The 54,963-nt window shown below is 59.6% G+C and carries 60 protein-coding genes and 2 tRNA genes (2 of these 62 only partly in view); 37 read left to right on the forward strand and 25 right to left on the reverse strand.

All coding sequences use genetic code 11. The features are described 5' to 3' along the window. Positions 1-716, reverse strand: partial view of an agmatinase gene (gene speB / locus MWU53_RS06240; RefSeq protein ID WP_247091479.1) — the 5' portion only. Its footprint begins 256 nt before the window's first position; the window shows 716 of its 972 coding nt (coding positions 1-716); its start codon is at positions 714-716; its stop codon lies off the left edge, out of view. A gap of 204 nt (positions 717-920) precedes the next feature. On the opposite strand from speB, the gene MWU53_RS06245 reads away from it, so the two are divergent. Continuing rightward, positions 921-1,679: a hypothetical protein gene (locus MWU53_RS06245; RefSeq protein WP_247091482.1), complete on the forward strand. Its 759-nt coding sequence runs from the start codon at positions 921-923 to the stop codon at positions 1,677-1,679. 31 nt (positions 1,680-1,710) lie between these two features. On the opposite strand, the gene MWU53_RS06250 is transcribed toward MWU53_RS06245, so the two are convergent. The 5 genes from MWU53_RS06250 to MWU53_RS06270 all read right to left on the reverse strand — a co-directional run bounded on the left by MWU53_RS06250 (position 1,711) and on the right by MWU53_RS06270 (position 6,554). After that, positions 1,711-1,786, reverse strand: a tRNA-Val gene (locus MWU53_RS06250). A gap of 127 nt (positions 1,787-1,913) precedes the next feature. Beyond that, on the reverse strand, positions 1,914-4,319 hold the full coding sequence (gene lon, locus MWU53_RS06255) for an endopeptidase La (RefSeq protein ID WP_247091484.1): 2,406 nt from the start codon (positions 4,317-4,319) through the stop codon (positions 1,914-1,916). A gap of 220 nt (positions 4,320-4,539) precedes the next feature. Next, positions 4,540-5,025 (reverse strand): NAD(P)H-dependent oxidoreductase, encoded by a 486-nt coding sequence (locus MWU53_RS06260; protein WP_247091486.1) that lies wholly within the window; start codon positions 5,023-5,025, stop codon positions 4,540-4,542. Between the two features lie 80 nt (positions 5,026-5,105). Continuing rightward, entirely contained in the window at positions 5,106-6,248 is a 1,143-nt protein-coding gene (tgt, locus tag MWU53_RS06265; protein WP_247091488.1) for a tRNA guanosine(34) transglycosylase Tgt, read from the reverse strand. 54 nt (positions 6,249-6,302) lie between these two features. After that, a complete protein-coding gene (locus MWU53_RS06270; protein ID WP_247091490.1) occupies positions 6,303-6,554 on the reverse strand; it encodes a hypothetical protein in 252 nt (83 codons plus the stop codon). Between the two features lie 253 nt (positions 6,555-6,807). Between MWU53_RS06270 and MWU53_RS06275 the strand changes: the two genes are divergently transcribed. The 4 genes from MWU53_RS06275 to MWU53_RS06290 are packed head-to-tail and all read left to right on the forward strand — an operon-like array spanning position 6,808 to position 9,025. After that, the gene (locus MWU53_RS06275) at positions 6,808-7,173 is read left to right on the forward strand and encodes an SUF system Fe-S cluster assembly protein (RefSeq protein ID WP_163035471.1); all 366 of its coding nucleotides are present in this window, start codon (positions 6,808-6,810) and stop codon (positions 7,171-7,173) included. Positions 7,174-7,222: 49 nt separating this feature from the next. Then, positions 7,223-7,903 carry a SatD family protein gene (locus MWU53_RS06280; protein ID WP_247091493.1) on the forward strand — a complete coding sequence of 227 codons (681 nt, stop codon included), beginning with the start codon at positions 7,223-7,225 and terminating at the stop codon, positions 7,901-7,903. Beyond that, positions 7,896-8,603 carry a DUF3307 domain-containing protein gene (locus tag MWU53_RS06285; RefSeq protein WP_247091495.1) on the forward strand — a complete coding sequence of 236 codons (708 nt, stop codon included), beginning with the start codon at positions 7,896-7,898 and terminating at the stop codon, positions 8,601-8,603. The genes MWU53_RS06280 and MWU53_RS06285 overlap by 8 nt, the downstream gene beginning before the upstream one ends. Positions 8,604-8,632: 29 nt before the next feature. Further along, the gene (locus tag MWU53_RS06290) at positions 8,633-9,025 is read left to right on the forward strand and encodes an iron-sulfur cluster assembly accessory protein (RefSeq protein WP_247091497.1); all 393 of its coding nucleotides are present in this window, start codon (positions 8,633-8,635) and stop codon (positions 9,023-9,025) included. A gap of 94 nt (positions 9,026-9,119) precedes the next feature. Here MWU53_RS06290 and MWU53_RS06295 read toward each other — a convergent pair whose 3' ends face one another. After that, positions 9,120-10,037 carry a 2OG-Fe(II) oxygenase family protein gene (locus MWU53_RS06295; protein ID WP_247091499.1) on the reverse strand — a complete coding sequence of 306 codons (918 nt, stop codon included), beginning with the start codon at positions 10,035-10,037 and terminating at the stop codon, positions 9,120-9,122. A 131-nt stretch (positions 10,038-10,168) separates the two neighbouring features. Here MWU53_RS06295 and tpiA point away from each other — a divergent pair, with 131 nt between their 5' ends. The 4 genes from tpiA to MWU53_RS06315 all read left to right on the forward strand — a co-directional run bounded on the left by tpiA (position 10,169) and on the right by MWU53_RS06315 (position 15,087). After that, positions 10,169-10,915: a triose-phosphate isomerase gene (gene tpiA, locus MWU53_RS06300; protein WP_247091502.1), complete on the forward strand. Its 747-nt coding sequence runs from the start codon at positions 10,169-10,171 to the stop codon at positions 10,913-10,915. Between the two features lie 113 nt (positions 10,916-11,028). Then, positions 11,029-12,426, forward strand: a complete 1,398-nt coding sequence (locus tag MWU53_RS06305; RefSeq protein WP_247091503.1) for a pyridoxal-dependent decarboxylase — start codon at positions 11,029-11,031, stop codon at positions 12,424-12,426. Positions 12,427-12,572: 146 nt separating this feature from the next. Continuing rightward, a complete protein-coding gene (locus tag MWU53_RS06310) occupies positions 12,573-13,307 on the forward strand; it encodes a hemolysin III family protein (RefSeq protein ID WP_247091504.1) in 735 nt (244 codons plus the stop codon). 241 nt (positions 13,308-13,548) lie between these two features. Beyond that, positions 13,549-15,087, forward strand: coding sequence for a trimethylamine methyltransferase family protein (locus MWU53_RS06315; protein ID WP_247091506.1), 1,539 nt, complete (start codon positions 13,549-13,551; stop codon positions 15,085-15,087). A 66-nt stretch (positions 15,088-15,153) separates the two neighbouring features. On the opposite strand, the gene MWU53_RS06320 is transcribed toward MWU53_RS06315, so the two are convergent. From MWU53_RS06320 to bamE, 3 genes are all read right to left on the reverse strand, one after another. Then, positions 15,154-16,974: an ABC-F family ATP-binding cassette domain-containing protein gene (locus MWU53_RS06320; RefSeq protein ID WP_247091508.1), complete on the reverse strand. Its 1,821-nt coding sequence runs from the start codon at positions 16,972-16,974 to the stop codon at positions 15,154-15,156. Between the two features lie 31 nt (positions 16,975-17,005). Beyond that, positions 17,006-17,746: a GNAT family N-acyltransferase gene (locus tag MWU53_RS06325; protein WP_247091509.1), complete on the reverse strand. Its 741-nt coding sequence runs from the start codon at positions 17,744-17,746 to the stop codon at positions 17,006-17,008. 174 nt (positions 17,747-17,920) lie between these two features. Beyond that, positions 17,921-18,391, reverse strand: coding sequence for an outer membrane protein assembly factor BamE (gene bamE, locus MWU53_RS06330; protein ID WP_247091511.1), 471 nt, complete (start codon positions 18,389-18,391; stop codon positions 17,921-17,923). A gap of 144 nt (positions 18,392-18,535) precedes the next feature. Between bamE and MWU53_RS06335 the strand changes: the two genes are divergently transcribed. From MWU53_RS06335 to MWU53_RS06370, 8 genes are all read left to right on the forward strand, one after another. Next, positions 18,536-19,132: a DUF177 domain-containing protein gene (locus MWU53_RS06335; protein WP_247091514.1), complete on the forward strand. Its 597-nt coding sequence runs from the start codon at positions 18,536-18,538 to the stop codon at positions 19,130-19,132. Between the two features lie 244 nt (positions 19,133-19,376). Continuing rightward, entirely contained in the window at positions 19,377-19,586 is a 210-nt protein-coding gene (rpmF, locus tag MWU53_RS06340; RefSeq protein WP_108856658.1) for a 50S ribosomal protein L32, read from the forward strand. A 62-nt stretch (positions 19,587-19,648) separates the two neighbouring features. Further along, the gene (gene plsX / locus MWU53_RS06345; RefSeq protein ID WP_247091516.1) at positions 19,649-20,731 is read left to right on the forward strand and encodes a phosphate acyltransferase PlsX; all 1,083 of its coding nucleotides are present in this window, start codon (positions 19,649-19,651) and stop codon (positions 20,729-20,731) included. Further along, complete coding sequence (locus tag MWU53_RS06350; protein ID WP_247091518.1) at positions 20,728-21,702, forward strand: beta-ketoacyl-ACP synthase III; 975 nt, start codon at positions 20,728-20,730, stop codon at positions 21,700-21,702. Before plsX ends, MWU53_RS06350 begins: the two co-directional genes overlap by 4 nt. Positions 21,703-21,876: 174 nt before the next feature. Continuing rightward, positions 21,877-22,179, forward strand: coding sequence for an integration host factor subunit alpha (gene ihfA, locus MWU53_RS06355; RefSeq protein WP_133486348.1), 303 nt, complete (start codon positions 21,877-21,879; stop codon positions 22,177-22,179). A 52-nt stretch (positions 22,180-22,231) separates the two neighbouring features. Continuing rightward, positions 22,232-23,233 carry a MerR family transcriptional regulator gene (locus MWU53_RS06360; RefSeq protein WP_247091521.1) on the forward strand — a complete coding sequence of 334 codons (1,002 nt, stop codon included), beginning with the start codon at positions 22,232-22,234 and terminating at the stop codon, positions 23,231-23,233. Between the two features lie 100 nt (positions 23,234-23,333). After that, positions 23,334-23,410, forward strand: a tRNA-Pro gene (locus tag MWU53_RS06365). A 97-nt stretch (positions 23,411-23,507) separates the two neighbouring features. After that, entirely contained in the window at positions 23,508-24,581 is a 1,074-nt protein-coding gene (locus MWU53_RS06370; protein WP_247091524.1) for a 2'-deoxycytidine 5'-triphosphate deaminase, read from the forward strand. A gap of 9 nt (positions 24,582-24,590) precedes the next feature. On the opposite strand, the gene MWU53_RS06375 is transcribed toward MWU53_RS06370, so the two are convergent. From MWU53_RS06375 to MWU53_RS06410, 8 genes are all read right to left on the reverse strand, one after another. Further along, complete coding sequence (locus MWU53_RS06375; protein ID WP_247091526.1) at positions 24,591-25,235, reverse strand: sulfotransferase family 2 domain-containing protein; 645 nt, start codon at positions 25,233-25,235, stop codon at positions 24,591-24,593. A 170-nt stretch (positions 25,236-25,405) separates the two neighbouring features. Next, positions 25,406-25,618: a hypothetical protein gene (locus tag MWU53_RS06380; protein WP_247091529.1), complete on the reverse strand. Its 213-nt coding sequence runs from the start codon at positions 25,616-25,618 to the stop codon at positions 25,406-25,408. A 4-nt stretch (positions 25,619-25,622) separates the two neighbouring features. Beyond that, entirely contained in the window at positions 25,623-26,303 is a 681-nt protein-coding gene (gene scpB / locus MWU53_RS06385; protein WP_247091531.1) for an SMC-Scp complex subunit ScpB, read from the reverse strand. After that, entirely contained in the window at positions 26,293-27,087 is a 795-nt protein-coding gene (locus MWU53_RS06390; protein WP_247091533.1) for a ScpA family protein, read from the reverse strand. Before MWU53_RS06390 ends, scpB begins: the two co-directional genes overlap by 11 nt. Continuing rightward, positions 27,074-28,105, reverse strand: a complete 1,032-nt coding sequence (locus tag MWU53_RS06395) for a glycoside hydrolase family 3 N-terminal domain-containing protein (RefSeq protein ID WP_247091535.1) — start codon at positions 28,103-28,105, stop codon at positions 27,074-27,076. The genes MWU53_RS06390 and MWU53_RS06395 overlap by 14 nt, the downstream gene beginning before the upstream one ends. A 3-nt stretch (positions 28,106-28,108) precedes the next feature. Next, positions 28,109-29,212, reverse strand: a complete 1,104-nt coding sequence (locus MWU53_RS06400; protein WP_247091538.1) for an SPOR domain-containing protein — start codon at positions 29,210-29,212, stop codon at positions 28,109-28,111. A gap of 187 nt (positions 29,213-29,399) precedes the next feature. Further along, positions 29,400-31,121, reverse strand: a complete 1,722-nt coding sequence (gene argS / locus MWU53_RS06405; RefSeq protein WP_247091540.1) for an arginine--tRNA ligase — start codon at positions 31,119-31,121, stop codon at positions 29,400-29,402. Positions 31,122-31,266: 145 nt separating this feature from the next. After that, entirely contained in the window at positions 31,267-32,409 is a 1,143-nt protein-coding gene (locus MWU53_RS06410) for a deoxyguanosinetriphosphate triphosphohydrolase (RefSeq protein WP_247091543.1), read from the reverse strand. Positions 32,410-32,542: 133 nt separating this feature from the next. On the opposite strand from MWU53_RS06410, the gene MWU53_RS06415 reads away from it, so the two are divergent. Next, positions 32,543-32,872 (forward strand): iron-sulfur cluster assembly accessory protein, encoded by a 330-nt coding sequence (locus MWU53_RS06415; protein WP_247091787.1) that lies wholly within the window; start codon positions 32,543-32,545, stop codon positions 32,870-32,872. Between the two features lie 3 nt (positions 32,873-32,875). Here MWU53_RS06415 and MWU53_RS06420 read toward each other — a convergent pair whose 3' ends face one another. Continuing rightward, positions 32,876-33,292, reverse strand: a complete 417-nt coding sequence (locus MWU53_RS06420; RefSeq protein ID WP_247091545.1) for a hypothetical protein — start codon at positions 33,290-33,292, stop codon at positions 32,876-32,878. Positions 33,293-33,433: 141 nt separating this feature from the next. Between MWU53_RS06420 and MWU53_RS06425 the strand changes: the two genes are divergently transcribed. The 7 genes from MWU53_RS06425 to MWU53_RS06455 all read left to right on the forward strand — a co-directional run bounded on the left by MWU53_RS06425 (position 33,434) and on the right by MWU53_RS06455 (position 39,116). Next, positions 33,434-34,624, forward strand: coding sequence for an NAD(P)/FAD-dependent oxidoreductase (locus MWU53_RS06425; RefSeq protein WP_247091546.1), 1,191 nt, complete (start codon positions 33,434-33,436; stop codon positions 34,622-34,624). Positions 34,625-34,686: 62 nt separating this feature from the next. Continuing rightward, positions 34,687-35,466, forward strand: coding sequence for an exodeoxyribonuclease III (gene xth / locus MWU53_RS06430; RefSeq protein WP_247091548.1), 780 nt, complete (start codon positions 34,687-34,689; stop codon positions 35,464-35,466). A gap of 9 nt (positions 35,467-35,475) precedes the next feature. Continuing rightward, positions 35,476-36,414 carry a nucleoside hydrolase gene (locus tag MWU53_RS06435; RefSeq protein WP_247091551.1) on the forward strand — a complete coding sequence of 313 codons (939 nt, stop codon included), beginning with the start codon at positions 35,476-35,478 and terminating at the stop codon, positions 36,412-36,414. Continuing rightward, positions 36,411-36,857, forward strand: coding sequence for a GNAT family N-acetyltransferase (locus tag MWU53_RS06440; RefSeq protein ID WP_247091553.1), 447 nt, complete (start codon positions 36,411-36,413; stop codon positions 36,855-36,857). The genes MWU53_RS06435 and MWU53_RS06440 overlap by 4 nt, the downstream gene beginning before the upstream one ends. A gap of 24 nt (positions 36,858-36,881) precedes the next feature. Further along, positions 36,882-37,565: an endonuclease/exonuclease/phosphatase family protein gene (locus MWU53_RS06445; protein WP_247091555.1), complete on the forward strand. Its 684-nt coding sequence runs from the start codon at positions 36,882-36,884 to the stop codon at positions 37,563-37,565. A 91-nt stretch (positions 37,566-37,656) separates the two neighbouring features. After that, positions 37,657-38,919 carry a sodium:proton antiporter gene (locus MWU53_RS06450; RefSeq protein WP_247091558.1) on the forward strand — a complete coding sequence of 421 codons (1,263 nt, stop codon included), beginning with the start codon at positions 37,657-37,659 and terminating at the stop codon, positions 38,917-38,919. Further along, positions 38,919-39,116: a PhzF family phenazine biosynthesis protein gene (locus MWU53_RS06455; RefSeq protein WP_247091561.1), complete on the forward strand. Its 198-nt coding sequence runs from the start codon at positions 38,919-38,921 to the stop codon at positions 39,114-39,116. Before MWU53_RS06450 ends, MWU53_RS06455 begins: the two co-directional genes overlap by 1 nt. A gap of 98 nt (positions 39,117-39,214) precedes the next feature. Here the strand turns inward: MWU53_RS06455 and MWU53_RS06460 are convergent, their stop codons facing one another. Continuing rightward, positions 39,215-39,886, reverse strand: coding sequence for a TetR/AcrR family transcriptional regulator (locus MWU53_RS06460; protein WP_247091564.1), 672 nt, complete (start codon positions 39,884-39,886; stop codon positions 39,215-39,217). 166 nt (positions 39,887-40,052) lie between these two features. On the opposite strand from MWU53_RS06460, the gene MWU53_RS06465 reads away from it, so the two are divergent. The 4 genes from MWU53_RS06465 to MWU53_RS06480 all read left to right on the forward strand — a co-directional run bounded on the left by MWU53_RS06465 (position 40,053) and on the right by MWU53_RS06480 (position 43,133). After that, positions 40,053-40,469 (forward strand): Fur family transcriptional regulator, encoded by a 417-nt coding sequence (locus MWU53_RS06465; protein WP_247091566.1) that lies wholly within the window; start codon positions 40,053-40,055, stop codon positions 40,467-40,469. Between the two features lie 109 nt (positions 40,470-40,578). Next, complete coding sequence (locus tag MWU53_RS06470) at positions 40,579-41,451, forward strand: DMT family transporter (RefSeq protein ID WP_247091569.1); 873 nt, start codon at positions 40,579-40,581, stop codon at positions 41,449-41,451. Between the two features lie 84 nt (positions 41,452-41,535). Next, on the forward strand, positions 41,536-42,810 hold the full coding sequence (eno, locus tag MWU53_RS06475) for a phosphopyruvate hydratase (protein ID WP_247091571.1): 1,275 nt from the start codon (positions 41,536-41,538) through the stop codon (positions 42,808-42,810). Between the two features lie 170 nt (positions 42,811-42,980). Beyond that, a complete protein-coding gene (locus MWU53_RS06480) occupies positions 42,981-43,133 on the forward strand; it encodes a hypothetical protein (protein ID WP_166636203.1) in 153 nt (50 codons plus the stop codon). Between the two features lie 82 nt (positions 43,134-43,215). Here the strand turns inward: MWU53_RS06480 and MWU53_RS06485 are convergent, their stop codons facing one another. Beyond that, entirely contained in the window at positions 43,216-43,542 is a 327-nt protein-coding gene (locus MWU53_RS06485) for a GYD domain-containing protein (protein WP_247091575.1), read from the reverse strand. A gap of 123 nt (positions 43,543-43,665) precedes the next feature. Between MWU53_RS06485 and MWU53_RS06490 the strand changes: the two genes are divergently transcribed. Further along, positions 43,666-44,091 carry a cupin domain-containing protein gene (locus MWU53_RS06490; protein ID WP_247091577.1) on the forward strand — a complete coding sequence of 142 codons (426 nt, stop codon included), beginning with the start codon at positions 43,666-43,668 and terminating at the stop codon, positions 44,089-44,091. Here MWU53_RS06490 and MWU53_RS06495 read toward each other — a convergent pair whose 3' ends face one another. Next, positions 44,092-45,438, reverse strand: coding sequence for a divergent polysaccharide deacetylase family protein (locus tag MWU53_RS06495; protein ID WP_247091580.1), 1,347 nt, complete (start codon positions 45,436-45,438; stop codon positions 44,092-44,094). 130 nt (positions 45,439-45,568) lie between these two features. On the opposite strand from MWU53_RS06495, the gene MWU53_RS06500 reads away from it, so the two are divergent. The 6 genes from MWU53_RS06500 (at position 45,569) to lexA (ending at position 50,606) form a co-directional block, all read left to right on the forward strand. Next, entirely contained in the window at positions 45,569-46,150 is a 582-nt protein-coding gene (locus MWU53_RS06500) for an aminodeoxychorismate/anthranilate synthase component II (protein ID WP_247091582.1), read from the forward strand. Continuing rightward, positions 46,147-47,163 (forward strand): anthranilate phosphoribosyltransferase, encoded by a 1,017-nt coding sequence (gene trpD, locus MWU53_RS06505; RefSeq protein ID WP_247091583.1) that lies wholly within the window; start codon positions 46,147-46,149, stop codon positions 47,161-47,163. The genes MWU53_RS06500 and trpD overlap by 4 nt, the downstream gene beginning before the upstream one ends. 150 nt (positions 47,164-47,313) lie before the next feature. Beyond that, on the forward strand, positions 47,314-48,114 hold the full coding sequence (trpC, locus tag MWU53_RS06510; protein ID WP_247091585.1) for an indole-3-glycerol phosphate synthase TrpC: 801 nt from the start codon (positions 47,314-47,316) through the stop codon (positions 48,112-48,114). Further along, a complete protein-coding gene (gene moaC, locus MWU53_RS06515) occupies positions 48,111-48,593 on the forward strand; it encodes a cyclic pyranopterin monophosphate synthase MoaC (protein ID WP_247091589.1) in 483 nt (160 codons plus the stop codon). Before trpC ends, moaC begins: the two co-directional genes overlap by 4 nt. Next, positions 48,593-49,765: a gephyrin-like molybdotransferase Glp gene (gene glp, locus MWU53_RS06520; protein WP_247091591.1), complete on the forward strand. Its 1,173-nt coding sequence runs from the start codon at positions 48,593-48,595 to the stop codon at positions 49,763-49,765. The genes moaC and glp overlap by 1 nt, the downstream gene beginning before the upstream one ends. A gap of 142 nt (positions 49,766-49,907) precedes the next feature. After that, entirely contained in the window at positions 49,908-50,606 is a 699-nt protein-coding gene (lexA, locus tag MWU53_RS06525; protein WP_247091593.1) for a transcriptional repressor LexA, read from the forward strand. A 187-nt stretch (positions 50,607-50,793) separates the two neighbouring features. Here lexA and phaR read toward each other — a convergent pair whose 3' ends face one another. The 3 genes from phaR to phaC form a co-directional block, all read right to left on the reverse strand. Then, positions 50,794-51,354, reverse strand: a complete 561-nt coding sequence (phaR, locus tag MWU53_RS06530; RefSeq protein WP_247091595.1) for a polyhydroxyalkanoate synthesis repressor PhaR — start codon at positions 51,352-51,354, stop codon at positions 50,794-50,796. Between the two features lie 173 nt (positions 51,355-51,527). Then, positions 51,528-51,971 carry a Phasin gene (locus tag MWU53_RS06535; protein ID WP_247091596.1) on the reverse strand — a complete coding sequence of 148 codons (444 nt, stop codon included), beginning with the start codon at positions 51,969-51,971 and terminating at the stop codon, positions 51,528-51,530. 151 nt (positions 51,972-52,122) lie between these two features. Further along, a complete protein-coding gene (gene phaC / locus MWU53_RS06540; protein ID WP_247091597.1) occupies positions 52,123-53,928 on the reverse strand; it encodes a class I poly(R)-hydroxyalkanoic acid synthase in 1,806 nt (601 codons plus the stop codon). Positions 53,929-54,039: 111 nt separating this feature from the next. On the opposite strand from phaC, the gene phaZ reads away from it, so the two are divergent. Beyond that, positions 54,040-54,963 carry the 5' portion of a polyhydroxyalkanoate depolymerase gene (phaZ, locus tag MWU53_RS06545; protein ID WP_247091598.1) on the forward strand. Its footprint extends 393 nt past the window's final position, so the window shows 924 of its 1,317 coding nt (coding positions 1-924); the start codon lies at positions 54,040-54,042; its stop codon lies off the right edge, out of view.

The raw sequence follows: 54,963 nt of genomic DNA on the forward strand, positions 1-54,963 counted from the left end.
CGCGCCCCTTCAGGGATGCGCTCCAACACACCGTCCGTCCCCAGCTTGCGCACCTGACGCACCGACAGAATGTCCGAGCCCCGCGCCCGCGCATCGTCATAGCCTTCCTTTGCCGTGGACGAGACGTTGCGAATCCCCAGCTGCGTCATGCCCGAGACATAATCCTTCTCGATCGCGCGGCGCATCGGGTTGCCGTGACCTTCGGTCACGCCGTGGCGCTCGTCCACAAAATCCAGATGGGCGTCGATTTGGACCACATGGATGGGGCCATTTTCGGCACAGTCTTCTTCAAAAGCGCGAATGCATGGGATGTTGATCGAGTGATCGCCTCCGATGGTCACGGGCAGCGCCCCTGCATCCAGAATTTTCTTCACGCCATATTCGATATTGGCGTGGCTCTTGTCGGTCATGGTGTGAACGATATCAGCGTCCCCCAGATCCACGATCCGCACGTCGCCACCCAAATAGGTCGCGTCATCTTCGTGATCATAGGCCCCCGCATGACCGAAGCTGAACAGGGTCGAGGCTTCGCGCACTGCGCGCGGGCCGAACCGTGCACCGGACCGGTACTGACAGCCGAAATCAAACGGGGCGCCCAAGACGGCCACATCGGCGTCAATCTGATCCCAGTTTTCGACATAGGGCTTCTTGCCAAAGGTTGCGATTCCAACAAATGGCAGGTTCAACCGACCGCCTGCATAGCCGTGATCTGACATGCGTCCCTCCTATTGCGTGACTGAGGAAGTGAAACGGAAAACCTGCGCAGGGGAAAGCAGAATTCGCCGAACCGCTGAATACAATTGCCCTATGTTTCCCACGCGCTTGGACTTGAACCGGGGACCCGCTGCGCCCTAGATTGTCCCAAATGACGCGATGCGCGTTTTAAAGACCTATAGCGACTGAGTATAATGGGGCCCGATTTGAGCGAACTACTTTTTGACGGTGCATCGCTTCGGGTCATCGGAAGCTCGGTCGAGCGGCCCAAACTGTTCGTCTCGTTTGACCATTGGCGGCGCGAAAGGAACTCGTTCCCCGACTACACTCCGTCAAAGACCGCCCTGAACCACGGCTATGGGCATATCTACATTCAGACGGCCCAAAATGACTGGTTTCTGAATCAAGATACCGACCGGTTGCGCGGTTTTCTGACAGAACTGTGTCAGGGCAAGGAAAGCTGCTCGGTCGGGTTCTCGATGGGGGGATACGGGGCGTTGCTGTTTGCCAATGCCCTTCGCCTTCGCCGGGTTCTGCTGCTGTCCCCGCAATATTCAATCATGCCTGCGAAAGCGCCATATGAAATGGCCTATCGGCACGAAGCGGCCAGTCTGGATCCCGCCTTGGATCAGCTTGAGCCCTTAAACGACGGGCACCGGCTTCAGGGCATCATTGCCTATGACCCACGACAAGCGCCACAAGATCGCCTGCACGCAGACCATATCCGCGCCCTGCATCCTGACCTTCAGCCCGTCGCCCTTCCCTTCGGCGGACACACGGCGCTAAAGCATATGGAAGGCACTGGCGTCATCCACGATATTGTCCAGACCTTTATCGAAGATGATCTCTCGGCAGGTGCGATCCGGGGTGTGCACGGATTGATCGGACGAAATTCGACGCGATACAAGCAGCGCCTGAAAGCCTATCTCAAGCAACGGAGCATGCGTACGGGGAACACTCCCTAAAGAGGGCCAATGCTTTGTAATCAAAGGAGATTGGTGGGTGATGAGAGACTCGAACTCCCGACATCTTCGGTGTAAACGAAGCGCTCTACCAACTGAGCTAATCACCCGACTGGACGCTATTTAGCGCCGCCGTGCGGAGGGTGCAAGAGGCAGAATGAAGCCAATTAACCGCTGACAGAAAAAGGGCGCGACAGATGACTGCCGCGCCCCATGATTTTGCCGATCCGATCTGGATCAGTGTGCCACGGCACCCGATCCGCCCGCGTCCTTGGCCAGTGCCTTGGCGGCGGCCTCTTCCGCGGCTTCGTCCCATTCGACGGCTTCAGGTTTGCGCACCAAAGCGTGTTTCAGAACCTCGGACACATGGCTGACGGGGATGATGGTCAGCCCCTCTTTCACGTTGTCCGGGATCTCGCGCAGATCCTTTTCGCTCTCTGCCGGGATCAGCACGGTCTTGATGCCCCCGCGCAGCGCGGCCAGCAGCTTTTCTTTCAAGCCGCCGATGGCCAGCGCATTGCCGCGCAGTGTGACCTCACCTGTCATGGCGATGTCTTTCTTCACCGGAATGCCCGTCAGGACAGACACGATGGACGTGACCATGGCCAGACCGGCCGACGGACCATCCTTGGGCGTCGCACCTTCCGGCACGTGCACGTGGATGTCCCATTTTTCGAACTGGGGCGGTTTTACTCCGATCTCCGGCGCAATCGAGCGGACATAGGAGCTGGCCGCATCAATCGATTCCTTCATCACGTCGCCCAGTTTCCCGGTGGTCTTCATCCGACCTTTACCGGGCAGGCGCAGCGCCTCGATCGACAGCAGATCGCCGCCAACGCTGGTCCAGGCCAGCCCCGTGACAACGCCGACCTGATCAGCCTCTTCAGCCAGACCAAAGCGGTGCTTGCGCACGCCCAGATAGTCGTCCAGCAACTCGGGCGTGACCTCGACGGTCTCGACCTCTTTCTTCACCAGCTTGGTCACGGCTTTCCGCGCAAGCTTTGCCAGTTCACGCTTCAGGTTCCGCACGCCTGCTTCACGGGTGTAGTAGCGGATGATGTCGGTCAAAGTGCTTTCCGGCACCGCAAACTCACCCTTCTTCAGCCCGTGATCCTTGATGGTCTGGGGCAGCAGGTGACGCGAGGCGATCTCGCGCTTTTCGTCTTCGGTGTAACCAGCCAGCGAAATGATCTCCATCCGGTCCAGAAGCGGGCCCGGCATGTTGTAGGAGTTCGCAGTGGTCAGGAACATCACGTCCGACAGGTCGTATTCCACTTCAAGATAGTGGTCGACGAAAGTCGAGTTCTGTTCCGGGTCCAGAACTTCCAGCATTGCAGATGCCGGATCGCCACGGAAATCCTGCCCCATCTTGTCGATTTCATCGAGCAAGATCAGCGGGTTCGTGGTTTTTGCCTTCTTCAGCGCCTGGATGATCTTACCGGGCATCGAGCCAATGTAAGTCCGGCGGTGACCACGAATTTCGCTTTCGTCACGCACGCCACCCAGCGAGATGCGAATGAACTCGCGCCCCGTGGCCTTGGCGACCGACTTGCCCAAGCTGGTTTTACCCACGCCCGGAGGGCCAACAAGGCACATGATCGGGCCTTTCAGCTTCTTCGAGCGCTGCTGAACAGCAAGATATTCAACGATACGTTCCTTGACCTTCTCAAGCCCATAGTGATCAGCGTCGAGCACTTTCTGGGCATTGTTCAGGTCTTTTTTCACGCGGCTTTTCTTGCCCCAAGGCAGACCCAGCATCCAGTCCAGATAGTTGCGCACAACGGTGGCTTCGGCGGACATGGGCGACATGTTGCGCAGCTTTTTCAGCTCGGCATCCGCCTTTTCGCGGGCTTCCTTGGAAAGCTTTGTTTCCTCGATCTTTTCTTCCAGCTCGGCCAGTTCGTTCTGGCCTTCCTCGCCGTCGCCGAGTTCCTTCTGAATGGCCTTCATCTGCTCATTCAGATAATACTCGCGCTGGGTGCGCTCCATCTGCGATTTCACGCGGGTTTTGATCTTTTTCTCGACCCGCAGCACGGACATTTCGCCCTGCATCAGGCCAAAGACCTTCTCCAGCCGCTCGGACACGGTGAAGGTTTCCAGAAGCTCTTGTTTCTGTTCAACCTCGACACCCAGATGACCGGCGACAAGGTCTGCCAGCTTGTCGGGCGCGCGCGTCTCGGACACGGCGGCAAGCGCTTCTTCAGGAATGTTTTTCTTGATCTTGGCGTAACGCTCGAACTCTTCCCCGACCGAGCGCAGCAGCGCTTCGATCTCGTTCGGGTCGCCCGGACGTTCGTCGATCACTTCGGCAAACGCCTCGAAGTAATCGGCATTATCGACATAGTCGGTGATGCGCACACGCGACTGCCCTTCGACCAGCACCTTCACGGTGCCATCGGGCAGTTTCAAGAGCTGCAGCACATTGGCCAGCACACCGACCTGATAGATGCCGTCCACGTCCGGTTCGTCCACGGAAGGGTCGATCTGGCTGGACAGCAGGATCTGCTTATCATCCGCCATGACCTCTTCCAGCGCACGTACGCTTTTCTCGCGTCCTACGAACAGCGGCACGATCATATGCGGGAACACCACAATGTCGCGCAGCGGCAGGACCGGGAAGGATTGGCTCAGTTGCTCACTCATGGATCTTCCTTATGGTTGGGCAGTCAGCGTGTCCCCGATATTCGGCAGATCACACGTCCTCCTGGAATTCAGCCTTGGTTAATAGGCCTGTCACGCCGAAATGGGGATGCGGTTTGGGGTTTTCAACCGCGCTCGGCGAGCGTTTGACACCATTGTGACCAGCAATTTCGCGATCCACAAGGCAGGTGCCCGAATTATCCACAGGAATTTCAGGCCTGATTTAAAAGACGCCCAGCGCAAGACCTGCGGACAGCGCCGCCCCAAGCTCGCGACAGGGCGCCAAAGCCTCCGCATCCAGCTGTTTCGGGGCCAGAATGGCTTCGGGCGTTTGAGCATGGGTGCAAATGATCAAGGGCGGCTGAACCTCGCGCAGACGCCAGCCGGTGGCAATCCGGGCCAATTGACGTGCAGCCCCTTCCCCGTCCGATCCCGCACAGATCATCTGGGCATAGGGGCGTCCCGCGATCTGCCCCAAAACAGGGTAATAGCAGCGATCAAAGAACTCTTTCATTTGACCAGACAGGCTGGCGAGGTTTTCCGGCGCGCAGAACAGATACCCCGCCGCACCCAGCAGGTCATCGGGTCCGGCCTCCTCCGCCGTCAGAATACGTGCCGCCCCCTCGTCACGGGCTGCATCAAACGCCGCCTCGGCCATCTGCCGCGACCCGCCGGTGCGCGAGTGCCATATGATCAGAAGCTCTGCCATACCCCTCAATACCAACCCACGCTTTTTCTTGTCAAAAATATCCCAGGGTGAATGCGCGCAGCGCAGAGGGGCAGCGCCCCTTAAAGCGGATCGATATCCCCCTGCGCACGATTTGCGTGGAAATCGGCCTCCCACGCGTCAAAGCGCCCTTCGGAAATCGCATCGCGCATGCCCTGCATGATCTCTTGGAAGTAATGCAGGTTATGCCACGTCAGCAGCATACCCGAAATCATCTCGTTCGAACGGAACACATGATGCAGATACGCACGCGAGTACTTCGCGCAGGCCGGGCAGGTGCAGTTTTCATCAATCGGGCGCGGATCATCCTGATGGCGCGCGTTCTTGATGTTCAAGACGCCCATGCGCGTCCAGACCTGACCGGTGCGGCCCGAGCGGGACGGCAGCACGCAATCCATCATGTCCACACCGCGCTTCACGGCCCCCACGATGTCATCGGGCTTGCCCACGCCCATCAGGTAACGCGGCTTGTCTTCGGGAAGGTATCCGGGCGCATAGTCGAGACAGTCAAACATCGCCTCCTGCCCCTCGCCCACGGCCAGACCACCAATGGCGTAGCCGTCGAACTCGATGTCCCGCAGCGCCTTAGCTGATTCCTCGCGCAGATCGGCCTCGAGCCCGCCCTGCATGATGCCAAACAGCGCATACCCCGGGCGATCCCCAAACGCATCGCGCGAGCGTTGCGCCCAGCGCATCGACAGCCGCATACTTTCAGCAATCCGCTTGCGGTCGGCAGGCAGCGCGGGGCATTCGTCAAAGCACATCACGATGTCCGAGCCCAGAAGCTTCTGGATCTCCATCGAGCGCTCCGGCGTCAGTTCGTGCTTCGACCCGTCGATGTGGGATTTGAAGGTCACGCCCTTTTCGGTCAGTTTTCGCAGGCTCGCCAGTGACATAACCTGAAACCCGCCACTATCGGTCAGGATCGGCTTGTCCCAATTCATGAACTTGTGCAGCCCCCCCAACCGGTCGATCCGTTCCGCAGTCGGGCGCAGCATCAGGTGATAGGTATTGCCCAGCAGAATATCCGCGCCGGTCGCGGCAACGCTTTCGGGCATCATCGCCTTTACAGTGGCCGCGGTCCCCACGGGCATGAAGGCGGGCGTACGAATGTCACCACGCGGTGTGTGGATGACACCTGTACGCGCGCGCCCATCGGTCGCGTTCAGTGTGTACGAGAACTTTGTCGTGCTTTGATCAGTCATGGCCGAGATGTGGCCCAACACGGCCCGAAAGCCAAGGGCTATTGTCAGATTGGCTCACCCCTTAGGTGGCGTTTTCTCGGCAGTCTCAGTTGCAAGGGCAGCCACAATCGCAGGATCCTCAGCCAAGCGCTGCGCCAGCCTCTCTAACCGACGGCTGGTCACCATCAGTTCTGTCATGGTGATCGGATCCAGATGCGTGGCAAAGTCATAGGTGAAATCCTGAACCATTTGCGCTGCATCGGACAGCTGAGCAATCCTGTCTTTAGTGCCCCCCCGCTCCGGGAAGCCTTCCATCTCCGTGGTCATAGCGCCACGCACCCCTTATCGATCCCCTCACCCAAAATGGGCATGCCCCCATCGGAGCCCTCCACGCGAAGGTGACCTGCAACTATGGCGAAATTTGGCCCCCACTTCGTCAATATAAAGCTGTAATTGTGGTGCGGTATTTCCGGGGCTAGACCACAGTTTTCGTCTTCATTTCTCCCTGTCCGTCATTGCCCCTCTGGACCTCGCGACACGAGAACCCTATATGTTCGCTCAGGATTAGAGCGAGACCAGCATGACCGATACAGCCGACACCCGGATCGAAGGGGAACCCCTGATCAAACCGTCCAGCGTAGAGCACCCGCTTTATGACGCGGTGGTCGAAGCCTGCCGTACGGTCTATGACCCGGAAATCCCTGTGAACATCTTCGATCTTGGCCTTGTCTACACGATCGAGATCAACGACCAGAACGAAGTCGACCTGATCATGACCCTGACCGCCCCCGGCTGCCCCGTTGCAGGTGACATGCCCGGCTGGTTGGTCGAAGCGATCGAGCCAGTCGCGGGCGTAAAGCAGGTGAATGTCGAACTGACATGGGAGCCGCCCTGGGGCATGGAAATGATGTCCGACGAGGCGCGACTGGAACTGGGCTTCATGTAAGCCCTCATCCGCATCCTATTTCGGGTGCATATCCACAAAGCAACCAAAAATGATTGCTAAAATGGTTTGCAGGCGATATAGCTTGCATATGCCAGAGATAGCCGTCCTTACCGGAGACATCATTGGATCCACCAGCCTCTCAAAAGAAGCTTTGGATCAAATAGTTGCGCGCCTAAAGGCCGCAACAATTGAGATGTCCGACTGGAAAACTGAAAACAACGCAATCAAAACGGCATTTGCCCGCCGCGGAGGCGATGGCTGGCAGGCTATCCTGACGGCTCCTGAACTCGCACTACGTGCGGCCCTATTTCTGCGCGCTTCACTTATGGCAATGGGGCCATACCAGACCCGCATAGCGATCGGCACAGGCTCAGGTGACGTATCGCACCAGACGATGGCCGACCCCAATCACGGGTATGGTCACGCCTTCTTCTCATCAGGGCGGCTTCTTGAGAACCTTCCGAGAAACGCAACGCTTCAGCATGCAACAGCCGGAGGAACTGCTGCGGCATCCTCACTTGCTGATCACATCTCATCAACTTGGACCGAAGCACAAGCACATGCGATGGCACTCGCAATTGCGCCTGAAAATCACACACAGCAAGTCATTGCCGACCAACTGGGCATATCAAGACAGGCCGTTGCAAAATCTCTGAAATCAGCAGGGTATCCAGCTATAAAGCTAGCATTACACCAAATTGAATCCGGCGAGGCCGCCCAAGATGATTGAAACCTTCGCAGCCCTCCTCTTCGCCCACGTACTGGCTGATTTTGTCTTTCAAACCAATTGGATCACCGACAACAAGCGGCGTCCGCAAGTCCTGCTTCTGCACGCGCTGATCGTTCTGTTTACCGCACAAGCTGCACTGGGTATTTATGACGCGCCTGAGTTGCTTGTCCTCGCCTTCGCGCATCTGGTCATCGATGCGGTGAAGTCGCTGGGTGGATTTCAGAGACTCTCGGGCTTTCTGTGGGACCAAGTGGCACATCTGACAACCATCGCAGTCGTTGCGTTCTATGCCCCAACGCTTTGGGGCACATGGCCGGACGCCACCCTGCCCCTTATGGCACTGGCGACCGGCGCCATCATTGCCACCCGCGCGGGCGGGTTTGCCGTGGGGTTGCTCATGCAGCCCCACGCCATGCGCATCCGCAACAATGGGCTGAAAGGTGGCGGCTGGACCATCGGCATTCTGGAACGTGGCTTGGTCTTTGTTCTACTCTTGGCCGACCTGCCCCTCGGCGTGGGCTTTCTGGTCGCCGCGAAATCCATCCTACGTTTCGGCACAGCCAGCCGCGACCAGCGCACTGCCGAATATGTGATCATCGGCACGCTCGCCAGTTTCGGCTGGGCCATCCTTGCAGGTTTTGCCACCCAAGCCCTGCTTTCCCTTCTGCCCCCGCTTGAGATTGCCGCCTGGCTCCCCTAAATTAGGGGTAAGCGACAAGGATCACACATATGTTCGGTATTCCCGGCAAATCACCCATCACCATGACCCCAGCGGCCGAGGCTCAAATTGCCCGGCTGATGGAGAAGGACGGCCATAAGGGCCTGCGCATTGGCGTCAAGAAAGGCGGCTGTGCGGGGATGGAGTACACCATGGACTATGTCGACGAGGTCGAGCCCCATGACGAGGTGGTCGAACAGGGCGATGCCCGCGTGATGATCGCCCCGATGGCGCAGATGTTCCTGTTCGGGACCGAGATTGACTATGAAATCTCGCTTCTGGAAAGCGGCTTCAAATTCAACAACCCGAACGTGACCGAGGCCTGCGGCTGTGGCGAGTCGATCAAATTCGACGACACACTGTCCGCCGCCCCTGCGGATCTGAACGCTCCGCCGAAATTCTAAGCACGCCAAAGCACCCGCATTTTCTTGCCAAAAATATCCTGGGGGAATCCGGGTGACCGCCGGGCACACGGATGGGGGCAACGCCCCCGAAGGCTCAGCTTCCAGTCTGCGCCATCAGGTGCAGATACGTCTCGTCAAACCGCTTCTTCATATGATCGCCTGCCATGATCACCTGACCCGATGCTTTCGGGGCCACATTGGTGTCATGGTTGGGATTGAAGAACATCGGGACCGAAATACGCTCATCCCCAGACCCAACCACGCGGTGCAAGGTGGCCTTCACACGGCCCTCTGTCCACATCTCCAACATCTCACCGAAATTGATCACGAAGTCCCCAAGCGGAGCGTTCACGGACAGCCAGATTTCGTCCGCGCCCAGCACCTCAAGCCCCGCAACCCCGTCCGAGGCCAAAAGCGTCACGCAGCCGTAATCCGTATGCGCGGCGATGCCGAAATCCCTGTCGCCAGCCCAATCCGGCCGCGGCGGATAGTAATTCCCGCGCAAAAGCGCCATCGGACGGGTGAAGGCCGCGTCGAAATAGGTCTCATCCTCGCCAATCGCGGCGGCGATCCCGCGCAGCACCCCCATCGCAACGCCCAGCGCCTTGGCATAGTAGGCCTGAATGGCTTCACGAAAGCCCTCAAGCTCGGGCCATTGATTGTCGCCGTAGACCGACAGGTTCAAGGCGCGCAGCGGGTCATTTGCGGCCAGTTCAAACCCACAATCAAAGACCTCTTTGAAATCCGGGTTGGCGTCGGGATCCACCTGTTCGCTGCCCGCAGCGCCCCAACCGCGATTGGCACCCGTCCGCGCCATGTTCACCGCGTCCTTCACGTCCTTGGGCTGGTGAAAGAATGCGCGATACATCGCAATCGTCTCGGCCAGCTCATCTGTGCTGATCGCCGTGTTGTGCACGGTCAGAAAGCCCACCTCCTGCACCCCACGCAACAGCTCGGCCATCGTGGCAGGATCACGGGCATCAATCAGGGCAGCATCCAGTCTGGGGATCATCGGGGACCTCGCAAGTAAACTTGTCCGCTTCTACAGGACGCATTCCACGGATCAACGGCAAAATGGCAGCAGGGCTTGACGCCCCGCACGCCGCAATGGAAAACGGACCGAACATGACAAGGGAGATCGACATGCGGCGCAAACTGGCAGCAGGCAATTGGAAAATGAATGGCCTGCAGGGCAACCTGACCGAGCTGGACGCGCTGGCGCAGGGATTCGGTGACGCTGACTGCGATATTCTGATCTGCCCCCCGGCCACGTTGATCCACCGCGCGGCCCTAGCCAGCGGCGACACCATCGCCATCGGCGGGCAGGATTGCCATGCTGCAGAAACTGGCGCGCATACGGGCGACATCTCGGCCCAGATGCTGAAAGACGCGGGCGCAAGCTATGTGATCCTTGGTCACTCGGAGCGTCGTGAAGATCACAATGAAAGCGACACAGATGTGCGCCAGAAAGCCCGCGCTGCGATCGACGCGGGCTTGAAAGCTGTGATCTGCTGCGGTGAAAGCCTGGAAGAGCGCGAGGCCAACAACACGCTGGACATTATCGGCGGGCAACTGGCGGGCTCGATCCCTGATCAGGTCACGGCTGAAAACCTGATTGTTGCCTATGAACCCATCTGGGCGATTGGCACCGGGAAAGTGCCCACGTTGGATCAGATTGGCGAGGTACATGATTTCATCCGCGACCGTCTGGTGCGCCGCTTTGGCGATGGTGTCGGCCTGTCGACCCGTATTCTCTATGGCGGTTCGGTCAAGCCCAGCAACGCGGCCGAGATCTTTGGTGTGTCCAACGTGGACGGCGCGCTTGTGGGTGGGGCCAGCCTGAAGGCCGAAGACTTTGGCCAGATCATCACGGCGCTGGCGTCGGCCTGACCAGCGTCACACATCAGATTTCCAAAACCCCGGCCCTTGCGTCGGGGTTTTTCGCATCTTGACAGACCAGACCATATATTTAACATCGCAATTAAATATTGCAGGAGCCCCCGATGGACTACGACGATCTGGCCGACTGGCAAAAACGTGCCGCCGATTGGGCGCGCGATTATCACGCGGGTTTGCGTGACCGTCCAGTGCGCCCGGACATCGCGCCGGGGGAGTTTCTGGCCAAGATCGAAGCCCCGGTTCCCGAAGCCCCGGAAGCGATTGAAACTATTTTCGACGACTTCACCCGGCTTGTGCCCGATGCAATGACCCATTGGCAGCACCCCCGTTTCTTTGCCTATTTCCCGGCCAACGCAGCACCCGCGTCAATGTTGGCCGAGCAACTGGCCAACGCCATGTCCGCCCAAGCGATGCTGTGGCAAACCGCGCCCGCGGCCAATGAAATGGAGGATCTGGTGATCCGCTGGCTGCGCGACGGGATGGGCCTGCCTGACAGCTTCACTGGAACCATCCATGACAGCGCGACAACCGCGACCTTTTCCGCCGTGACCACCATGCGCGAGCTGGCGCTGGACCATACAGGTATCACCAAGGGCTTGTCCGGCGCACCGCAGCTGCGCATCTATGCCAGCGCGCAGACCCACTCCAGCGTCGACAAAGCCGTGCGTCTGTCGGGGATCGGGCAGGATAATCTGGTGAAAGTGCCGACTATCCCGGGGCATCCCACGTGGTCGATGGACCCTGACGCACTGGATCGCCTGATCCGCGAAGACATTGCCGCAGGGTGCAAACCCGCGGGCGTTGTGCTTTGCGTGGGTGGCACCTCGATCGGCGCCTGCGATGACATCGCCGCCTGCATCAAGGTCGCCCACGGCCATGGGCTGACCGTTCATGTGGATGCGGCCTGGGCAGGGTCTGCGATGATCTGCGCGGAATTCCGGCATCTTTGGGCCGGGATCGAGGACGCCGACAGCATCATCTTCAATCCGCATAAATGGCTGGGCGCGCAGTTTGACTGCGCCGTGCAGTTTCTGCGCGACCCTGCCCCCCAGATCGGGGCGATGGGCCTGCGCCCAGAATACCTGAAGACGCAAGGCGCCGACGAGATCGTGAACTACAACGAATGGACCCTGCCCCTTGGCCGCCGCTTCCGCGCGCTGAAAATCTGGTTCCTGCTGCGTGCCGAAGGTCTGTCCGGCCTGCGCGCCCGCATCCGCAATCACGTCGCGTGGGCGAACGAGGCAAGCGACGCCATCGCCGCCCTGCCCGGCTTTGACATCACGACGCTTCCGATCCTGTCGCTGTTCAGCTTCCGATACCAGAATGACGCCAAAACCGCCGAGCTTTTGGAGCGTGTGAACCGCGACGGGCGCATCTATCTGACCCAGACACACCACGACGGACAATTCGTCATTCGCGTGTCTGTAGGACAGTTCACCTGCACGCGAGAGGACGTGATGGCGATCCCACAAGTTCTGGCCGAACTTATTAAAGAACTGTAACGTCAGGAAATCTTTACATTTTCGAGATTATGCTCTATCCTATAGGGGCTGGTGTCACGGGCATCTGACATTTTATTGACCAAAGCCCGGCACACCCAAGCCTGTATCGCCCCTTATATTAGAGGCAAGCGAGAGAGGGTATTCACATGGATCGTTTCCGTGAACATTTTCTGGGCCGCTACACTGAAAACCTGTCGGACAGCTGTACCGCCCATCACACTGACACTCTGCCCGACCGGCACCATTTCGGGCAGCATTTCACCTTTCGCGAATATGTGGCGGATGGAGTTGTGCATGGGCTGGGCGTGATCGCTGCGCTGATTGGGTCGATCACCTTGATCCTTTGGGCAACCGGCGACGCGCCAATGGGACATCTGCCACCGCTACTGGTCTATGGCATCGGGATGGTCGCCAGCTTTGGCCTTTCCGCTGCCTATAACATGACCCTGCACTCATCCGCCCGTTCCGTTCTTCGTCGCTTTGATCATGCGGCGATTTTTCTTTTCATCGCCGCCACCTACACGCCCATCGCGCTGATCGGGATCGGGGGGACCACCGGCGTGGCCTGGGCCGCCCTGATCTGGAGTGTCGCGCTGTTTGGCATGACGCTGAAGCTTTTCTTCCTGTGTCGGTTCGAGCGGACAGGCTTCATGCTAACCCTGATGCTGGGCTGGATGGGTGTTCTGATGATCGGGCCTTTGCTGGCCAGCGTCAGCCTTGGGGTGCTGATCCTTTTGGTGGGCGGGGGGTTCCTGTTCACCATCGGCACGCTGTTTCACCTGCGCGAGCATTGGCCGTTCAACCGGGCGATCTGGCATGTGCATGTGCTTTTGGGTGCCGCCGCCCACTATGCTGCCGTTGTGATGGTCGCGTGGTCCTGATCGCCCGTTGGCCCGACTAATTGGACACAGAAAGCGTCATAGAGAATGACGCAAACGGAACAGAATCCTTCGGCCACGTCTCCAATAGTTGACCATACGGAGGACCCGATGGACCGACTTGACTGGATCATCTCGATTGTTGTGCGCACCATTGGCGCAGAACGTGGTCGCGCAGCGCGTGGCCGCCCTTGCTGATGTCATTTCCCAGAAATTGACAGAACAGCAGCAAGGACATCCCCATATGACAACAAGAACTTCGCGCCGCGCAGGTGGCCGTCAGGCCCGCCAAGCCCTTCGCGCAGCCCCTTTGGCCAAAGATTCGCGCCCCGTACGCGCAGGACTTGAAGGCGGCGCATACAAGCCCCTTACCCCGGAAGGCATGGAGCGCATTCACCAAGCAGCCCTTGACGCATTGGAGCAGATCGGTCTGGCCGACGCCCCTCCGTCTGGCGTCGAGATCATGACAAAAGCCGGCGCCATTCTGGGCGATGACGGACGTCTACGCTTCCCCCGCGCCTTGGTCGAGGACATGCTGGCGAAGGCCGCCAAGGACCTCACCCTGTGCGCACGCGATCCGCAGCACGATCTGAACCTTGCAGGCACGCGCGTCCATTATGGTACCGCTGGCGCAGCCGTGCATATGGTCGACGTGGACGGGCGCGAATACCGCGACAGCACCGTGCAAGACCTGCATGACGCCGCGCGGATCGTGGACCAACTGGACAACATCCACTTTCTGCAGCGCCCTATGGTGTGCCGCGACATCCCCGACAACCGCGAGATGGACCTGAACTCGATCTATGCCAGTGTGACAGGGACCAAGAAACACATCGGTGTGTCTTTCACCGAGCCGGATTTCGTCGATGACGGGATCGAGCTTCTGCACATGATGGCGGGGGGCGAAGACAAGTGGCGCGCACGTCCTTTCGTGTCGAACTCGAACTGTTTTGTCGTGCCGCCGATGAAGTTCGCCACCGAAAGCTGCCAGGTGATGGAGAAGGTCATTGCCGCGGGCATGCCAGTTCTGCTGTTGTCGGCGGGCATGGCCACCGCCACCGCCCCGCCCACGTTGGCAGGCACGATCGTTCAAGCCGTGGCAGAGTGTCTGGCGGGCGTGGTCTATGTGAACGCGATCAAACCGGGCCATCCGGCGATCTTCGGCACTTGGCCTTTCGTGGTCGATCTGCGGTCTGGCGCTATGTCGGGCGGATCGGGCGAGCAGGCTTTGCTTACCGCAGGCTGCTCGCAGATGCACCAGTTCTATGGGCTTCCAGGCGGCGCTGCGGCGGGGTTCTCGGATTCGAAACTGCCCGATATGCAAGCCGGGTGGGAGCAGATGTGCTCGAACGTGATGGCGGGCCTGTCTGGTTTGAACATGGTGTACGAGGCTGCAGGCATGCATGCGTCCCTTCTGGGCTTCTGCCATGAAAGCCTGATCCTTGGGAACGATATTATCGGACAAGCCTTGCGCTGTGTGCGCGGGATCGAGGTGACCGAGGATGCAGTCAGTCTGGACATGATGCGGTCGGTCTGTCTGGGCGGTCCGGGGCATTATCTGGGCGAGGATCAGACGCTGAACCTGATGCAGACGGAATATGCCTATCCAACCCTAGGCGACCGCACGTCGCCCAAGGAATGGGCCGAGGTTGGAAAGCCTGATCTGGTGCAGGCGGCCAAGGCGCGGAAAGAGGCCATTCTGGCCGAACGCTCGCGCGCGCATCTGGATCCGGTTGTGGATGCGGCGATCCGCGCGCGGTTCAACATCCACCTGCACAAGTAAGAAAGATCAGGACCGGGGGTTTTGCACCCCCGGACCCCCGCAGGATATTTCTGGCAAGAAAATGCGTTAGCTGGCGGCTTCGGCTTTTTCCTCGAGCTCGAGCCATTCTTCCTCGGCGGCGGCAAGTTTCAGTTGCCGCTCGGCCAACCCTTCCGAGGCCTTCTTGAACTTCACTGGTTCTTTCGAAAACAGGTCCGGGTCCATCAGGAACTCTTCCAGTTTAGCGATCTCGGCCATCAAGCGGTCGATTTCGCCGGGAAGCGAATCCAGCCGGTGTTTTTCGGTGAAGCTGAGCCCCCCGGCGGCGGTCTTTTCCTTGGGCTTGTCTTTCGGGACGGTCTTGGGTTTTTCGGACTTCTTGGCTGCTGGGACGTCATCTTCCTGACGTTGCGCCCGGTAGTCTGACCAACCGCCAGCATAGGCGGTGGCAATTCCATTGCCTTCCATGGCAATCGTGCGCTCGGCCACGCGGTCCAGAAAATCACGGTCGTGGCTAACGACCAGAACGGTGCCGTCAAAGCCCGAGATCAGCTCTTGCAGCAGGTCCAGTGTTTCCACATCCAGATCGTTGGTCGGTTCGTCCAGCACCAGAAGGTTGGATTGCCGCGCCATGATGCGGGCAAGGATCAGGCGGGCTTTTTCACCGCCGGATAGCGAGCGTACCGGTGCGCGGGCCTGCTCGTCTGAAAAGAGGAATTCTTTCAGATAGCCAACCACGTGCTTCGGGTTGCCACGCACCATCACCTGATCGGATTTGCCCGAGATACTCATCTCTGGGTCCGAGGTCAGGTTCTCCCACAAGCTGGCGTTTTCATCCAAGGTCGAGCGGTTCTGGTCAAAGACCGCCATCTCGAGCCCGGTGCCGTGGGTCACACTGCCCGTATCAGGGTCTTCCTGCCCGGTCAGCATTTTCAGAAGCGTGGTTTTGCCCGCGCCGTTGGGACCGACAAGGGCAATGGTCTCGCCGCGCATGACGCGTAGATCGAAAGGTTTCAGGATTACTTTGTCGCCATAGGTTTTCGAGATCCCCTTGGCTTCGATCACCTTGCGGCCAGATTTCGGCCCAGCCTCGAGCGCCATTTCGGCGGCGCCCTGCCGTTTGATCTGCGATGCACGTTCGTCTTTCAGTGCATGCAAAGCCCGCAGGCGGCCTTGGTTGCGTTTGCGCCGGGCTGAGATTCCTTCGACGGCCCAGCGGGCCTCGGATTTGATTTTTCGGTTCAGCTTGTGGCGGTTCTGGTCCTCTTCTTCCCAGACCTTGTCGCGCCACGCTTCAAAGTTCTCGAAGCCTTTCTCCTGACGACGCACCTGCCCCCGGTCGACCCAAAGCGTCGCGCGGGTCAGCGCGCGCAGGAAAGCGCGGTCGTGGCTGATCAGAACAAAGCCCGCGCGGGTTTGTTTCAGCTCGTTTTCAAGCCATTCGATGGCCTGAATGTCCAAGTGGTTGGTGGGTTCGTCCAAGAGCATCAGTTCGGGCGCTTCAGCCAGCAGCTTGGCAAGTGCGGCGCGGCGACGCTCCCCGCCCGAGGCGGTGGCGACCGGCGTATCGAGCTTCATCTTCAGCCCTTCGGCCACGCGCTCGACCAGATAGTCATGTCCCGGCTCAAGGCCCGAGGCGGCGAATTCACCCAGTGTCTCAAAGGCGGACAGGTCCGGGTGCTGGTCCATATAGCCCACGGTGACGCCCGGCGACAGAACGCGGGTACCAGTGTCGGGCTCGACCATGCCGGCCATCATCTTCATTAGGGTCGATTTGCCCGACCCGTTGCGCCCGACCAGCGCCACGCGATCGCCGGGCTGCACCACCAGGTCCAGACCATCAAAGATAGGGTCGCCGCCGAATGTCAGGGCGATATCGTTCATTTGCAAAAGGGGTATACGTGCCATAGGGCCGGGTTACGGTCTTGGGCGTGCCGGGTCAAGCGGGCGCAGCCACCGCGCGCAAAAGACGTGCTCGGGCGGGCGGGACCGAGGCGATCTCGACCCCAGTAAAGACGTGCAGCGTGTTCAGGTCGTGATCGACCACCGCATGGTCAGACACCCAGCCGCCCATCATAAGATAGGTGCGCAGAAGCGGCGGCAGGCCCAGCATGGCACGTTTGGCGTCAGGGGCGCGGCGCAACCGTTGCGCAAAACGAAACACCTTGGGCGCCTTGACGCGCGGAAGCCAACGCTTGGGGGCGATGTGGCGATCCCGAAGCAGCGCGAACGTGTCCAGATAGCGCGCCTCGTCCGTGCCGTGAAACGACGAACAGCCGAACAACAGGCCGATATTTTCCTGATCCACATAACGTGTCATCGCCCCCCAGGCGACGCGCAGGATATCTGCTCCGTCCGTGGCCTCGGGATCGATACAGAAGCGGCCCATCTCGATCATCGGGTTGGTATAGTTGCTCAGCGCTGACAGCTCGTAAAACTGCGCGGAATAGCTGTCGCCAATTGAGCTTCCGTTCTGAAAGGGCATCAAGCGAAAGCAGGCGACGAGGCTCCTGGTGGCGACTTCCTCGACCAGCATGTGATGGCAAATATCATCAAAGGGATCGGCGTCCAGCCCCTCGCCGCCGCGAAAGCACCGATGGCGCAACGCTTGGGCGGCCACAATATCAGCCTGAGTATCGCCAAACCGCGCGTGATAGCGGGGTGTCGTCCTAATCGGCATCTGGTGCCTCCGCTTGGTTCGTGCGAATGCCTTTGCATTCATATGCGCATGCGCCCTTGTTCCATCAAGTTATGACAGGCAAATGACGTCACGAAAGCGAAAGCTGCGTGCCCTGCCCTAGAAACGAAAAAGGCGCCGGAGGACCGACGCCAATTTACCAGATATCAGGCCGGGTTAGCCGCCAAACTGTTCCGCCACATTGATTCGGCCGAACGATCCAAAGAGCTGACGCAGGAAGCTAACGCCTTTGATGTTGCTTGCGGTCACGCGGCGCTCAAGCACGACGACGCGTCCGTCTTCCAAGCCGAACCGCTCGATATTCTCGACGCGTCCTTTGCCGTCGAAGCTGATCGCCAGAACTTCGCGGTCGATCTCTTTCGGAGCGTTATAAAGATAGTGCTCAAACCGCGAGCGCACAAAGTAATAGCCGCTATCGGACAAAAGGCCCTGCGTTCCTGGCTTACCAATCGCCTCGGTCACAGTTTCACGGGTATCTTTGCCAACCACCAAAAGATCCACATCTTCTTTCACCGGCATATAGCCGTGATTGCGATAAGTCGCAGAACAGGCCGTCAAGGCGATGGCAAGCGTGATTGCGGCGACAGCTTGGCCCACGCGTTTCACCCTATCGGAAAGATAAGACATATGCTCCCCTTGCGTTCTTCCCATGCTTCTGGGTATCGGCTTATCTCAGGAACGGCTTTGGTTCAAGAAACGAAACCGATCTTGTATCCCGGTGGTGGGGAATCCCACCATATGCCGATCGCACCAACGTTAGGAGACATCGCCATGAGCACCGATATGCCCAAGACTGGCCAAGACGCGCCCGTGTATCAGCACGTCCTGCGCGTGGCTGATCTGTCGACCAGCGCCGAGACCTCGTTCGAGCTGATACCGACGGCGGCAGAGTGCAAAGCCATCGCTGCGGATCTGGGGCTGCCAGCCCTGCGAAAGGTACGGTTCAAGGGCACACTAATTGCGCGCGGCAAGAGAGACTGGCAGCTGAAGGCCCAACTGGGTGCAACCGTGGTGCAGGACTGTGTTGTGACGCTGAATCCCGTCACTACGCGGATTGAAGAACCCGTCAGCCGCCGTTGGGTGCGCGATCTGCCCGAGCTTGAGGCCGGGGACGAGGTCGAAATGCCGGATGATGAAACGCTAGAGCAACTCGGGTCCGAGATTGATCTGGGCGAAGTGATGACCGAATCCCTCGCGCTGGCATTGCCGCTGTTTCCGCGTGCCGACGGGGCCGAACTGGATCAAACCAACTTTGCCGCCCCCGGTGTTGCCCCGATGCGCGACGAAGATGCGCGGCCTTTTGCGGGCCTGTCTGCCCTGCGCGACCAACTGGCGGGGAAAACCGAGTCAGAAGACGACGCCGAATAAGCCATTTGGGGCCGATCACACTGAAACGCGCCTGAAAAACTGAATAATTCGGCGAAATCAACCCAATCGGCACTTGCATGAAAGAAGAATCCCAGTATTTTCCCGGCTTCTTCCACAAGATGGGTTGGACAGCGCCCCGCAAACAGCGTATGAGGCGCCAGACTCAGACACGAGGATAAGCAGGCTTCCCTGAAGCCTAATGAATTCAACGGGCCATGTGCCCCCAAAATCGAAGGTTGAGACCATGGCCGTCCAACAGAACAAAGTATCCAAGTCGCGCCGCAACAACCGCCGCGCACATGACGCTCTGGTTGCTGCGAACCCGAACGAATGTTCGAACTGCGGCGAGCTGAAGCGCCCTCACCACGTATGCCCGTCCTGCGGTCACTATGACGATCGCGAAGTTGTTGCCATGGCCGACGAAATCGACCTGGACGACGAGGACGCAGCGTAAGGCACTTGCCCCGCGCGGGTGGGCATGTCAGAAAATCCCCGAGCATGGGATAAAGAATGACAATGAACACCCCCAAACGCACAATCGTATCGGTCGACGCCATGGGCGGAGATCTTGGACCGGCAGCCGTTGTTGCCGGTCTTGCGCTGTCTGCAGACAAGAACCCGAATATCGGGTTCATTCTGCATGGCAACAAACCCGAACTGGAAAAACTGGTCGCGCGGACCAAAGGTCTGGCCGAGGTCTGTGACATTCGTCACGCTGACGAGGTCGTGACGATGGATGCCAAGCCCAGCTTTGTCATGCGCAACGGCCAGAACACCTCGATGTGGTCGACCATTGACGCGGTGCGCAACGGCGAGGCCGATGTGGCCGTCAGCTGTGGCAACACCGGCGCCCTGATGCTTCTGTCGATGGTGCGCCTACGCAAACTGCCTGGCGTGAACCGTCCGGCCATTGCCTGCCTCTGGCCCTCGCGCAACCCTGAAGGCTTCAACGTGATGCTGGATGTGGGCGCGGACATTCGCGCCGATGACACCGACCTTCTGCAATACGCAATGATGGGCGCATCCTACGCCCGTAACGGATTGGGATTGGAACGCCCCCGGGTCGGCCTTCTGAATGTCGGCACCGAGGAACACAAAGGCCGCCCCGAGCTTAAAAGCGCCAATGAACTGATCGCAGAGGCCGCAGAACGCGCCAATATCGACTATGTCGGTTTCATAGAAGGCGGCGATATCCCTTCGGACCGCGTGGACGTGATTGTCACTGACGGCTTCACCGGCAACGTCGCCCTGAAAACCGCCGAGGGCACGGCCAGCCTTGTATCCGGCCTGTTGCGCGATGCGTTCAATGCGACCTTGCTGTCCAAGCTGTCGGCGCTTTTGTCGCTGACCGCTCTGCGGCGTCTCAGCAAACGTGTGGATCCGCGTCGCAATAATGGCGGCGTGTTCCTTGGCCTGAACGGCACTGTGGTAAAAAGCCATGGATCGGCAGATGCGACAGGCATGTCGGCCGCCATCAAACTGGCCTTCCGCCTGGCGGAAAGCGGCTTCAATCAGAAGCTTGCTGCGCGGGTTGCATCCGCCGGCACGCCAAGCCAAGATCAAAAAAATCAAAAAACGGAAGGTGAGCAGCCAGAATGACACTTCGCGCCGTGGTCAAGGGCGTCGGGCACTATCTGCCCGAACGCGTGGTTCCGAACTCGTATTTCGAAGACATTGTAGACACATCGGACGAATGGATTCGCACCCGGTCAGGGATCGAGCGCCGTCATTTCGCTGCAGAAGACGAAACCACCTCGAAAATGGGGGCAAACGCGGCGCGTGCAGCCCTTGCTGATGCGGGACTGGAGCCTGATGACATCGACGCCATCGTTCTGGCCACCTCGACCCCGGACCTGACATTCCCATCTGTCGCGACGATGGTGCAGAACGAATTGGGCATGACGCGCGGCTTTGGCTTTGACGTTCAGGCTGTCTGCGCGGGCTTTGTTTTCGCCCTGACCAACGCAAACGCACTGATCTTATCGGGTCAGGCCAAACGCGTGTTGGTTATCGGGGCCGAGACGTTCTCGCGCATTCTGGACATGAAAGACCGCGCCACCTGCGTGCTGTTCGGCGACGGCGCCGGTGCGCTGGTGCTGGAAGCCGAAGAAGGTGCCGGAGAAAACACCGATCGCGGCATTCTGTCAGCGGACCTGAACTCGGACGGACGCCTGCGCGAGATGCTGTATGTGGATGGCGGTGTGTCGACCACGCAGACCTCTGGCCACCTGCGCATGCAGGGCAACCCGCTGTTTCGTCAGGCGGTCGGCAAACTGGCGCAAACCGCCGAAACCGCCCTGTCCAAAGTGGGCCTGACCGACGATGACGTGAACTGGATTGTGCCCCATCAGGCCAACATCCGCATCATTCAGGGCACCGCCAAGAAGCTAGGCGTCTCGATGGATCGCGTTGTGGTTACCGTTCAAGATCATGGCAACACATCGGCCGCGTCGATCCCGCTGGCCATGTCTGTGGCGCGTAGCGAGGGCAAAATCAAAGACGGAGATCTTCTGGTTGCAGAAGCCATCGGAGGCGGACTTGCCTGGGGTGCTGTGGTTCTGCGCTGGTAAAAACGCGCCCCAGTATGTCATTTTTCCCTAAATTGCGCAGGCAAGCTTCTGCTTTCGCAAGCCATTGATATTGACTCGGAATTTCAAAAATTCCATGCTCCACTTCAATAACTGATCATGCCCGGTGCCCATGCACCCATAAAAAGGGCAGAAAAAGCCATTCAGGGGGACAATATGAGTGAAAAGACTTTGACCCGCATGGACTTAAGCGAGTCCGTGTTTCGTGAGGTCGGCCTGTCGCGCAACGAAAGCGCGCAACTGGTCGAAAACGTCTTGAACCACATCTCAGACGCGCTGGTGTCTGGTCAAAGCGTCAAAATCTCGTCATTCGGCACGTTTTCCGTCCGCGATAAAGCGGCGCGCGTTGGCCGTAATCCCAAGACCGGGGAAGAAGTGCCGATCCTGCCGCGGCGCGTCTTGACCTTCCGCCCCTCGCATCTGATGAAAGATCGCGTTGCGGATGGCAACAAGCGCTGATCGGGGCCTCTGACGGCACCCAAGCGGCACAGAGTAGAAGGCAGGCACACCCATGGACAAGAAGTCTCCGGACGCGTTTCGCACAATCAGCGAAGTGGCCGATTGGTTGGGTGTGCCCACGCATGTTCTGCGCTTCTGGGAAAGCCGTTTTACCCATGTGAAGCCCGTCAAACGCGCCGGAGGGCGGCGGTACTATCGCCCTGCGGATATGGAGCTTCTGGGGGGCATTCGGAAGTTGCTGCACGAAGACGGCATGACCATTCGCGGCGTCCAGAAACTTCTGCGCGAAAAAGGTGTGAAGCACGTGGCGGCCATGTCGCCACCGTTGGACAGCAACGAGATGCGGGCCACGGACGGATCGAATGTCGTTCCGCTGACGCCGCCGTCCAAGGGCGCAGAGGACACCGCTCAGGTCGAACCACAGATCGATCATCAGGAGCCCGCCGACGACGCCCCGATGGCTGCGTCGGATGACGCAGCACCAGTTGACGAAACGCCGCCGACTTTGACCGACGCTTCGGATGACGCGCCTGAGATCGAAGCAGTGCCTGAAGAAACAGCCGAAGACGGCCCATCGGAACCGGATCTGTTCGCCGCCGAATTCCTGCAGGTCGCTGAAAAGATTGAAGAAACGTCACCCGATCCGGAACCTTCTGCGCCCGAACACCATGTCGAGCCGACCGAGCTGGACGCCGACATTGCCGCGTCGCATCCTGACGAGGACACCCTGACCTCTGTCGAGGACGAGGTGACGTTCACTGACGACGACACGGCCGTGGCAGAGGTCGCACAACCTGTAGAACAAGACCCGGTGGCAGAACCTGATCCCGCCCCCGAAGCCCCTGCCCCCATCGACATCTCGCATGTTGCAGCAGACGTTTCGGATGAGGCCTTCACCACCGCGCCAGACGCTCTGACCAGCGCACGCCTTCGTGCACTACGCGCCGCAGGCACGTCGTTGCCGGAAGACACCCTGCGAAGCCTGACCGCGCGCCTGTCCGATCTGGCAGCCCGTATGGCCCCTGCCCCGTCTGACAATGGGCGGGCAGAATGACCCCGCAAAAGGCTTGGGCAACTTCATTGGAAAGAATGCGCATTTTCCGCGCTTTTCCCGCTTGCCCTGCCCGTGAAAATCACTATGTAAGGGCCTCAGTCGGGCTATGGCGCAGCCTGGTAGCGCGTCCGTCTGGGGGACGGAAGGTCGCAGGTTCGAGTCCTGCTAGCCCGACCAATTCAAAAAACGCCCGCCCGGGTTTCGGGCGGGTGTTTTTGTATCTAACAGGCGACACGGGTGGCATCCCGACGGCCTGCGACGAAGGAGGAACGCCATGAAATCCGGTGTGCTGGCCGATCATCAGATCCGGCAGATGATCACGGAAGGCGGTATTTCCGCGTCCTCGCCCATTCTGAACGAACAGATCCAACCGGCCTCGCTAGATTTGCGTCTGGGCGAAAAAGCCTATCGCGTGCGTGCGTCCTTCCTGCCCGGCAAAGACGCCACCGTGGCCGACCGCCTGTCCGAACTGACCATGCACGAACTGTCTCTGACCGGCGGCGCAGTGCTGGAAAAGGGCTGCGTCTATGTGATTCCCCTGATGGAGCAGTTAAACCTGCCTGAAGGCATGACCGCCGCCGCCAGCGCCAAAAGCTCGATTGGCCGGGTTGACCTGATGACCCGCGTGATCACCGATCAAGGGATCGAGTTTGATCGCGTGCCTGAAGGATACAACGGCCCGCTTTATGCCGAGCTCTGCCCGCAAAGCTTTTCTGTCGTCGTCCAGCCCGGTCAACTTCTGAACCAGATCATCTTCCGCCAGGGAAAAACGATTCTGTCTGACGACGAACTGCGCGAAGTACATACCCGCAGTCCGATCGTATCAGGAGATCCTGTCATCTCGGAGGGGTTGGGCTTCTCGGTCGATCTGAAGCCTGCTGACGGCGATCTGGTCGGCTATCGCGCCAAGCGCCACACTGGCGTCGTGGACCTGTCGAAACTGGCCCATTACGACCCGGCCGAGTACTGGGAAGAGGTCCGCACCACCGAAGGCCGCATCATCCTGGACCCCGGCGCGTTTTATATCCTCGTCAGCCGCGAGGCGATCGCCATCCCACCCGATTGCGCCGCCGAAATGGCCCCCTATCTGGCGATGGTCGGCGAGTTCCGGGTGCATTACGCAGGCTTCTTCGACCCCGGCTTCGGCTATGATGCCGCAGGCGGATCAGGCTCGCGCGGGGTGTTGGAAGTGCGCTGCCACGAAGCCCCGTTCGTGCTGGAACACGGGCAGGTCGTGGGCCGCTTGGTCTATGAAAAGATGAGCGAAATCCCCGAGGCCCTCTATGGCGTCGACATCAAGTCGAACTATCAGGGCCAAGGGTTGAAGCTGTCCAAACACTTCCGGTGAGCCTGCCCATCAAGGCATTGGGTATCCAAGAAGATCGAAATCCTGTTGATAGAGATTGCAGATCGTCTGCAATTCGCCCTTTGACAGTTCCGAGCGCCGGATTGTGGTCCAATCATCCGGCACAACTCCCTCGATGGACTTGTTAGAATGCGGCAAGGTAATCGGCTCGATCCGTAGCGCAGCCGCAACCTGCTGGATATCCTGATTAATCGCTTCAAGGCGTATCATGTTGACCAGCAACGCACCTCTATCATCAACGAGAAAATCACGCTGAGGCATCCACTGGACATGCTGAACCTGTCGCGTGGCATCGAGATAGCGCTGAAAATCTCGATCTTGCCCAAGTTCAAGAAGTTCAAGCAAATCAGGTCGTCGGTTCAAATAGTTAAATTGCGAGATCATGCGATCCACCGGATCTCGCACAATCGCGAACCGATAGCAGCGACGGAAAGTCCAGCGCCCAACTTCTTTCCGCACCAATTGGGCCGTCAAATGCTGTAGCCCCCCGGTCTGGTGCTTGTTGACACCAGGTTGAACATATCCAGCCCAAAGGTCGCTTTCGGATCGGGGTTTGGGCCAGAAATAATCCTCGACCGAGGTCCCCCCCGCCTTGGGAATGTGAATAAAGATTAATTTCCGTTTGCGGCAAATCAATTTACTGCCCTCGTGTCTTCAAGGCGGCAAGCATTGGATGATTACCGGCCTGCAAAGTTGTCTGAGATCCATACGAAAATCGCAATCCGTAGATCATCAGACGACGCTACTTCAATTTGCGAAATGCTCGGAAAAGAATTCAGCAAAGCCGGTCAACGCACCCAACGGATCTATCGGAAAAGTCGGCGCGTGATACGTCCTGCTTGTCGGGCGCGATTGGTCACGTCCTTGGCCCGTTTAGCCTGATCGCGCTCCTCGGTGGTCATCTCGGCGTTTGGTTTTCCACGGCGTGCAGCCATATCGATCCCGGTATTCACCCCTTTGTTGATCAGGCGACGCGTTACCCTGCGGATGACCATATTAATCAGCTGATTGGCATTCATAGCGTTAATCCTCGAATAGTTCGGACTGGCCTTCGGGGCTTTCGTCCTCATCATCGCTGTTGGGGCCGGGCATCGCGCCGGGGGGTGGACGGCTTTCCAGAAGGCCGGCCGAGCGCAGTTCCTTCAGACCCGGTAGGTCGCGTGCGCTTTCCAGACCGAAGTGATCCAGGAAGCCCGGCGTGACCACGAAGGTGACCGGACGGCCGGGCGTCATGCGGCGGCGACCGAAGCGGATCCACTCCATCTCGATCAGTTGGTCGATGGTGCCGCGACTGACGGACACTCCGCGGATTTCTTCGATCTCGGCACGCGTAACCGGTTGATGGTAGGCGATAATTGCCAAGGTTTCGATCGCGGCGCGGGAAAGCTTGCGCTGCTCGACCGTTTCCTTCTGCATCAGATAGCCAAGGTCGGGTGCGGTGCGGATCGCCCAGGCATCCCCCACTTTCACGACAGTCACGCCACGGCCTTCATAGCGTTTGCGCAGATGCACCAATGCCTCGGCCGCGTCACAGCCATGGGGCATTCTGTCTTCCAGTTCTTTCACACTGACAGCTTCGGTGGACGCAAAGAGGATGGCCTCGACCATACGTTCCTGTTCACCCATCGGTGGGGCCTCGAACAGGCTTTCCTCGCGCGCGTTCAGCCCCTCACTGGGCGTGTCCCTGATCACATCATCCGTCATTCGATTTCCTGCGGATTTGAATGGGCGAGAACGTGTCGCCCTGTCTAAGTTCAAGCTCGCCGCGTTTCGCCATTTCCAACGTGGCAGCGAAGTTTGCGGCCATGGCCGAGCGGCGCTTGGCGGGGTCGACCTCCCACCCTTCGGGTAGGTACGAGGTCAGCTCGGTCCAGTCGCCCGCATAGTTGATCAACCCGCGCATCCGGTCCAGTGCCTGCTCCATTGTCATCACCGCGTCGCGGTCCATGACGAAGGGGCGGAACTCATCCTTGGTGCGGATACGGGCATAGCCTTGCATCAGGTCCAAAAGCGTCGCGGTATAGGTTACGCGGCGCACGCGGGTCACGTCTTCGGGAACGCCACGCGCAAAGAAATCACGCCCCAATTGGTCTCGCGCCATTAGCTTGGCGGCAGCGTCACGCATCCCTTGAAGGCGTTCCAGCTGGAAGGCAAGGTGGGCGGCGAGTTCTTCGCCGGACGGGCCTTCTTCGGTGGGATCAGGCGGTAGCAACAGGCGCGATTTCAGGAAGGCCAGCCACGCCGCCATCACCAGATAATCGGCGGCCAATTCGATCCGCAAATGCCGCGCGCGTTCTACGAAGGCCAGATATTGCACGGACAATTCCAGAACCGAGATCTTACGCAGATCCACCTTTTGCGTGCGCGACAGCGTCAGAAGCAGGTCGAGCGGGCCCTCAAACCCCTCAACGTCAACAATCAGCGCCTCGGCGGCCAACCGCTCGGACACTGACATTGCATCTTCTTGAAACTCTTCAGTCTCGCTCATTACCTGCCTGTGGTGCTGTTTCACCAGTCATCAGGCTTTGAAATTCAGCGTCCAAGGCTTCAATGTCAATGGGAACGGGCGGTTTACGCCATGAAAGCGCGGTCTGGGCACGTGAAAGCGCCTCTCCGGCCAGATCTCCGCATGCGTCGGCCACCTCTTCCATCTGCTCAAGCACGCCGTTGCAGTGCAAGACGATGTCACAGCCCGCTCGCAACGCGGCGCGGGATCGCACCGACAGAGCGCCTGACAATGCCTTCATCGAGATGTCGTCGGTCATCAGAAGCCCGCCAAACCCGATTTTGTTGCGGATCAGCGCAATCATATCCGGGCTTTGGGTGGCGGGGTGGTCAGGGTCGATATCTTCAAAGATGATATGGGCGGACATGCCCAAGGGCAGCCCGGCCAGCGGCTCGAACGCCATGAAATCGGTCCAGCCAAGCTCTTTCGCCTTGGTTTTGACCCGTGGCAGCTCCAAATGGGTGTCGAGCGTGGATCGCCCGTGGCCCGGGATGTGCTTGACCACCGGCAACACGCCGCCATCCAACAAGGCCTGCGCCACGCTGGCGGCACGTTCTGCCACTTTGACCACATCCTCGCCGTAGCAGCGGTTGTGCAGGATCGGGTGGGTCTCGGCCGAGGCGATGTCGGCCAGAGGTGCACAATTGCCGTCAATGCCCACCGACAGCAGCTCATCCGCGATCAAACGATAGCGGATATAGAGGCTGCGGACCGAGGCTTTTGGATTCAGCTTGACCTGATCCAAGGCGGGTAGCCATTCACGCCAGTAAGGCGCGCCCATGCGGGCAACGCGGCCGCCTTCCTGATCGATGAAAATGGGCGCGTCCCGCCCAACAGCGCCGCGCAACTCGCTGGTCAGCGCGCGCAGTTGCGCGGGCGTATCCACGTTGCGCGCAAACAGGATAAAGCCCCACGGCTGTGCCCGTTCAAAGAAATCCCGTTCGGCCTGCGACAGCGTGGTGCCTTCGCAGCCCAGGATATATGCACCAACGCGGGACATGGTTTACCGGGTCACAACCGGGATGCAGGCGGCTTTGTCAGCCATCAGCACCGAGCAGAACCGACGCGAGTCCGCCAGATCCGCAAAGCCCATCGCACGCAGGCGATAGAAGGTCTTGCCGCCGGTCTGGGCTTTCTCGATCACGCGGGTTTTGTCGCCCATATAGTCCTCGAACCGGGCCGACAGAACATCCCACTGTTCACGGGCTACCTCGGCACTATCAAAGGCACCCAACTGTACCAGACGCGTTCCGGGGGCAAGGGTCGTGGGCTCGACCTCTTTCACAGCTGCAGGGGCCGACGGCGTTGGGGCCGAAACCTTGGTGTTCAGATCGGCAGGCCGCACGACGGGGCGCAAGGATTTGCTGACACCGGGGACAGAGGCCGGGATGATCTTGACGCTTGGGGTCGCCAGTTCTTCCACCGCAGCCACCAAGGGCATCGGAACTGCCGTCGGAGCAAGCGAGGCAATGACCTCGGTCGGTTCGATGTCTGGCTCAACGCCCAGCAAGGGGCTGTCGGCAGCAATCTGTTCGGCGATGGCCAGTGCGGCGGCGACCGGATCGACGTTCGCAGCAGTATCCGTCACGTAGGCCTGAATGGCGGCGGCGGGAAGTGTCAGGTCCGTGTCAGCGCGGGCAACCTCGGCCACAGATGCGTCTTCATCGGTCAGCGACGCGGGCTGGGGGGCCAGAACAAGACGATCGGCCGGGGCCGAAGCCTCGCCTTCCGCCTGTACCGCGTTTACGGCCAGACCCTGATGGTCAGCCGATTGGCCGCCGGGGTTTTCAGGTTGCACCCGCATCGGACCTTCAAGCGCACGCACGACCGGAATACCCGTCACATCGCGCACGGCCAGTTTATAGCCCCACACGCCAAGACCGACGATCAGCGCCAGCGAGACGGCGGCACCCGCATAGTTCAGAAGCCCGCCAGCCCCGCCACCACGTGGTGCGGTCGGCTCGGCAGGTTGGGCATAGTATCCCTGATCCGCATAAGGCGCGTCTTGATAGCCAGCATAATCAGCCTGCATCGGTGCCGGCTGCATCTCTGGGCCTCCATGTGCCGGATGCACATAGGCCGACCCGGCTGCCGATGCAGATCGCATCACAGGTTCAGGACGATACCCATAGTCGGGATGATTTTGATACGCCGGATTCGGGGCGCTATGCCCCCAATTTGCTTCTGCCATCTTGCCTCACACCCGGTATCACCAGGGGCTTGGCCTTTATGGCTCTTTCCACACCCTGCACCGGTCAAACTGCTCTACTCGCACTCGACCGGGGCGCATTTTGTCAGCGCATTTCCTCGGCCGGAGTTACGCCCAAAATACCCAATCCCGAAGAAATGACAACGGCGACTGCACGCGGTAGGGCAATTTTTGCCGCCGATGAGTCATTATTACCATCTTGCAGGAAGCGCAGTTCCGGCTTGTCATTGCCACGGTTCCACAGCGCGTGGAATTCCGAGGCCAATTCATACAGATAGAACGCGATCCGGTGCGGCTCATGGGTGCGAGCGGCGATCTCGACCAGACGCGGCCATTCGGCCAGTTTCTTGGCCACGGCCAGCTCGGCCTCGTCCTCAAGGTTTGGCGTATCAGACAGGGTCACGCCCTGCTCTTCCGCCTTACGCAGAACCGAACGCACACGCGCATGGGCGTATTGCACATAGAAGACCGGGTTGTCCTTGGACTGCTCCAGAACCTTGTCGAAATCGAAGTCCAGCGGCGCGTCGTTCTTGCGCGTCAGCATCACGAAACGGGTCACATCCGAGCCCACCTGCTCGACCACGTCACGCAGGGTGACAAAATTGCCCGCGCGTTTCGACATCTTGAAGGGCTCGCCGTTTTTCCACAGCTTCACCAGCTGGGTCAGCTTGATGTCCAGCGGCACCTTGCCGTCAGACAGCGCCGAGACCGCCGCTTTCATCCGCTTCACATAGCCACCATGGTCGGCGCCGAAGACGTCGATCAGCGCGTCATAGCCACGTTCAACCTTGTCGAAATGATAGGCGATGTCCGGCGCGAAATAGGTCCAGCTGCCATCCGATTTCTTCACCGGGCGGTCGACATCGTCGCCATGCTCGGTCGACTTGAACAGGGTCTGCTCGCGCGGCTCCCAATCCTCGGGCTTCTTGCCCTTGGGCGGCTCCAGCACGCCTTCATAGATCAGGCCCTTATTCTGCAGCGTCTCCAGCGCGCCTTCGATCCGGCCTGTGCCGTACAAAGATTTCTCCGAGAAGAAGACGTCCATCTTCACGCCCAGCTGCGCCAGATCTTCGCGGATCAGGTCCAGCATGGCTTCAGTGGCAAATTCCCGGATTTCAACCAGCCAGTCAGCTTCGGGCTTGCCCACATAGGCATCGCCCACCTTGGCCTTCAGGGCCTCGCCCACCGGCACCAGATAGTCGCCGGGATATGTGCCATCCTCGAACGCAACCTCTTGGCCATGCGCTTCCAGATACCGCAGGTACACAGAACGGGCCAGCACATCGACCTGCGCGCCACCATCGTTGATGTAGTATTCGCGCGTCACGTCGTAGCCGGCGAAGTCCAACAGGCTTGCCAGCGCGTCGCCAAACACCGCACCGCGTGTGTGACCCACATGAAGCGGCCCCGTCGGGTTGGCCGAGACATACTCCACGTTCACCTTCTGCTCAGCACCCATGGCCGAGCGGCCGTAATTCGCATCTGCCAAAACGCCTGTGACCAGACCGGCCCAGACCGAGGTCGGCAGACGCAGGTTCAAGAACCCCGGACCAGCCACTTCGGCCACGTCGATGCGTGCATCTTCGGCCAGCTTGGCAGCCAGTACATCTGCGATGTCACGCGGCTTCATCTTGGCGGGCTTTGCCAGAACCATCGCCGCATTGGTCGCCATATCCCCATGCGCCGCATCGCGCGGGGGTTCGACCGCCACATTGTCAAAGCTCAGCCCCTCGGGCAAAGCGCCTTCGCTGACCATCTGGGTCAGGGCATCAATCACAAGCGCGCGAATATCGGCAAACAGGTTCATCGGTTTGGTCCTTTTCTCTCAGCCGCACTCCTATCAGCCCCGCCCCAAAGGTCAAGCGAAGCAGAACCAGAACCCGGCTCCTGCGCATTTTCTTGTCGTAAATATCCTGGGGTGAATTGGCCAACGGCCAAGAGGGGCAAAGCCCTTACCCGCCCAGCCCCAAACGCGCATGTTCCTGCAACGCGAAGCGATCGGTCATCCCGGCGATGTAATCCGACACCAACCGCGCCAATGCGGTCTCGCCTTCGGCTGCCTCAATCTCGCGGCACCATTCCTCAGGTAACTCCATCGGATGCGCCATGAAATGCCCGAACAGGTCCCCCACCACGACGGTGACGCGGGTGCGCATCTCGACAACGGACGGCGCGCGGTACATGCGGGTGAACAAAAACTTGCGGATCACTTTCAGGTCGCTCCACAACGCGGACGAAAAGCGAATGACCGCGTGATCCAGCGCGCGAATGTCCTCGACCGATTGCGGCTCGGCCGCTTGCAACAACGCCTGCGAGGTGTCCAACACATCCTCGACCATCACACCAAACACGCGGCGCAGCGCCTCGTGCCGGCGACGGCCCGCCTCCAATCCGGGATAGAGACCATCCACCTCGGCAATCGCGGCGCCCACAATGGGCAGCTCTGCGATCTCTTCCATCGTGAAGAGCCCCGCGCGCAACCCGTCATGCAGGTCGTGATTGTTATAGGCGATGTCATCAGCCAACGCGGCCACCTGTGCTTCTGCCCCCGCATGGGTGGACAGTTCCAAATCATGGATCGCGTTATACTCGGCCAGCGCATAGGGCAGTTCCCCTGTCACCGGGCCGTTATGCTTTGCAATCCCCTCGAGCGTTTCCCATGTCAGGTTCAGCCCGTCCCACTTGGCATAGTGCCGCTCAAGCGAGGTCACGATTTTCAGCGCCTGCGCGTTGTGGTCGAACCCGCCAAAGGGGGTCATCAACTCGTCCAACTTGTCCTCGCCCGTGTGGCCAAAGGGCGTGTGGCCAAGGTCATGGGCAAGCGCAACGGCCTCGGTCAGATGGCTATTCAGCCCCAGCGCCCCCGCGATGGTCCGCGCCACCTGCGCGACTTCGATGGAATGGGTCAGGCGGGTGCGGAAATAGTCGCCTTCGTGCTCCACAAACACCTGCGTCTTGTGTTTCAGCCTGCGAAAGCCCGAGGAATGGATAATCCGGTCGCGATCCCGTTGATAGGGCTCGCGAAATTCGCTTTCCCCTTCCGCGTGAAGTCGCCCCCGGCTGGCGCCGGGATGGGTTGCAAAGCTGGCAAGCATGGCTGCCCCTTTCCGCCTGTCATTTCCGGCCCCTCGCGGATGTCCCGTCCACGTGCGCCTGTCCGGGGCGTCTTGTCGCGCCCGTCAGGCCAACCTATATTGCGTTTTGCGTGAACATGAAACGGATTTCCCGATGGACCTGACCCTGCCCCCCAAAGTCACTGACCGAGCTTTCGCCCGCCTGTCCGAGATCGGCGCAAGCGCGCAGGGCAAAGCGTTGCGCGTCGCTGTCGAAGGCGGCGGCTGTTCGGGGTTTCAATACGAGATCTCGCTGGATGACCCGGCCGAGGGCGATCTGGTCCTGTCGGGTGGCGGCGAACAGGTGGTGGTGGACGAAGTGTCACTGCCGTTTCTTGCAGATGCTGTCATCGATTTCACCGAAGAACTGATCGGCGCGCGCTTCGTGATCGACAACCCGAACGCCACGGCCTCTTGCGGCTGCGGCACCTCGTTCTCGATCTAAGCGTCACGCGGCCATCAACTCTGCGCCAAGCGCCATCGCGTCCAGCGCCTCTTCCTTGGCAATCCGCCAAGCATAGGCGAAATCCGCCTGCCACGAGTTGCCCAACTGGCGTTTCAGCGTCCCGATCAGCGTATTGGCCAGCAACTCGGCATGGTCCGCGCCCATGCCCCGCATCGCCATACGAAATCCGATCAGACGCAGCCCGGCGGTCAGCGTCACTTCATTCCCGGCAAAACACATCATCAGACGATAGAGCACCCGCACCTGTTCGGCGTGGTCGTCGATACCCGCTGGGAACAGCACTCTCAGTTCGGGCGCACGCTGAAACAGCAGCGGGAAAAACGCGCGGGAAAAACCCTCTTCCTGCCCAACCAGAAGGTCCAGACTGTGCAGGCATTGGGCGCGGGTCAGATGGTCCATGACAGTGATCCTTCCAGTGAAACGTCAGATTTGCCTCAAACTTGACGGGTCTCGGTTAACAATTCCTGAGCGCACCCGCAGAAAATCACCTCCTCGCGCATTTTTCTTCCCCCCATCCCGCGAACAGGTTACGACGCGCGCATGAAAACGGAATGGCATACGATCATCATTGGTGCAGGCGCGGCGGGGTTGTTTGCCGCCCCCTTTGCGGCCAAGGCGGGGCCCACGCTGGTCATCGACCACGCCAAGAAACCCGGCGAGAAGATCCGGATTTCCGGCGGCGGGCGCTGCAATTTCACCAACATGTATGCCGAGCCGAAGAATTTCGTGGGGCAAAACCCGCATTTCCACAAATCCGCCCTTGCCCGTTTCAGTCAATGGGACTTTGTCGAGCTGGTCGATCAAGCAGGCATCGCGTGGCACGAGAAAACGTTGGGCCAGCTCTTTTGCGACGGGAAGTCCACGCAGATTGTTCAGATGCTGACGGACCGCTTGGCCAAGGCCGGGGCGGAGCTGGCCCTGAACACCTCGGTCAGTGCAGTCGCGAAGGCCGAAGGCGGCTTCCAGCTTGAGACCTCGCAGGGCCAGCTCACCTGTCAAAACCTGATCATCGCAACGGGCGGCAAGTCGATCCCCAAGATGGGCGCGACGGGCTTTGCCTATGACATCGCGCGGCAATTCGGGCATCAGATCATCGACACCAGCGCCGGGCTTGTGCCCTTCACCTTCCCCGACGGGCGGTTCGCCGCGCTATCCGGCGTGTCTTTGCCCGTGCGTGTCTGGAACGACCGTGCCAGCTTTGAAGAAGCGCTTCTGTTCACCCACCGCGGCCTCTCTGGCCCGGCGATCCTGCAAATCTCTTCCTATTGGCAGCCGGGAGAGCCCGTGCATATCGACCTGACCCAAGGGCTAAACCTGCGCGAGGTGCTCCGCACGCAGCGCCAGACCGAAGGACGGCGGCAGTTGTCGACGGAACTCTCGCGCCACCTACCCGGCAAGCTGGTCGATCACCTCGCCACAGAATGGGCGGACCGTTTCGACCTGACCCAGCGGTTGGCTGATCAATCCGACACCGCGCTGGACGCGCTGCTAGGGCAGTTGTCCGATTGGCAACTTACCCCCTCGGGCACCGAGGGCTATCGCACGGCCGAAGTTACGTTGGGCGGCGTGTCCACTGATGCGCTGGACAGCAAGTCCATGATGTCGAAAACCATCCCCGGCCTCTATTTCATCGGCGAATGCGTCGACGTGACTGGCTGGCTGGGTGGCTTCAATTTCCAATGGGCCTGGGCCAGCGCCCATGCCGCCGGGCGGCATATCGCCGAAGCCTGACCCGCGCTGCTTGCGCCCACCCGCGTTTGCCCCCACAGTGACCCCAACATCAGGAGAGCCTCATGAAAATCGCCAGCTTCAATATCAATGGCATCAAGGCCCGTTTGCCCGCTTTGATGGACTGGCTGGACGAGGCGCAGCCGGATGTGGCGATCTTGCAGGAAATCAAATCAATTGACGAGAACTTCCCCCGCGAAGCTTTTGAAGACAAAGGGTATAATGTCGAAACGCACGGGCAGAAAAGCTTCAACGGCGTGGCGCTTCTGTCCAAACTTCCGCTTGAGGATGTGACGCGCGGATTGCCCGGTGACGACGAAGACGAGCAGGCTCGTTACATCGAGGCAACCGTGGTCGGCGATCACGCCGTACGGATCTGCGGGCTGTACCTGCCAAACGGCAACCCGGTGCCCGGTCCGAAATACGACTATAAGCTCGCGTGGATGGAACGTCTGCGCGCCCGTGCCGAAGCGCTGTTGGCCGAGGAAATCCCCTTCCTGATGGCGGGCGACTATAACATCATCCCGCAAGCCGAAGACGCCGCGCGCCCGCAGGATTGGGTGGAAGACGCGCTCTATCGCCCTGAAAGCCGCGAGGCATGGCGCAAAATCCTGAACCTTGGCCTGACCGAGGCCTTCCGCGCCCGCAACCAAGCCCTCGAGCAGTATTCCTTCTGGGACTTCCAGCGTGGGTCATGGCAGCGCAATGACGGCATCCGCATCGACCACTTCCTGCTATCCCCGGAATGCGCAGATCTATTGGTAGATTGCCAGATCGACAAAGAAGTGCGCGGACGCGAGAAGCCCTCGGACCACGTACCAATTTGGGTGAAGCTTGCCGCGTAAGGGTTTGGAATGAAACGTAAGATCATCATCGATACCGACCCCGGACAGGACGACGCGGTCGCCATTCTTCTGGCCTTGGCCAGCCCCGAAGATATCGAGGTTCTGGGCATCACGGCAGTCGCCGGAAACGTGCCCTTGGCCCTGACCGCCAAGAACGCTCGCATTGTCTGCGAGCTGGCCGGAAAGCCCGAGACGCGCGTGTTTGCAGGCTGCGACCGTCCGCTTCGCCGCGAACTGGTAACCGCAGAATACGTGCACGGCAAAACAGGTCTGGACGGGCCAGAGCTGCCTGATCCCACCATGCCGCTTCAGGACCAGCACGCGGTCGATTTCATTATCGAGACCCTGCGCGCGGAACCTTCGGGCACCGTCACGCTCTGCCCGCTTGGGCCGCTAACCAATATCGCGACCGCATTTGAGCGCGCACCTGACATCGTCGAACGCGTGCAGGAAATCGTTCTGATGGGCGGCGCGTATTTCGAGGTTGGGAATGTCACCCCAACCGCTGAATTCAACATCTATGTCGACCCGCAAGCTGCTGATATCGTGTTTACTTCCGGCGTTCCCCTTGCGGTCATGCCACTGGACGTTACCCACAAAGCGCTGGTCACCAAACCGCGCAATGACGCTTTTCGCGCCCTGCCCGGAGACGTCGGTCATGCGGTGGCCGAGATGACGGATTTCTTCGAACGGTTCGACATCCACAAATACGGCTCGGAAGGTGCGCCTTTGCATGATCCAACCGTCATCGCCTATCTGATCCGCCCGGAGCTATTCACAGGCCGGCACATCAATGTGCAGATCGAAACCCAGTCCGAGCTGACCATGGGCATGACCGTTGCAGACTGGTGGGGCGTGACCGATCATCCCCCCAACGCCACCTTCATCGGCGACCTTGATGCGGATGGATTTTTTGACCTTCTGACCAAAAGGATTGCCCGATTATGAGCAGCCTGCGCCTTGCCACAACGGACGACCTTGATCGACTTCTGCCCCTTGTGGCCGGGTTCCATGCCGAAGCGGGCATTGAACAGAATGACGAGACGCGGCGCGGCGCTCTGACCCCACTTTTGGAAGGCTCGCCCCATGGGGCCATCTGGATGATCGGCCCACGTGTGGCCCCGGTTGGATACATCGCCGTCAGCTTCGGTTGGTCGATTGAGTTCGGAGGCATCGACTGCTTTCTGGACGAAATCTATGTCCGCGAACGCGTGCGTGGGCGTGGTATGGGCTCGGAAGCCTTGGCCGCGTTATCCCGTGCCTTGTCCGACCAGGGCGTGAAGGCGATGAACCTCGAGGTCGATTCTGACAACGACCGGGCGCGTGCGCTTTATGAACGCATGGGCTTTCAGTCGCGTAACCGCTATTATCTGATGACACATATCTTTTGATACGCCCGCGCGGGCAGCACTGCTATGGACTTGAAAGTCGCCACATATAACATGCGCAAGGCCATTGGGCTGGACCGCAGACGTGATCCGCATCGTATTCTGCACGTGCTGAACGAGCTGAATGCGGATGTGCTGGTGCTGCAAGAGGCCGACCGCCGCCTTGGCCCCCGCCCCTCAGCCCTGCCCTTCAAATTGATCGAGGGCGAGACCGATTTCATCCCCGTCCCCTTTGCATCGAACGGCCTGTCCCTTGGCAGCCACGGAAACGCGGTTCTGGTCCGCAAAGGACTGACCTTTCACGACGCGCGCACGTTAGAGCTGCCGGGGCTGGAACCACGTGGCGCGGTGTCTGTCGGGATCGAGGGCAAGATGCAGGTGATCGGCACCCATCTGGGCCTGCTGCGCCCCTATCGGCATCAACAAATGCGCGCGCTGGCCAAGCATTTCGACCATATAGAGCTGCCTACCGTAATCCTTGGCGATTTCAACGAATGGTCCCCCCGGCGCGGGTTTGAACCGCTTGAGCAGCATTTCAACATTCACAGCCCCGGTCGGTCCTATCACGCCTCGCGTCCCGTGGCGGCGCTGGATCGGATCGCGACCTCGGACGGGGTTGAGCTTCGGGATGCTGGCGTCGACCAGTCCAAGCTTGCGCGCATCGCCTCGGATCATCTGCCGGTCTGGGCCAAGCTGCGGATCACAGACTGAGTAAATCCGTCGCAATTTCCGATATTTGTCAGCACCCGCGCACGTGCTATGAGGCACGCAAACACGACTTACGGATCATACAGGACCGACAATGACTTTTCTGCAAATTGCATCTCTTTTGATTGTTCTGGCCGGCCTTTTTGGCGCCATCAACTATCTTTTCCTAAAACTCCCTTCGGCCATCGGTATCCTTGTAGTATCGCTGGCGGCTTCTGTGGCAATCCTGCTTCTGGATCTGGTGGCGCCCGGACTGGGCGTAGCCGATCAGGTGCGCACGCAGGTCACAAGCATCGACTTCTCGGACGCGCTGCTGGAAGGCATGCTGGGGCTGCTCTTGTTTGCAGGCGCGCTGCACGTGAAAATCTCGGATCTGCGGCAGCAATGGCGGCTGGTCTTTCTGATGGCTACGATGGGCGTGGCGCTGTCGACCGCCGTGGTCGGCGTGGGCTTCAGCTGGATCACCGGCATGCCGCTGCTGATCGCGCTGGTCTTTGGGGCGCTGATCACCCCCACTGACCCTGTGGCTGTTCTGGGCGTGTTGCGCGAGGCAAACCTGCAGAAGTCTTTGGAAACAAAGATCGCGGGGGAAAGCCTGTTCAACGACGGCGTCGGCTATGTGGTCTTCCTTGTGTTGGTCGGGTTGGCTTTCCCGCATCACGGAGGCCATGGCGGTGGTCACGAAGAAAGCGCGGCGATGGGGGCTGTTATCCTGTTCCTGCAGGAAGCCGTCGGGGGCGCGGTTCTGGGCGTCGCCCTTGGCTGGCTGACCTTCCGCGTCATGCGCCTGATTGATGACTACTCGCTTGAGGTTCTGTTGACCCTTGGCCTTGCCTTCGGGGGCTATGAACTGGCGGTTGCTTTGCATTTCTCGGCACCGATCATGGCGGTCTGTGCGGGCCTTCTGATCGGTGACGTGGGCGCCAAACACGGGATGAGCGAAGAGACCCGCAACTATGTCGACGCCTTCTGGAAGCTGATCGACGAAATCCTGAATGCCGTCCTCTTCCTGATGATCGGGTTCGAGGTCTTCGCCGTCGCCTTCACCATGGACGCGGTCGTTGCGGGCACCATGGCCATCGCGCTGGCGCTGGTCGCACGTCTGACCGCCGTGGCGGTGCCTGTGCTGCTTCTGAAGCCCTTCCGCAGCTTCTCGCGCGGGGTCATTCCCATCATGACCTGGGGCGGGTTGAAAGGCGGGATTTCCGTTGCGCTGGCGCTGTCGCTGCCCGACAGCGAGTGGAAACCGCTGATCCTGACCGCGACCTATATCGTGGTGATCTTTTCGATCATCGTGCAGGGGCTGACCGTGGCACCGATGGCGAAACGGATCGGTCGCGAACCGGAGCTGATGTGATGCGCGAAGGGACCGGGTTGTTCCCCGGCAACCACGACTTCGCGGTCTATGCGTGGGTCGAAGACGCTGACGGCACGATCCACGCGCGCATGTTCGCGCACTTGGATGGCATCCCGGAAGACCCGGCCACCGGGTCGGCAGCGCCCGCCCCTTGGCTGTGCTTCTCTGCGCGGATCGCGGCGAAAACCAAAGCCTGACCATTCATCAGGGATATGACATGGGCCGTCCGTCACAGATCCACCTGAAAGCTGAACCGGGGAAGGTCACTGTCGCGGGATCGGCCGTGCCTGTGATGTCAGGAAGGCTGATCCTCTGAATTCTGGCTCATCACAGCCTCAAGGATCAACCGCGCTGCGGGCTCAAAACTGGGCACAAAAGCATAGCGCGAGAACGCCTCGCGGATATCCTCTGGCAGCCCTTTCGGATCGCGTTGCGATGACAGGTCGAATTGGGCCGCACCTTGAAGGCTCATCATAAGGGCTTTGGCCAACGGCTCGACCATATCTGGGGACGCGCGCGTCACATGGGCCAAATGCGCGGCCCATTCCGCGCTTAGCGCAAGCAACTGACGCTTGGCGGCAAAAAGTGGTTCATCTGCCACGTTCGATTCGATCACCGCCACAAGACGCGCGTACATTGGCAGGAAAAGCGGCGTGGTCTGCGCATGATCAGTCATGCAGCGTGCGATCTGGGCAGCACTATCCCCAAGCGTCACATCTTGCTTGAAACGTGCCACGACCGTGCGCATCGCCTCGAGAAACAGAAGCAGAAACAGCTCTTCTTTCGACCGCACATACAGATAGAGGGTCCCCTTCGCCAGACCAGCCCGTTTGGCCAGCGCGCTCATTGTCACGCCGTCAAAGCCCGTTTCGTCGATCATGTCACGCGCAGCGGACAGGATTACAGCCTGCCGTTCGGCCTTCTGATCCTCGGATCTTGCGCGCTTGATGTTCTGGCCAACCGTCATGGTTTGCAGCCTCTTCCCCACATTGACTGCGGATCAAATAACAGTCCTTACCATTTCTATGAAACAGAGGGCTGAAAGTCACCCCATCCACTAGATTTTGCCGCCCCCCTTTGCCTGCCCGAGTTTTCGCGGCATAAGGGGCGGGCATCAAAACATCGAGGGGCATATGTCAGGCGCATCCATTTTGAAACGTTGTGAAGAAATGGGGCTGCGCATGACCGATCAGCGCCGCGTGATTGCACGTGTGCTGGAGGATGCCCATCACGATCACCCGGATGTCGAAGGGCTGCATGCCCGTGCCGCCGCTGTGGACCATCGGATTTCGCTGGCGACGGTCTATCGCACTGTGAAGCTGTTCGAAGAGGCCGGCATTCTGGTCAAGAACGAGTTCGGTGACGGGCGCGCGCGCTATGAAAGTGCGGATCGCGATCACCATGATCACCTGATCGACCTGACTACCGGAGAGGTGATCGAGTTCCTCGACCCGGAAATCGAAGCGCTTCAGGAAAAGATCGCCGCCAAGCTGGGGTTCGAGCTGAAGGGGCACCGGCTGGAACTATACGGCGTGCGCAAGAAAGACTAAGGCGCACTGCCATCCATCACGCACCGTGATTGGATACATCACCGAATCCCCCCTTGCCGCAGTTCAGCAAATCGGTTTCTGTCGCCGGACGCACTGAACGGATCGGAACATGCAAAACATTCGCGGCATCATTCTTATTACCTTTTCGATGGCGGCTTTCGCTGCGGAAGACACGTTCATCAAATCGATGTCGCGCGGCATTCCCGTGTCCGAAGTGCTGATCTTTCTGGGATTGGGCGGGATGATCGCGTTCGGCGTCATGACATATATTCAGCGCGGCACGTTGGCCCCGTTGGTACATCGCGACATGCGCTCGCCCATCATGCTATGGCGCAATGCATCCGAGGCCGTGGCCGCCATGTTCTTCATCACCGCCCTGTCGCTGGTGCCGCTATCCACTGTTGCCGCCGTCTTTCAGGCCACGCCGCTGGCCATCACCGCAGGGGCAGCCTTGTTTCTGGGTGAACAGGTTGGCTGGCGCCGCTGGAGCGCCATTGGCATTGGTTTCATTGGCGTCTTGATCATCATCCGCCCCGGCGGTGACACGTTCCAACTGGCGGCCCTGCTGCCGCTGGGGGCAGTGATCACGATCGCCGTGCGCGATCTTCTGACCCGCCAGATGGATCCCTCGATCCCATCCGTCAGCGTGGCCTTCTATGGCTTTGCGTCGGTTGTTCCGGCCGGGATCATTCTGGCGCCGATCAATGATCCCTTCGTCATGCCTCAGGGCATCGAATGGGCCTACATGCTGGGGGCCGTCATCTGCGGCGTCTCGGGCTATTACGCCATCGTGCAGGCCATGCGTATCGCTGAAACCGCGATCATCATGCCGTTTCGTTATATGCGGCTGATCTTCTCGATGATCCTGGGCATGCTGATTTTTGCCGAGCGCCCCGACAGCTGGACCTATCTTGGTGCGACCATTGTCATTGGCACGGGAATTTACATGTTCGTACGCGAACGTCAGACCCGCGTGCGCTAACAATTCACCTGCGCTGTTGTCGTGCCGCGCGGAACGCGCTAAAGACGCCTCAACTGAAGTTTTCTTCTTATTGGGAGCGCTAACATGAGCACCATCGTCGATATTTTCGCCCGCGAGATTCTGGACAGCCGCGGCAACCCCACCGTCGAGGTGGACGTCATTTTGGAAGACGGCACGCTGGGCCGCGCCGCTGTGCCCTCGGGCGCGTCGACCGGTGCCCACGAGGCCGTGGAAAAGCGTGACGGCGACAAGGCACGCTACATGGGCAAAGGCGTTCTGGCCGCTGTTGAAGCCGTGAATGGCGAAATCGCGGACATGCTGATCGGTTTCGACGCGACCGAGCAGGAAGCCATCGACGCCGCCATGATCGAGCTGGACGGCACCCCGAACAAGGGCCGTCTGGGCGCCAACGCCATTCTGGGCGTGTCGCTGGCCGTGGCCAAAGCGGCTGCTGACGCATCGGCTCTGCCGCTGTACCGCTACGTTGGCGGTGCCTCGGCCCGCGTTCTGCCGGTTCCGATGATGAACATCATCAACGGCGGCGAGCACGCCGACAACCCGATCGACATTCAGGAATTCATGATCATGCCGGTCGCTGCGGAAAACATCCGCGAAGCCGTGCGCATGGGTGCCGAAGTATTCCACACCCTAAAGAAAGAGCTGTCGGCCGCTGGCCTGTCGACCGGCATCGGCGACGAAGGTGGCTTTGCCCCCAACATTGCGTCGACCCGTGATGCGCTCGACTTCATTATGAGCTCGATCGAGAAAGCAGGCTACACCCCCGGCGAAGACATCTATCTGGCCCTCGATTGCGCCGCGACCGAATACTACAAGGACGGCAAATACGTTCTGTCGGGCGAAGGCAAATCGCTGACCTCGGAAGAAAACGCTGCCTATCTGGCCGCCCTGTGTGACGACTATCCGATCATCTCGATCGAAGACGGCATGTCGGAAGATGACTGGGACGGCTGGGTCGCCCTGACCAAAGCCATCGGCGATAAGGTCCAACTGGTCGGCGACGACCTGTTCGTGACCAACCCGGCCCGTCTGGCCGAGGGCATCGAAAAGGGTGCCGCCAACTCGATGCTGGTGAAAGTGAACCAGATCGGCTCGCTGTCGGAAACGCTGAAAGCCGTCGACATGGCCCACCGTGCGCGCATGACCAACGTCATGTCGCACCGCTCGGGCGAGACCGAGGACGCCACCATCGCCGACCTCGCCGTTGCCACCAACTGCGGCCAGATCAAAACCGGCTCGCTGGCACGATCGGACCGGTTGGCAAAATACAACCAGCTGATCCGCATCGAGGAAAGCCTAGGCGCGACCGCGGAATATGCAGGGCGTTCGATCCTGAAGTGATCAGCCCCCAGAACGACTGGAAAGCCCCGCTGGAAACGGCGGGGCTTTTTGCTTTTGGGGCCAAGCAACCCGAGCAAACCCGGGCTTCTGGGCAGGTTGATCCACGCCATGGCCCCGGAAATGGCATTACGAGCAGAATGAAGTTGTCCAACAAAGAAGGAGATACCTAAATGCTTAGATTGTTTTTTGCCCTCCTTGCGTCCTCCACACTATTGGTCGCTTGTGCCGACACCGAGACCTATCCGTTGTCAGGCGAGGAATGCACGGCGAATGATCCGGTTCTGGATCTTGATGCTGCAGACTGCACCGTACCGGGCGTATAAACACGCACGCATCTTTGCCGAGTTAAGGCCCCATCTTAAAGGCGGGGGGCATCTTGCCTCCCCGCTCAGTATTTCATTTGCATCAGACAGTCTGATAGTTCGCACGCCCCTTGGCAGCGGCCTTCATCGCATTCATCGCCTCTGCGCTGGTCATCAGCTTGGTCGTGGATCCGCCCGACATCATGCCCGAGGCCCCGACCACCAAGGCGCAAGCGGCCATGGTTTCGTCATCAGGCGCTTCGATCAGCGCCACAACATCATCGTCTCCGAAACAGAAAAACAGGTGATGCAGCTTGGCCCCCATGCTGTCGATCATCGCCCCAGCCGCCGCTTCGCGGTCCTGCGGCTTGTCGACCAACGCACGCAAACTGTCCGTGCTGTAGCGGCCCCGAAATAGATAAAAAGACATATCAACCTCCTGATTGGAAATGGATGATAGGTCCCTGCCCTGCCTCGACCACTCGTGAATGGGGCGGATTTTACCACAAATTACAGATGGCGCGTATTCGTCGAAAGGCTATAGTCCTGCCCCATGACCCCAGACCAGATCATTCAGCACCTCGACCTCGCTCCGCATCCCGAAGGTGGGCATTATCGCCAGACATGGGTGGATACGGATGCCGACGGGCGCCCCAGCGGCACCTGCATCTATTTCCTGCTGAAAGAGGGCGAGAGCAGCCATTGGCACCGGGTCGATGCGGGCGAGATCTGGCTGTATCACGCAGGCGCGCCCTTGGTGTTGTCGACGGCAGAAACGGATGCCGGGCCTGCCACGGATCACATGCTTGGCCCCGACCTTGCGGCGGGACAGGCCCCGCAGATCATCGTGCCAAAGGATCACTGGCAGGCGGCGCGCACGACCGGAGCCTATACGCTGGTCAGTTGCACGGTTTCGCCCGGATTTCAGTTCGAGGGCTTCACACTTGCCGCGCCCGGTTTTGACATTCCGCGCGCGTGATCAGGTTCCGCCAAGCAGCACTGTTGACACCGGCACCATCGAGACCGAGCTTGCGCGGTTGCCCACGCTCCATTCCACCAAGGCGGCAAGTGTTTGCGGAACAGCACGCCCCATCAAGATCACACCTTCTTCTTGATCAGCCTTGAAGGCTGCATTGTCCAGAAAGCGGCGGATCACCTTGTTGTCTTGCCCGTTTCCATCAAGATCACGGAACACCAATCCAGCGGGCACCCCCGTTTTCAGCGCGTTCTTGTGGCCGGTGTTCAGCCCCTCGGGCTGGGTGATCAAGCCATGCCCTGATGCCACAAGGATTTCCGAAACCTGACGCGACAGGGGTGCGTTGGTTTGAAATCCACTGTCGGGCGCCATATAGACCGCAACGCCCATGTTCAGCTTGGGTTGTTGTACCTGCAGGTTCACCTCGGCATCGGTCGGAGTGGCTTCAGGCGGCAGATCGGCCTGCATCACGATCTCGGCGCCCGCGGCACGATAGAAGGCAATGGCATCGTTCAGATCCGGGGCGGTGACATCCAGAATGACACTGACCGGGAAGGGCAGATTATCAAGGCCTTCCAGCTTTGTACGCTCTGGCCCCATATCCTTCAGCACAACCGCCATCAGAGGGCGCCCCCCGATGTCCAACGCAGGAACCGCGTTGCGCTCGATCGCCAAGGGCGACGTGGACAGATCGAACAGAGCCGTTTCAAGCGGTTGTGCTAAATCGATCGCGGGCGCGTCTTGCGTGGCGTCGGCCGAGCCGATGCTGGGCAGACGATTGGTGGTCACGCCGGGGGCCTGATCTTCAAGGCGCGCAACGCTTGTGCCAAGTCCGCTGCGCCCATCCGTAGTCACCTCTTGCTTTTGAGGGGCTGGCACGACGACTTCGGCAATTTCGGGTGCGGCAATTTCGGGTTCTTCGATTGCGGAGTCCGAGGTCCCAGCTTCAGGCGCAGCAGGTTGAGGCTGCGCTTCAATCTCAGGGGCGACCTCCTCCTCAGGGGCAATGACGGGGGCTTCGGTTTCGACCGTATTGCCAGCCGCGGGCGTATCTTCTTCAACCACCTCTTCGGTCATAACCTCTGGGGCTTCCATCGGCTCGTCGGCGGGTTCGGTCGGCGTGGCGGTCTCTTCCGCCACCTCTACAACCGGCGCGGCCTCCGCCTCGGGCACGGCAACTTCGGCAGGCGGTTCCGCGACCACTGGGGCGTCAACCGGGGTCGGCGCTTCGGCCTGAGCAACGGGCGCGGGCGCCGTCTGGATTGGCGGCAGCATCGGTGACACGAATGCCAAACCGACCGCCGAGACAACTCCGCCGCAAATTACGCCTGTTAGGAAGCCTTTTGCCATGGCTTTTACCCCCTGAATACTCGATTGATCCCGCGCCGCTCTTGACCCTCGGCGCATGCCTGGACCATGTATAGCCCGACAAGGGCGTTACGTAACCCCTTCTGATACAACTTTGGCGAAAGGCCGCGACATGATCCTGCTGATCGATAACTATGACAGCTTTACCTACAACCTCGTCCATTATTTCGGCGAGCTTGGGGCCGATGTGGTCGTGCGTCGCAACGACGCTTTGAATGTGCAAGAGGCGATGGGCATGGGCGCGGATGGGATCGTCTTGTCCCCCGGTCCCTGTGACCCGGCACAGGCGGGCATCTGTCTGCCTTTGACGATGGCCGCTGCCGAAGCAAAGGTGCCGCTCTTTGGTGTGTGCCTTGGCCACCAGACCATTGGCGAGGCGTTCGGCGGAGATGTCGTCCGCGCACCCGAAATCGTACATGGCAAGATGGGTACCGTTCTGCACGAAGGCAAAGGCGTGTTCGAAGGCCTGCCCTCTCCGCTGCAAGCCACCCGCTATCACTCGCTGGTGGTGGATCGCGCCACCCTGCCCGACTGCCTTGAGATCACCGCCGAGCTGGACAACGGTTTGATCATGGGGCTGCGCCATAAAGAGCTTGAGATCGAGGGCGTACAGTTCCACCCCGAAAGCATCCGGTCCGAGCACGGCCACGCGATGTTGGAAAACTTCCTGAAGAAAACAAAGGTGGCGGCATGAGCGACGCGATGAAACCTCTGATCTATGCGGCCACCGAAGGCCCGTTGTCGCGTGGTCAGGCCGAAGACGCCTTTGAAGAGCTGTTCGAAGGCCGCGCCACACCTGCCCAGATGGGTGCGTTGCTGGCCGCCATGCGCACGCGTGGGGAAAGCGTGGCGGAGTATTCGGCTGCTGCTGCTGTCATGCGGGCCAAGTGCAACGCGGTGAACGCCCCCGAGGGTGCGATGGACATCGTGGGCACCGGCGGCGACGCATTGGGCACTCTGAACATTTCGACCGCGACGGCCTTTGTCGTGGCGGGCGCAGGTGTGACCGTTGCCAAGCACGGCAACCGCAACCTGTCGTCGAAATCGGGCGCCGCGGACGCACTGACCGAGATGGGCGTGAACGTGATGGTCGGCGCCGATGTGGCCGAACGCGCGATCAACGAGGTCGGCATTGGCTTCATGATGGCCCCGATGCACCACCCGGCGATCAAACACGTCATGCCTGTGCGCCAGGAAATGGGCTGCAAGACCATCTTCAACATTCTTGGTCCGCTGACCAATCCGGCAGGCGTCAAACGCCAGCTGACCGGCGCTTTTGCGGCGGATCTGATCCACCCAATGGCTGAAACGCTGTTGGCACTCGGGTCCGAGAAAGCGTGGCTGGTGCATGGGTCCGAGGGGATGGACGAGATTTCGATCACCGGCACGACCGCTGTGGCGGCGGTCGAGGATGGCGCTGTGCACACCCGCGAAATCCACCCCGAGGACGCGGGCCTGCCGGTGCATCCTCTGGCCGCGATCCTTGGCGGCGAGCCCGCCGAGAACGCCGTCGCCTTTCGCGCGCTGCTTGATGGTGTGCCGTCTGCGTATCGCGATGCGGTGCTGTTCAACGCCGCCGCCGCCCTGATCGTAGCCGACAAGGTGGACGATCTGAAATCCGGCGTCGAGATGGCCGCCGAAAGCATCGACAGTGGTGCCGCGAAAGCCAAGATCGAGGCGCTGGCCGCACTGACCTCGGCGGCATAAACCTTTCGCCCGGCGGCACGCCGGGCAACGCCCGTCCGCCCCCACCGGGCAGGCGTTATACGCCCACCCGACGGACGGTCGATGCCCTTCGCGCAAATCCTGCACGCATTCCGCCTTCCATCCGCCCCCTGCCCGCGCTAGAACCAGCGCATGAGCACTGTTCTGGATAAAATCAAAGCCTATAAACTCGAACATGTGGCCGCGTGCAAAGCCGCCCGCCCCCTGTCCGAGGTCGAGGCCGCCGCCCGCGCCGCAAGCCCCACCCGTGGCTTTGCAGCATCCCTGATGAAAGACGCCGAAACCGGCTATGGCCTGATCGCCGAGGTCAAGAAGGCCAGCCCGTCCAAAGGCCTGATCCGCCCGGATTTCGATCCGCCCGCGATCGCCAAAGCCTATGAAGCTGGCGGCGCGTCCTGCCTGTCGGTCCTGACCGACGCACCGTCCTTCCAAGGCGCCGACGAGTTCCTCGTGGCCGCCCGATCAGCCGTGTCGCTCCCTGCCCTACGCAAGGACTTCATGTATGACACCTATCAGGTCGCCGAGGCCCGCGCCTTGGGTGCTGACTGCATTCTGATCATCATGGCATCCGTTGAAGACAACCAAGCACAAGAGCTTGAAGACGCAGCCTTTTCCTGGGGCATGGATGTTCTGGTCGAAGTGCATGACGAAGAAGAACTGGAACGCGCCACGATCCTGAAGTCCCCGCTTCTGGGCGTGAACAACCGCAATCTGAAGACCTTCGAGACCACGCTCGACACCACCCGCCGCCTGTCGAAACTGGCGGGAAAGGAACGTCATCTGGTCTGCGAAAGTGGCCTCTTCACCCCGCAGGATCTGGCCGACATGGCCGCGCACGGCGCCCGCAGCTTCCTGATCGGTGAAAGCCTGATGCGTCAGGACGATGTCGAGGCCGCAACCCGCGCCCTCCTTACGGGTCCGGTGCCCGCATGAGCGACAGCCCCCTGACCCATTTCGACGCCGAGGGACAGGCCCATATGGTCGATGTCTCGGACAAGGCTGTGACAGACCGCGTCGCGCTGGCTGAAGGCTTCGTGCGGATGACGCCCGAGACGCTCGCGCTGGTGACCTCAGGCACCGCCAAGAAGGGCGACGTTCTGGGCATCGCGCGTCTGGCCGGGATCATGGGGGCAAAGAAAACCTCGGACCTGATCCCGCTGTGCCATCCGCTGCCGATCACCAAGGTCGCGCTAGAGCTGGAACCTCAACCCGACTTGCCCGGCGTGCGCATCACTGCCACGGTGAAAACCGGCGGCCAGACCGGCGTGGAAATGGAAGCCCTGACCGCCGTGTCGACCGCCTGCCTAACGGTCTATGACATGCTGAAAGCGGCGGAAAAGGGGATGGAAATCACTGGCATTCGCCTTCTGCGCAAGCAAGGCGGCAAATCAGGTATTTACGAGGCAGACTGATGATCACGGTGAACGAGGCGTTGGACGCAATCTTTGAGCTGGTCACGCCTTGTGGAACCGAAGAGGTGCCGCTGGCCGAAGCCGCGGGTCGCGCCCTTGCCGCCCCTGTCACGGCCACCCGCCTGCAACCACCCTTTGCCGCCTCGGCCATGGATGGCTATGCGCTGAACGGCGTGGAAGCCGACCCCGAAGCGATGTTCCGCGTGATTGGCGAAAGCGCTGCGGGCCACGGGTTCGACGGCCGTGTCGGCCCCGGCGAATGCGTCCGCATCTTCACCGGTGCGCCTCTGCCCGAAGGCACCAATCGCGTCATCATCCAGGAAGATGTGACCCGTAAGGGCAATCTGGTCACGCTGGCCCGCAAGCTGGACAAAGGTCCGCATGTGCGCCCGGCAGGCGCTGATTTCAAACCCGGCGACACGATCCCCGCACCCCGTGTGCTGACGCCTGCCGATCTGGCGCTAACGGCTGCGATGAACGTGCCCACCCTGACCGTGTCGCGCAAACCTGTCGTGGCGCTTTTGGCCACCGGGGACGAGCTGGTCATGCCCGGCGAGGTCCCCGGTCCAGATCAGATCATCGCCTCAAACAGTTTCGGTCTGAAAGCCCTGATCGAGGCGAACGGGGGCCATGCCCGCATGTTGCCCATCGCACGCGACAACGCCGACAGCCTGCGCACCGCGCTGAATTTGGCGGCAGATGCAGATCTGATCGTCACCATCGGTGGCGCGTCGGTTGGGGACCATGACATCGTTGGCGCTGTGGCGGCCGAGATGGGCATGGATCAAAGCTTCTACAAAGTGCTGATGCGCCCTGGCAAACCGCTGATGGCCGGACGGATGGCCGATGCGGTGATGATTGGCCTGCCCGGAAATCCAGTCTCCTCAATGGTTTGCGGTCACGTTTTCCTTGTCCCGGCGCTGCGTGCCATGCAGGGACTGGGGGAAGCAGCCGCTCCGCGACACCATGCCGTGCTTACCGCAGATATCGGCCCGAACGGTCCCCGTGAGCATTACATGCGCGCCCGCGTTGATAACGGCGAGATCACCGTCTTTGACAGCCAGGACAGTGCCCTTCTAAGCGTGCTTGCCCAAGCCAACGCGCTGCTGGTACGCCCGGTCTCGGCGCCGGCACTCGCGGCAGGCGCGCAGGTTGAGTATCTGCCGATCTGACCCTGACGGCGCCCACCGACCCGCGCTTGACACAAAAAGAGAACATGGGTAGAACATAGCTTGAACGCCCCGCGACGAGGGCCTCGGGCTTAAGGTTATTAATTACTCCTTTCGCCCCTTGAACGAGGACGGAGGAACGCAGATGCTGACCCGCAAGCAGTTGGAACTTCTGGAATTTATCCACAAGCGTATGCAGAAGGATGGGGTATCGCCGTCCTTTGACGAGATGAAAGAGGCGTTGGACCTTCGCTCCAAGTCCGGCATTCACCGCCTGATCACAGCGCTTGAGGAACGCGGCTTCATCCGCCGCCTCGCCCACCGGGCGCGTGCGATCGAGATCGTGAAGCTGCCTGAAACTATGGAAAACTCCGGCCGTGCCGGGTTCGAACCACGTGTTGTTGAAGGCGGACGTCCTGAAAGCACTCCCAAAACCGCGATGCCGCTAGAGGCGCTTGGCGTGAACGAACTGCCGCTCTTGGGCCGTATCGCCGCGGGTGAGCCGATCGAGGCGATCACCGACGGCACGCAACACGTATCCGTCCCCGGTGCCATGCTGGGCGCAGGTGGGCGCCACTATGCGCTTGAAGTTAAAGGCGATTCCATGATCGACGCCGGGATCAACAATGGTGATGTCGTCGTAATCCGCGAAACCAATCAGGCCGAGAATGGCGACATCGTGGTCGCACAGGTGGATGGCTATGAGGCAACCCTGAAACGCTTCCGCAAGAACGGCGACATGATCGCGCTTGAGGCGGCAAACCCCGCATACGAAACCCGCCTTCTGCCCGAAGGTCAGGTGAAGGTGCAGGGCAAGCTGGTCGGGTTGATCCGCACTTACTAAGCCGTCAAGCAACATGCAAAACGTAGAAAGCCCGGTCTGTTGACCGGGCTTTTTTATGTGATCCTTGACGCGTGCCTAAGCGCGTTTTGGGATAAACTTGAGGAACAAGTTTGTCGCGAAACACCACAGCACTGATATCTTGCGCTGCGTTCCGGCTTTCCCTGCGTCTGGTTAAAACCGAAACATCTTAGCTGAGTTTGGACAGCTTCGACTGCAGCTCGACCAGCTGTTTCTTGATCTTGTCCAGCTCGTCCGCGTCTCCAGACTTCTCCTCGGATTCGCCGTCCTGCGCAGGGCCCGAAGATCCGGAAAAGCCGCTCATCATGGCTTTCATGAAGGCTTCTTGCTGGGCTTGCATGGCCTCGAACCCCGGCATGTTCGCCATCGGATTTCCTATGCCACCAAAATTCTCCATCATCTTCGACTGACCATCACGCAGCATCTCGAAACTGGCCGCAAGGAACTGCGGGACGATGCTTTGGGCTTGCGTGGTGTAGGAGCGGACCAAATCGGTCAGCACGTCCACTGGCAAGACACTTTCGCCACGACTTTCGTGTTCAGCAATGATTTGCAGCAGATACTGACGTGTCAGGTCATCACCCGACTTCAGATCGATGATCTGCACTTCGCGGCCATCGCGGATGAAACCCGCGATGTCGTCCAAGGTTACGTAATCGGACGTTTCGGTGTTGTAGAGCCGCCTGCTTGCATATCGCTTGATCAGCAGCGCGTCCTGAGACTTGTTCATGTTACCTCCCCGCAGAAATTTTCCTTTCTGCACTGCAAAACCTAACAGCGCAGGAGGTAAAGGCAAGGGTTTTGCTCAAATTCCGTTCAACACCCAAAAAGAAAAGGACGGGTCAATGACCCGTCCTTCAGGAAGTTGCCGGAAGGGAGGAGTGCTCCGGCGTTAATCCTTGCTTACTTCGAAGTTGCCTTTTTGGCAGCTTTCGAAACTTCGTCGGTTGCTTTTTTAACAGCAGCCTGAGCTTCTTCGCCCAGCTCTTTGCCGGCAGCCATCATCAGCTCAACGGTTTCAGCTTGAACTTTTTTAGCAACTTCAGCGAAAGCGGCCATGTTTTCGGCAGCCAGCTCGGCCTGAGCCGAAGCAAAATCGGTCATGGCTTTGGTGTAGTCGGTTGCTTCTTCTTTAGCAGCAGCAACATCGCCCAGTTTGGCCAGAGTTTCTTTGGTCCATTTGGTCGAGATCTCAGCCGACTTGTCAGCAGCCTGCAGGGCAACTTTCGACATTTTCTCACCCAGGGCAGCCTGGTTTTTGAAAGCGTCTTGAGCGATCGACATGTCCATCGGGAAGTTGGCCATCATGTCCTGGAACATTTTGTTGAAGTCTTGAGTCTTGGTCATCTTAAAGCTCCTAGAGTAGCGGGGGCGCCGGGAGAAAGCGCCGTTCTGTTTCTGCAAACAATATGTATGCTGCAGTGCAGCAAATCAAGCTTTTTCTGCACTGCAGCATGTAACACTTTTAAGTTGTTGATTTCCAAGTCTTTAGACGGGGTTATGCCTTAGGAACCGCCTTTACGTAGGTGCCAGGCGCCGGTGCAAGCGGCTTGTGAGTCGAATCACCGGGTGCACGTGCATCAACCTTTTGGCCGGATTTCTTCGCCAGCCACTTGTCCCAGCGGCCCCACCATGATCCTTCATGGAAGCTTGCACCTTCCTGCCAGTCCTCGGGCGCGTCGGGCCAATCCTTATTGGTATAATGCCCGTACTTCTTCTTAGAGGGCGGGTTCACGATCCCCGCGATATGGCCGCTTTCAGACAGGATGAAGGTCTTATCCTTGCCCGACATCTGCCGCATCCCGCTATAAGAAGACTTCCACGCGGCGATGTGATCGGTCTCGCACGCGATGGCACAGATCGGAGTCTCGACATCCGACAGCCTCAGGGTCTCGCCCAACAGGTCAAACCCATCCTCTGCGAATTCGTTACCCACACACAGCCCGCGCAGATACTCTACGGTCATTTTCGCCGGCAGGTTGGTGCTGTCGCCATTCCAATACAAAAGATCAAAGGCTGGGGGCGTCTTACCCAGCATGTAGCTGTTGATCGCCGGACCATAGATCAGATCATTCGGCCGCAGATACGAAAAGGTCCGCGACATGAAGAAACTGTCCAGATAGCCACGTTCGGTCACCTCTTCTTCGATCCCGTCGACAAAGTCTTCATCCAGAAACACGCCAACCTCGCCCTGATCCGAGAAATCAGTCAGTGTGGTGAAGAATGTGGCCGAGTTCACGGACTTGTCGCCGCGCTTCTTCATCATCGCAAGCGTCAGCGACAGCGTGGTACCTGCAATACAATAACCAACCACGTTTACTTTTTGCTGCCCGGTGATCTCTTTCACTTCGCGGATTGCAGCCATATAGCCGTCCTCCACATAATCCCCCAGCCCCACATCTCTGTAAGAGTCGTCCGGGTTCACCCAGCTGACCACGAAAAGCGTATAGCCCTGATCGACGATCCATTTGATCAGGCTGTTCTGCTCTTTCAGGTCCATGATGTAGAACTTGTTGATCCAAGGCGGGAAGATGATCAGGGGCCGCGCATAGACCTGCTCGGTGGTGGGGGTGTATTGGATCAACTCGATCATGCGGTTGCGATAAACAACTTCTCCGGGGGTAGTGGCGATGTTGCCACCAACTTCGAAAGCGCTTTCATCCACCAGCCTGACCAAAAGCTCGCCATCATTGGCTTCCAGATCTGACACGAGGTTTTCCAACCCGTCGACCAACGACTGGCCATTTGTCTCGATCGCGCGTTCCATCGCGTCCGGGTTGGTGCCCAGGAAATTGGTTGGGCTCATCATGTCGATCATCTGCTGGGTAAAGAAGTCCAGCCGCTTGCGTTCGTCTTCGTCCAGACCTTCCACACCGTTCAGTGCCTCAGCCATAGAGCTCGATGTGATCTGATATTGTCGCTTAAGATAGTTGAAATAGGGATGCGTTTCCCAAAGGGGGTTTGAAAAACGGCGATCCTTGGGGGACGGGTCTTCAGGCGCCTTGAACTCTCCGCCAATCAGCGCGGCCTGTGCCTCGACCGCATGTTCCAGCGTTTTGCCCCAGAAAGCGGCCTGTTGTTCGATCATTTTGGCGGGGTTGGCCATCATGTCCGACCACATCGAATTGGCCGCTTTGATATAAAAGTCCTGCCCTGGCCCCTGAAGGCTGGGACGTACAGGTTTTCGGTGTGACATGATCTCGCCCAAGCGAGTGGACAGCGCCTCAATCTTAGCGAGATTCGCGCCCAATTCGCTGGTATCCGGCACCATACCTGCCGAAGTTTCCTTTTGATCAGTTGTCATAACACGAATTCCCCCCTATCATTTCGCTACTGCAGCATATCAAAAACCGCATGTGTTAAAGACTATGCAAACGCAGAAACAAAAAAGCAAAGGCTAATTAGGGGATTGCGCATGCGCTATATGGCGACCTACGACCTGATGGAGACCATCCGGAACACGAATCAGTGGCTCGGCGCCACGGCCGCAGCAATGGGTTCGTACCCGGCGACCGCTCTGTTCCCCAGCCCAGTATTTCAAATGATGGCCGCTTGGGGCGAAGTTACCGAGCGGAGCTTTCACCGTATGACTGTTAAGCCTGACTGGGGCATTACCAGCGTTGTAGCCGAAGACGGGCGCGACCACGTGGTTCAGATCGAAAAGCTGGTGGAACGTCCCTTTGGCGATCTGATCCAGTTTAAAGTTCTGGGCCGCCCTGAGAAAGAACGCCGCGTGTTGCTGGTTGCCCCAATGTCAGGCCACTATGCAACGCTTCTGCATTCGACCGTCGCAAGCCTTCTGCCCGATGCCGAGGTTTATATTACTGACTGGCACAATGCCCGTGACATCCCGGTCAGCGAAGGCAAGTTCGACGTCGAAGACTACACGCTCTATCTTGTCGATTTCATGCGCGCCCTTGGCCCGGACATCAACGTTGTGGCTGTGTGCCAGCCCGCCCCCCTGACGCTGGCCGCCACCGCCTATCTGGCCGAGATCGACCCAGAAGCACAGCCGCAGACCCTGACCCTGATCGGTGGTCCGATCAACCCGGACGCCGCCGCCACCGACGTGACCGACTTTGGTCGCCGCGTGACCATGGGCCAGTTGGAAGAACTGGCGATTCAGCGCGTGGGCTTCAAATATGACGGTGCGGGCCGCATGGTCTATCCGGGCCTGTTGCAGCTGGCGGGCTTCATGTCGATGAACTCCGAGACCCACTCGAAAGCCTTTGCCGACCAAATCATGCGCGTCGCCAAAGGCGAGGCATCGGATCACGACAAGCACAACCGTTTCTATGATGAATATCTGGCCGTCATGGACATGACCGCCGAGTTCTAT

The sequence above is a fragment of the Aliiroseovarius sp. S1123 genome (assembly GCF_023015885.1).
Classification (GTDB): Bacteria; Pseudomonadota; Alphaproteobacteria; order Rhodobacterales; family Rhodobacteraceae; genus Aliiroseovarius.

Bases quoted from the DNA above. Each gene is read 5' to 3' on its own strand.
- lon (WP_247091484.1), bottom strand. From the start codon at position 4,319: ATGAGTGAGCAACTGAGCCAATCCTTCCCGGTCCTGCCGCTGCGCGAC.
- MWU53_RS06260 (WP_247091486.1), bottom strand. From the start codon at position 5,025: ATGGCAGAGCTTCTGATCATATGGCACTCGCGCACCGGCGGGTCGCGG.
- tgt (WP_247091488.1), bottom strand. From the start codon at position 6,248: ATGACTGATCAAAGCACGACAAAGTTCTCGTACACACTGAACGCGACC.
- MWU53_RS06270 (WP_247091490.1), bottom strand. From the start codon at position 6,554: ATGACCACGGAGATGGAAGGCTTCCCGGAGCGGGGGGGCACTAAAGAC.
- MWU53_RS06275 (WP_163035471.1), top strand. From the start codon at position 6,808: ATGACCGATACAGCCGACACCCGGATCGAAGGGGAACCCCTGATCAAA.
- MWU53_RS06280 (WP_247091493.1), top strand. From the start codon at position 7,223: ATGATTGCTAAAATGGTTTGCAGGCGATATAGCTTGCATATGCCAGAG.
- MWU53_RS06285 (WP_247091495.1), top strand. From the start codon at position 7,896: ATGATTGAAACCTTCGCAGCCCTCCTCTTCGCCCACGTACTGGCTGAT.
- MWU53_RS06290 (WP_247091497.1), top strand. From the start codon at position 8,633: ATGTTCGGTATTCCCGGCAAATCACCCATCACCATGACCCCAGCGGCC.
- MWU53_RS06295 (WP_247091499.1), bottom strand. From the start codon at position 10,037: ATGATCCCCAGACTGGATGCTGCCCTGATTGATGCCCGTGATCCTGCC.
- tpiA (WP_247091502.1), top strand. From the start codon at position 10,169: ATGCGGCGCAAACTGGCAGCAGGCAATTGGAAAATGAATGGCCTGCAG.
- MWU53_RS06305 (WP_247091503.1), top strand. From the start codon at position 11,029: ATGGACTACGACGATCTGGCCGACTGGCAAAAACGTGCCGCCGATTGG.
- MWU53_RS06310 (WP_247091504.1), top strand. From the start codon at position 12,573: ATGGATCGTTTCCGTGAACATTTTCTGGGCCGCTACACTGAAAACCTG.
- MWU53_RS06315 (WP_247091506.1), top strand. From the start codon at position 13,549: ATGACAACAAGAACTTCGCGCCGCGCAGGTGGCCGTCAGGCCCGCCAA.
- MWU53_RS06320 (WP_247091508.1), bottom strand. From the start codon at position 16,974: ATGGCACGTATACCCCTTTTGCAAATGAACGATATCGCCCTGACATTC.
- MWU53_RS06325 (WP_247091509.1), bottom strand. From the start codon at position 17,746: ATGCCGATTAGGACGACACCCCGCTATCACGCGCGGTTTGGCGATACT.
- bamE (WP_247091511.1), bottom strand. From the start codon at position 18,391: ATGTCTTATCTTTCCGATAGGGTGAAACGCGTGGGCCAAGCTGTCGCC.
- MWU53_RS06335 (WP_247091514.1), top strand. From the start codon at position 18,536: ATGAGCACCGATATGCCCAAGACTGGCCAAGACGCGCCCGTGTATCAG.
- rpmF (WP_108856658.1), top strand. From the start codon at position 19,377: ATGGCCGTCCAACAGAACAAAGTATCCAAGTCGCGCCGCAACAACCGC.
- plsX (WP_247091516.1), top strand. From the start codon at position 19,649: ATGAACACCCCCAAACGCACAATCGTATCGGTCGACGCCATGGGCGGA.
- MWU53_RS06350 (WP_247091518.1), top strand. From the start codon at position 20,728: ATGACACTTCGCGCCGTGGTCAAGGGCGTCGGGCACTATCTGCCCGAA.
- ihfA (WP_133486348.1), top strand. From the start codon at position 21,877: ATGAGTGAAAAGACTTTGACCCGCATGGACTTAAGCGAGTCCGTGTTT.
- MWU53_RS06360 (WP_247091521.1), top strand. From the start codon at position 22,232: ATGGACAAGAAGTCTCCGGACGCGTTTCGCACAATCAGCGAAGTGGCC.
- MWU53_RS06370 (WP_247091524.1), top strand. From the start codon at position 23,508: ATGAAATCCGGTGTGCTGGCCGATCATCAGATCCGGCAGATGATCACG.
- MWU53_RS06380 (WP_247091529.1), bottom strand. From the start codon at position 25,618: ATGAATGCCAATCAGCTGATTAATATGGTCATCCGCAGGGTAACGCGT.
- scpB (WP_247091531.1), bottom strand. From the start codon at position 26,303: ATGACGGATGATGTGATCAGGGACACGCCCAGTGAGGGGCTGAACGCG.
- MWU53_RS06390 (WP_247091533.1), bottom strand. From the start codon at position 27,087: ATGAGCGAGACTGAAGAGTTTCAAGAAGATGCAATGTCAGTGTCCGAG.
- MWU53_RS06395 (WP_247091535.1), bottom strand. From the start codon at position 28,105: ATGTCCCGCGTTGGTGCATATATCCTGGGCTGCGAAGGCACCACGCTG.
- MWU53_RS06400 (WP_247091538.1), bottom strand. From the start codon at position 29,212: ATGCGATCTGCATCGGCAGCCGGGTCGGCCTATGTGCATCCGGCACAT.
- argS (WP_247091540.1), bottom strand. From the start codon at position 31,121: ATGAACCTGTTTGCCGATATTCGCGCGCTTGTGATTGATGCCCTGACC.
- MWU53_RS06410 (WP_247091543.1), bottom strand. From the start codon at position 32,409: ATGCTTGCCAGCTTTGCAACCCATCCCGGCGCCAGCCGGGGGCGACTT.
- MWU53_RS06415 (WP_247091787.1), top strand. From the start codon at position 32,543: ATGGACCTGACCCTGCCCCCCAAAGTCACTGACCGAGCTTTCGCCCGC.
- MWU53_RS06420 (WP_247091545.1), bottom strand. From the start codon at position 33,292: ATGGACCATCTGACCCGCGCCCAATGCCTGCACAGTCTGGACCTTCTG.
- MWU53_RS06425 (WP_247091546.1), top strand. From the start codon at position 33,434: ATGAAAACGGAATGGCATACGATCATCATTGGTGCAGGCGCGGCGGGG.
- xth (WP_247091548.1), top strand. From the start codon at position 34,687: ATGAAAATCGCCAGCTTCAATATCAATGGCATCAAGGCCCGTTTGCCC.
- MWU53_RS06435 (WP_247091551.1), top strand. From the start codon at position 35,476: ATGAAACGTAAGATCATCATCGATACCGACCCCGGACAGGACGACGCG.
- MWU53_RS06440 (WP_247091553.1), top strand. From the start codon at position 36,411: ATGAGCAGCCTGCGCCTTGCCACAACGGACGACCTTGATCGACTTCTG.
- MWU53_RS06445 (WP_247091555.1), top strand. From the start codon at position 36,882: ATGGACTTGAAAGTCGCCACATATAACATGCGCAAGGCCATTGGGCTG.
- MWU53_RS06450 (WP_247091558.1), top strand. From the start codon at position 37,657: ATGACTTTTCTGCAAATTGCATCTCTTTTGATTGTTCTGGCCGGCCTT.
- MWU53_RS06455 (WP_247091561.1), top strand. From the start codon at position 38,919: ATGCGCGAAGGGACCGGGTTGTTCCCCGGCAACCACGACTTCGCGGTC.
- MWU53_RS06460 (WP_247091564.1), bottom strand. From the start codon at position 39,886: ATGACGGTTGGCCAGAACATCAAGCGCGCAAGATCCGAGGATCAGAAG.
- MWU53_RS06465 (WP_247091566.1), top strand. From the start codon at position 40,053: ATGTCAGGCGCATCCATTTTGAAACGTTGTGAAGAAATGGGGCTGCGC.
- MWU53_RS06470 (WP_247091569.1), top strand. From the start codon at position 40,579: ATGCAAAACATTCGCGGCATCATTCTTATTACCTTTTCGATGGCGGCT.
- eno (WP_247091571.1), top strand. From the start codon at position 41,536: ATGAGCACCATCGTCGATATTTTCGCCCGCGAGATTCTGGACAGCCGC.
- MWU53_RS06480 (WP_166636203.1), top strand. From the start codon at position 42,981: ATGCTTAGATTGTTTTTTGCCCTCCTTGCGTCCTCCACACTATTGGTC.
- MWU53_RS06485 (WP_247091575.1), bottom strand. From the start codon at position 43,542: ATGTCTTTTTATCTATTTCGGGGCCGCTACAGCACGGACAGTTTGCGT.
- MWU53_RS06490 (WP_247091577.1), top strand. From the start codon at position 43,666: ATGACCCCAGACCAGATCATTCAGCACCTCGACCTCGCTCCGCATCCC.
- MWU53_RS06495 (WP_247091580.1), bottom strand. From the start codon at position 45,438: ATGGCAAAAGGCTTCCTAACAGGCGTAATTTGCGGCGGAGTTGTCTCG.
- MWU53_RS06500 (WP_247091582.1), top strand. From the start codon at position 45,569: ATGATCCTGCTGATCGATAACTATGACAGCTTTACCTACAACCTCGTC.
- trpD (WP_247091583.1), top strand. From the start codon at position 46,147: ATGAGCGACGCGATGAAACCTCTGATCTATGCGGCCACCGAAGGCCCG.
- trpC (WP_247091585.1), top strand. From the start codon at position 47,314: ATGAGCACTGTTCTGGATAAAATCAAAGCCTATAAACTCGAACATGTG.
- moaC (WP_247091589.1), top strand. From the start codon at position 48,111: ATGAGCGACAGCCCCCTGACCCATTTCGACGCCGAGGGACAGGCCCAT.
- glp (WP_247091591.1), top strand. From the start codon at position 48,593: ATGATCACGGTGAACGAGGCGTTGGACGCAATCTTTGAGCTGGTCACG.
- lexA (WP_247091593.1), top strand. From the start codon at position 49,908: ATGCTGACCCGCAAGCAGTTGGAACTTCTGGAATTTATCCACAAGCGT.
- phaR (WP_247091595.1), bottom strand. From the start codon at position 51,354: ATGAACAAGTCTCAGGACGCGCTGCTGATCAAGCGATATGCAAGCAGG.
- MWU53_RS06535 (WP_247091596.1), bottom strand. From the start codon at position 51,971: ATGACCAAGACTCAAGACTTCAACAAAATGTTCCAGGACATGATGGCC.
- phaC (WP_247091597.1), bottom strand. From the start codon at position 53,928: ATGACAACTGATCAAAAGGAAACTTCGGCAGGTATGGTGCCGGATACC.